Genomic DNA, 57,232 nt, shown 5'->3' with positions numbered 1-57,232 from the left:
TGCTCATGGCCATCGGCTCGCTCGACCCTCATCGCGGCTACGACACGCTGCTGGACGCCACGCGCGCGTGGCGCGGCCTCGATCCCGTGCCCCTGCTCGTGATCGCGGGGGAGGGCCCGTTGCGCCCCGTTCTCCAGGAGCGGATCGAGAGCGAAGGGCTGCCGGTCCGGCTCATCGGGCGGCGTGACGACGTGGGCGAGCTGCTCGCCGCCGCCGACATCGCGCTGCTGACGAGCAGTTGGGAGTCCCGCTCGGTGTTCGCGCAGGAAGCCCTCCACGCGTGCGTGCCGCTCGTCGCGACCGCCGTCGGCGGCATCCCCGAGCTCGTCGGCGACGCGGCCGAACTCGTCCCGTACGGGGACGCGGAGGCCCTCGCCGACACCGTCGGGGCGCTTCTCGCCGACCCCGAACGCCGGGACCTGCTGCGGGACAAGGGCGTCCGGCAGGCGGCCACCTGGCCGACCGAGGACGAGACCATCGCCCAAGTCCTCAGCGTCTACGACGAGTTGACGCAGCCCCGGCCGTTGCCGTAGCCCGCCTCACGGCACGAGTCTCCTCGCCCGCAGCGCCAGGCTCAACGCCAGGACCGTCTGCGGGTCGTCCAGGTCGGTGCCCAGCAACTCGCCGATGCGGGCGAGGCGGTTGTAGAGGGTCTGCCGGTTGAGGTGCAGCTCGCGTGCCGTCTCGGCCTTGCGCCCGGCGTGCGCCAAGTAGGTCTCCAGCGTGGGCACCAGCGGGGGCTTGGAGCGGTGGTCGTGGTCCCGGAGCGGGCCGATGGCGCGGTCCACGAAGGCCGCGAGGTCCGGGTGGTCGCGCAGCCGCCACAACAGCAGGTCGATGTCGAGGCGCCGGGCGTCGTACCAGGGGAGGTCGGTCAGGCCCTGTGCCGCCGTCGCCGTCTCCGCCGCGTGTCTGAGGCCCGCCGAAGCGGCCGCCCAGCCGCCGGCCACGCCGACCACCACGACGGGGGCCTGGGCGCCGGGCCGTTGCATCCCGGCCCGCTCCACACCCGCCCGCAGTGCCGCCGCCACACGGTCCGCGACCGCCGACCGCTCCGACTCCGAACGCAGGCCGAGCAGCAGAGGGACGCGGCCCTCGACCGGTCGTACGCCCAACAGGACCGGCACCCCCACCGCGGCCAGCTCCTCCGCCACCGCGCGTGCCAGTACAGCCCAGCCGCCGCCGGGGGAGAGCGTGTCGCTCAGCCGCATGACCACCGGCAGCAGGGGGCTGTCGCCCGGCTTGAAGCCCAGGACGCGCGCCTGCGCGGGCGCGTCCTCCGCCGCGATACGGCCCTCGGCGAGGTCGGTGAGGAAGTCGCCGCGCCCCCGTGCCGCCAGCTCCTCCTCCTGCCGCGCCTGCATCAGCACGACGGCCAGGATGCCCGCGGCCCGCTCGGCGGCGATCCGGTGCACCGGTGCGAGGGGCGCGCGCACCGGGAGCAGGACGAGACGCGCGCGCACCGAACCCGTCCCGGGACCGCCCCCCGGCACGTCCACCAGCACCGAACCGGCAGGCGGCGGCGCGTCCTTGTGCTGGCCGCGCAGCCCCTCCCACACCTGGAGCGGATCCGCGCCCTCGGGACCGGCCCCGGCGGCGTACAGGAGCTGGCCGTCCGTCGTCTCCAGGAAGATGGGGTTGCCGCTGAAGTCGGCCAGGATGCCGAGGACCTGGGGGATTCCGCCGCCGCCGAGCAGGGCCTCCGTACATCGGCGGTGCACTTCCTCGGCCCGCTGGAGAAGCGCGTAGTGGCCGTTGACGATCTCGGTGTGGATCTCCTCGGTCACCGCCACGAAGGGCACCTCGCGGTGCAGTTGGACCAGCGGGAGGCCGGTCGTGCGTGCCGTCTCGACGAGGGCCGCGGGCAGGCGGGTGAAGCGCGGGCCCAGCTCCACCACCAGGGCCGCGATGCCGCGCTCGGCCAGGGTGCGGACGAACGCCCGCTGTTCGGCCGGACGGGTGCCGAGCCCGTATCCCGTGGTCAGGAGCAGTTCGCCGCCCTTGAGCAGCGAGGCGATGTTCGGGACCTCGCCCGCGTGGACCCAGCGGACGGTCCGCTGCAGCCGGTCGGCGCCGGCCAGTACCTCGGGGAGCCCGCTGCGCAGCCCGGGCAGTTCGAGCGCCCGCTGCACGGTGATCCCGGCGCCCTGGGTGTCGAAACGGTTGTCCACGCGGCTGTCCATGCAGCGGACGGTACCCGCGCGCGCGTTCCGGGCACATCTCCGACCCGTTACGGAGACGATCACCCGACCCTCGTACCCGACAATGCGTCGTGCCCCGCACCGAATTGCACGACCGCGTGCCTGTTGTGGCATGCGTCACTCCGCCTCCACACTGTCGCATCCGTAAGAAAACGCATCTGTGATCTTCGGATTTCGTTGTGGAAGTGCACGGGAAGTAGGGGAAAGGGGCGGGAATGGCAGAGAATCCCACGCGAGAGGTACAGAGACTCAAGGCGAATTCCGTAGGCCTGGTGGGCGTCGTGTTCATGGCGGTGGCCACCGCCACGCCGATCACCGCGATGACCGGCAACCTGCCCATCGCGGTCGGCTTCGGCAACGGCACGGGTGCGCCGGCCGGCTACATCTTCGCCACCGCCGTCCTGACGGTCTTCTCCGTCGGCTACGTCGCCATGGCCAAGCGGATCACGGCCGCGGGCGCCTTCTACGGCGATATCTCGCACGGCCTGGGCCGGATCGCCGGCATGGCCTCCGGGATGCTCGCCGTGCTGGCGTACATCGTCTTCGAGGCGTCCATCGTGGGCGTCTTCTCGTACTTCGCGAAGACCACCGTCGACGACCAACTCGGCCTCGACCTCCTGGATCGTCTACGCGGCCGCCATGTTGCTGGTCACCGCGATCCTCTCCTACTTCGACATCAACCTGACGGCGAAGGCCCTCGGCGTGATGCTGATCGCCGAGGCAGGTCACTGACCTGTCCGGCGGTCGGGAGGATCGTCGTCAGACGGACGCAAGCGCCGTCAAACCCCGCCGGAGCAATCCAGGCGGGAGTCTCCCGCCCTCTCAGGCGGGAGAGAGCTCCAAGTCTCCTGGATGACGATCGGGGGCGATGGGCTGGTCCGGTAGGTGCACGTTCCTCCGGCACCAGCCCCCTCTACCTCTTCCGCCCCGCCCATACCTTCATTGGCGCCCGCGGGTCGACACCTTCCAATGGCTGCTGATCACGGGCTCGTTCGCCTGCGGTATGGCCTTCCACCAGTGCGCGGCCCGCTACCTGTACGCCATCGGCCGCGAGGGCTTCCTGCACCCCGCCCTGGGCCGCACGCACGTGAAGCACGGCTCGCCGTACATCGCCTCCTTCGTAGATCCACCTGTACACGCTGCTCGCGATCCTCGGCACGATGGCGATCCTCATCGTGCAGACCCTGTGCTCCTTCGCGGTCATCGGCTACTTCCGCGGGAACCACCCCGAGGACCGCCACTGGTTCCGCACCTTCACCGCCCCGCTCGTCGGCGGCATCGGCATGATCGCGGTCGTGGTGCTGCTGGTGGTCGACCTCGACACCGCGGCCGGTACGGCGGCCGATTCGCTCTTCTTCAAGGCCATCCCGTGGATCGTCGGCCTGGTCTTCTTCGGCGGCCTGGGCCTCGGCCTCTACCTCAAGGTGAAGCGGCCGGAGCGCTACGACGTCATCGGCCGGATCGTCCTGGAGGACGCGGCCGAGCGCACCGACGACGACGTCACCGAAGCCTCCGCCACCGCCCTCTGAGCCGAGTTCCTACTTGGGCTCAGCCACCGTTCCGAAAGGCAGCACCGTGTCGCGTACGCACCTCATGCATGTCCTTCGCAACCTCACCGCCGACCACGCGGCCGCCCGGGAGTTGGGCGTCCGCGTCGAGGAGGCGCGCGTCAGACGCCGCTCCCTCCTGAAGGGAGCCGCCGCCCTCGCCGCCACCGCGTCGACCATGGCCGCGGCACCCGCGAAAGCAGCCTCGGCGTCCGCACCCCGCATCGCCGTCGTCGGCGCCGGAATCGCCGGCCTCACCGCCGCGCTCACCCTCCAGGACGCCGGCTACGCGTGCACCGTCTACGAGGCCAACCCGGACCGTGTCGGCGGCCGGATGTACACCCAGCGCGACCACTGGGCGTACGGCCAGACCTCGGAGATCGGCGGTGAGCTGATCGACACCAGCCACAAGAAGATGCTCGCGCTCTGTCGCCGATTCGGGTTGCCTGTCGAGGACTTCCTCGGCGGCGGGCCCAACGGAGCAGAGGAAGTCCTGTGGTTCGACGGGGAGTACTACCCGCGCGACCAGGCCGACGAGGACTTCAAGGACGTCTACCAGGCCCTCCACACGGACCTCCAGGCCTCCGGCGAGGTCTTCTGGAACCAGACCACCGACGCCGGCACCGCCCTCGACAACATGTCGATTTACGACTGGATCGACTCCCGCGTCCCCGGCGGCCACGACTCGCCGCTCGGTCGCTTCATCGATGTCGCCTACAACGTCGAGTACGGCGCCGACACCACCGACCAGTCCGCGCTGGCCCTGGTGCTGCTGATGGGCTACCAGACCAATCCCGGCAAGTTCAACATCTGGGGCCTGTCCAACGAGCGCTACCACATCACCGGCGGCAACGACCAACTCCCCACCGCCATCGCCGCTTCCCTGCCCGACGACACGATCCTGCACGGCTGGTCCCTGGAGGCGGTGAAGGCCAACAGCGACGGCACGCAGACCCTCACCTTCGACGCGTCGGGCAGCACCCGCACCGTCACCGCCGACCACACCATCCTGTGCGTCCCGCTGCCGGTCCTCCAGCAACTCGACCTCACCCAGGCCGGGTTCGACACCCGGATGACCAACCTGCTGCGCGACGCCCGCATGGGCCACTGCACCAAGCTCAACATGCAGTTCACCAGCCGCCCCTGGCTCGGCACCGGCGCCTGGCCGGGCGTCTCCGCGGGCGACTGCTTCACCGACACCGAGGTCCAGCAGACCTGGGACACCACCAAGGTCCAGTCCGGCACGGGCGGCATCCTCATCCAGTACGGCGGCGGCAGCCTCGCCAAGTCGCTGACGCCGGCGGCGCCGTTCTCGTACGAGAGCGATCCCTATGTGAAGAGCCTCGCCACCAGGTACCTGGCCGGGATCGACGCCTTCTTCCCGGGTACGTCGGCGGCCTGGACCGGCGCGGCCCAGCTCTCCGCCTGGCACCTCAACCCGTATGCCCTGGGCGCCTATTCGTACTGGCCCGTCGGCTATCTCCACCGGTACGCGGGCTACGAGGGCGTCGCACAGGGCAACGTCCACATCGGCGGCGAGCACTGCTCGTACGACTTCCAGGGGTTCATGGAGGGCGGCGCGACCGAGGGGGAGCGAGCGGCGCAGGAGGTGATCGACGCGCTGGGTTAGGGCGTTCGCGGTCGGGTACGCGCGCGTGCAGGCGCTCGGCACGTCAAGCAAGCGGGTGGTGGAGGGCGTCCACGGGCGCACGCACCCTCAACGCCCTCAGGCCGGCCTGATGTTTCAACGCCCTCAGGCCGGCCTGATGTTGTGGTTGAAGCGGAACACGTTGTCCGGGTCGTACTGCCTCTTCAGCTGTGCGAGGCGCCCGTAGTTTTCGGCGCCCAGACCGGCGATCACCCGCTCCGGCCCCTCATCTCCGGTGAAGTTGAGATAGACGGCTCCCGTACTCCACGGCTGCACGTCGGCGCGCACGTCCCGCACCCACTGGATGCATCGCTCGTCGTCCGCCGGGTCCTCCCACAGCCCGAAGGGGTGGGCGCCCCACGGCGCGTCGCGGTAGGGCACGGGGTACTCGTGCGGGCCTCCGGCGATCGCACCGCCCTGCGGGAACAGCGCGTGCATGGTGCCCGTCGGCACGGGCACGGACTCCCCGCGGGCGCAGTAGACGTCGACGCAGTCGTCGGGCAGGCCCGTCAGATACTCCGACGACCAGTAGTTCCGCATCCCCGGCGGATCGTCGAGCATGCACTGGACATCGGCGTACGGCATCGCCCCGACGATCTCCGACTCGTGCGGCAGCGCGAGCAGTGGCTCGGCCACCTTGCGCATGTCCGCCTCCCCGCCGGCATACGTCAGCAGCACACTGCTCAGCAGCGTGCCGACCAGGTGCGGCGGGATGAACTCCTCGGGCGGGCCGGTGAGATAGATGACGCCACCGCTCGCCTCGTCCGGGGCGGCGGCGATCACGTCGCGGTAGGTACGGGTGACCTCACGGCCGAACTCCGGAAGGCAGAACACCATCGCAATGGCGAACTCGGGCAGTTCGTGCAGCTTCAGCGTGATCGCGGTGGCGATGCCGAAGTTCCCTCCGCCGCCGTGCAGGCCCCAGAACAGCTCCGGGTTCTCGTCGGCGCTCGCGTGGACCCGGGCGCCTTCGGCGGTCACCAGCTCCACGCCGAGCAGGTTGTCGACGGCGAGTCCGCAGCACCGGTCCAGCCAGCCGGTGCCGCCACCCAGGACGAAGCCGCCGACCCCGGTGGTCGAGACCCGGCCGCCGGTGGTGGCGAGGTCGTACGGCTGGCAGGCCAGGTCCAGGTCGCTCATCGTGGCGCCGCCCGCGATCCGTACCGCCTCGGCCCCGGGATGGACGGTGACCGCGCGCATATGGCGCAGGTCGACGACCAGCCCGCCGTCGTTCAGAGCCGAACCCGCCACGCTGTGCCCACCGCCGCGCACCGCGATCGGCAGATCCAGGTCACGGCCGAAGCGCACCGCCCGTACGACGTCGGCCTCGTCCACGCACTGGGCGATCACCGCGGGCCGCTTGTCGATCATCGCGTTGAAGACGGTCCGGGCGTCGTCGTACCCCGGATCCCCCGGGGCGAACACGTCGCCGACCAGATCCTCACGCAGCGCGTGGAGAGCCGCGCCCGCCTTCGATGGGGAAGCCATGGCCATCCCCTCCCGGAAAGGGGTGATTGTCCGCTTCCAGGGTAGGCGGGCGCGAGCCGGCGGTCCTGTTCAGCCGCCGTAGGCCCCCGAAGCCGTCAGTCGCAGCGCCGTGTCGATCAGCGGAACGTGGCTGAACGCCTGCGGGAAGTTGCCGACCTGGCGCTGGAGGCGCGGGTCCCACTCCTCCGCCAGCAGACCGAGGTCGTTGCGCAGCGACAGCAGCTTCTCGAAGAGCTTGCGGGCCTCGTCGACGCGGCCGATCATCGCGAGGTCGTCGGCCATCCAGAACGAGCAGGCGAGGAAGGCACCTTCGTCACCGGGGAGCCCGTCGACGCCCTCCTCGCCGCCCGAGGTCGGGTAGCGCAGGATGAAGCCGTCCGGCGTGGACAGCTCGCGCTGGATCGCCTCGATCGTGCCGATGACGCGCTTGTCGTCGGGAGGCAGGAAGCCCATCTGCGGGATGAGCAGCAGGGACGCGTCCAGCTCCTTCGAGCCGTACGACTGCGTGAAGGTGTTGCGCTCCTTGTCGTAGCCGCGCTCGCACACGTCCCGGTGGATGTCGTCGCGCAGTTCGCGCCAGCGCTCCAGCGGGCCGTCCGCGTCCCCGGACTCGATGAGCTTGATCGTGCGGTCGACGGCGACCCAGGCCATGACCTTGGAGTGCACGAAGTGCCGGCGTGGGCCGCGCACCTCCCAGATGCCCTCGTCCGGCTCGTCCCAGTGACCCTCCAGGTAGCGGATCAGCTTCAGCTGGAGGAGGGAGGCGTAGTCGTTGCGGGCCAGGCCCGTCATGTGCGCCAGGTGCAGGGCCTCGGTGACCTCGCCGTACACGTCCAGCTGGAGCTGGTGCGCGGCGCCGTTGCCGACCCGGACCGGGCCCGAGTTCTCGTAGCCGGGCAGCCAGTCCAGCTCCGCCTCGCCCAGCTCGCGCTCGCCGGCGATGCCGTACATGATCTGCAGGTTCTCGGGGTCGCCGGCCACCGCCCGCAGCAGCCACTCGCGCCAGGCGCGGGCCTCGTCGCGGTAGCCGGTGCGCAGGAGCGAGGAGAGCGTGATCGCCGCGTCGCGCAGCCAGGTGTAGCGGTAGTCCCAGTTGCGGACGCCGCCGATCTCCTCCGGGAGCGAGGTCGTGGGCGCGGCGACGATGCCGCCCGTGGGGGCGTACGTCAGGGCCTTGAGGGTGATCAGCGAGCGGACCACGGCCTCGCGGTACGGGCCGTGGTACGTGCACTGCTCGACCCACTCGCGCCAGAAGTCCTCGGTCGCCTCCAGCGCCTGCTCCGGCTCCGGCAGCGCGGGCGGCTGCTTGTGCGAGGGCTCCCAGGAGATCGTGAAGGCGATGCGGTCGCCCGGCGCGACCGTGAAGTCCGAGTACGTCGTCAGGGACTTTCCGTAGGTCTCGCAGTCGGTGTCGAACCACACCGAGTCGGGGCCCGCGACGGCGACCGTGCGGCCCTCGTGCTTGTGCACCCACGGGACGACCCGGCCGTACGAGAAACGCATCCGCAGGGCCGAGCGCATCGGGACGCGGCCCGAGACGCCCTCCACGATGCGGATCAGCTGGGGGGCGCCGTCACGTGGGGGCATGAAGTCCGTGACGCGGACCGTGCCGCGCGGGGTGTCCCACTCCGACTCCAGGATGAGCGAGTCGCCGCGGTAGCTGCGCCGGGCCGCCGTGGGCGGCGGCGCGTCCGCCGCGTGCGCGGGGCCCAGCCGCCAGAAGCCGTGTTCCTCGGTGCCCAGCAGGCCGGCGAAGATGGCATGCGAGTCGAAGCGGGGCAGGCACAGCCAGTCCACCGTGCCGTCCCGGCAGACCAGCGCGGCTGTCTGCATGTCTCCGATGAGTGCGTAGTCTTCGATGCGCCCGGCCACGTGCAACTCCAGTCGAACGGCCACGTCACCCCCGACAGGAAACGGGGGCTGTCGCTAGTGCGGTCAAGGGGGTCGTTGTAAAGCGTCGTTGAGCGGTGAAGCAAAACAGTCATTGCCGCTGTGATGCAAAACGACGATTTGATGCTCAACGAACTGACGAGCTTTCGTTGTTCCGGTGGTTACGGGCGGGGGTGGTGCCGTCTTCCCGGCCGGGCTCGGCAGCGAGTGTCCGAGCAGGATACGACGCACGTAGATGATCTGTGTGCCGCTCCGGGCAACGCGAGTGCGCCGATCGGGTGAGCGACGGGTGAGAGGCCAGTAAGCCACGCGGGCCTGTGTCGACGTATGTGCGGAGCGTGGCCGGAAGCCATCTCGTCCAGGCGCTGATACCCTGGTAGCCCGTGGACCGGTGGGCACGAAACCCCCGAACCGCAGCGACGGCACCCTCCGGAATTCTCCAGGATCGGCAGCCGCTCCGCACTCCAGACCGCGACCACGGGAGCCCCCTCTTGGCCATGACGCCCGCTGCTTTTCGAAACATTGCAGCCACGACGACCAAGCACATCTTCGTCACCGGGGGTGTCGCCTCCTCGCTCGGCAAGGGGCTCACCGCCTCCAGCCTCGGCATGCTGCTCAAGGCGCGCGGCCTGCGTGTGGTCATGCAGAAGCTCGACCCGTATCTCAACGTCGACCCGGGCACGATGAACCCCTTCCAGCACGGTGAGGTGTTCGTCACCAACGACGGCGCCGAGACCGACCTGGACATCGGCCACTACGAGCGTTTCCTCGACCGTGACCTGGACGGCTCGGCCAACGTCACCACCGGGCAGGTCTACTCGACGGTGATCGCCAAGGAGCGGCGCGGCGAGTACCTGGGCGACACCGTCCAGGTCATCCCGCACATCACCAACGAAATCAAGCATCGCATCCGCCGCATGGCGACGGACGAGGTCGACGTCGTGATCACCGAGGTCGGCGGCACGGTCGGCGACATCGAGTCGCTGCCGTTCCTGGAGACCGTCCGCCAGGTCCGGCACGAGGTCGGCCGGGACAACGTCTTCGTCGTTCACATTTCGCTCCTGCCGTACATCGGCCCCTCGGGAGAGCTGAAGACGAAGCCCACCCAGCACTCGGTTGCGGCCCTGCGGAACATCGGTATCCAGCCAGACGCGATCGTGCTGCGCTCCGACCGCGAGGTGCCCACCGCGATCAAGCGCAAGATCTCGCTCATGTGCGACGTCGACGAGTCCGCCGTGGTCGCCTGCCCCGACGCCAAGTCGATCTACGACATCCCCAAGACCGTGCACAGCGAGGGCCTCGACGCCTACGTCGTCCGCAAGCTGGACCTGCCCTTCCGTGATGTGGACTGGCGGACCTGGGACGACCTGCTCGACCGCGTCCACAACCCCAAGGACGAGATCACCCTCGCCCTGGTCGGCAAGTACATCGACCTGCCCGACGCCTACCTCTCGGTCACCGAGGCCCTCCGCGCGGGCGGCTTCGCCAACAAGGCCCGCGTGAAGATCAAGTGGGTCACCTCGGACGACTGCAAGACCCCGGCCGGCGCGAAGGCGCAGCTCGGCGACGTCGACGGCATCTGCATCCCGGGCGGCTTCGGCGACCGCGGTGTGCTCGGCAAGGTCGGCGCGATCCGCTACGCCCGCGAGAACAAGATCCCGTTGCTCGGCCTCTGCCTCGGCCTGCAGTGCATCGTGATCGAGGCCGCGCGCAACCTGGCCGACATCACCGACGCCAACTCCACCGAGTTCGACTCGGCCACCGCCCACCCGGTCATCTCCACGATGGCCGAGCAGCTCGACATCGTCGCCGGCGAGGGCGACATGGGCGGCACCATGCGCCTGGGCATGTACCCGGCGAAGCTGGCCGAGGGTTCCATCGTGCGCGAGGTGTACGACGGCAAGGAGTACGTCGAGGAGCGCCACCGGCACCGCTACGAGGTGAACAACGCCTACCGCGCGGAGCTGGAGAAGAAGGCGGGCATCCTCTTCTCGGGCACCTCCCCGGACGGCAAGCTCGTCGAGTACGTCGAATACCCGCGTGACGTCCACCCCTACCTGGTCGCGACCCAGGCCCACCCGGAGCTGCGCTCCCGTCCGACCCGCCCGCACCCGCTGTTCGCGGGCCTGGTGAAGGCCGCTGTCGCTCGTAAGACCGGCAAGTAACACGAGGGTTGTACGGTGGCCGGGGTGTGTGCGTTCAAGACGCGCGCACCCCGGCTTTCGCTTGTGCGCGGGTGGCCGATTCCTTTCGCCCGCCCGCGCTTTCCTTTGTACGTCTGGAAGGACAGGGCATGACGATCAAGGACACCCCGGAGGAGTGGGAGATCCGCGCGACCGCGACCCCCTTCGTGGGCAACAAGACCTCCGTCCGCACCGACGACGTGGTCATGCCCGACGGGTCGGTCGTCCGCCGCGACTACCAGGTCCACCCGGGCTCCGTGGCCGTCCTCGCCCTCGACGCGGAGGACCGGGTCATCCTCATCCGCCAGTACCGCCACCCCGTGCGCCAGAAGCTGTGGGAGATCCCGGCCGGCCTGCTCGACATCCCCGGCGAGAACCCGCTGCACGCCGCCCAGCGCGAGCTGTACGAGGAGGCGCACGTCAAGGCCGAGGACTGGCGGGTGCTGACCGACGTCTACACCACCGCGGGCGGCTGCGACGAGGCCGTACGCGTCTTCCTGGCCCGCGAGCTGTCCGAGGCCGAGGGGGAGCGCTTCGAGGTCGAGGACGAGGAGTCCGACATGGAGCACGCGCGCGTGCCCGTCGACGAGCTCGTACGGGGTGTCCTCGCGGGCGAGCTGCACAACAACTGCCTCGTCGTCGGTGTCCTCTCGCTGGTCGCCGCGCGGCAGGGCGACGGGCTCGACTCGCTGCGCCCCGCGGAGGCGCCGTGGCCGGCGCGTCCCTTCGAGTCCTGAGCCGACGCGTGCCACACCCGGCGCTTCAATGCCGGCGTTCCGGTGTGACGATCGCCTGATCCGATCGGGGGACGTCTCCGCCGCGCTCCGCCCGGATCGTCGCAGAGCGTGAACTAGGCTCTGGATATGCCCGAACCGGAGTCCCGGCGGGCTTGCGCGTGCAGTGGGACGGGAGTGTGGCCCGTGACGGATCAGGCGGTGGACACAGGCGGGGTGCGGGTGTCGGCAGCCGAGTGGCTCCCGTCCTCCACGGACAGTCAGTTCCTGGGCCGGACAAGAGAGTTGAAGGAACTGCGCGCCGACATCGAGCGCGCAGGCCTCGACACCCTCTCCGGAAAGAAGGCACCCCGCGCGCGCGTGCTCCTCATCGCGGGCAGGCCCGGCTCCGGCCGCACCGCCCTCGCCGAGGAGCTCGCGGCGCAGGTAGCGGACCGTTACCGGGACGGGGTGCTGCGCGCCCGCCTGAGTGAACCCGACGGCACGCCGGTGCCCATCGAGCGCACCGCCCGCGAACTCCTCACCGCCCTGGAACTGCCGACCCCGCCCGGCGCCGGTGACGACGACCTGGCCGAGGCCCTGCGTGCGGCCCTGGCCGACCGGCGTGTCCTGCTGCTGCTCGACGACGCGGCCGACGCGGAGCAGGTCGACGCCCTGCTGCCGGACACGCCCGAGTGCCTGGTCGTCGCCGTCTCCGGCGGCCCGCTGACCGGCATCGCGGACGTCCGCCCCTGCACGCTCGGCGGCCTCGACACCAAGTCGGCGGTGGAACTGCTGTCCCGGCGCATCGGCTCGGTCCGCGTCACGGTCGACCCGCGGGCCGCCGAGGACCTGGTCGAGGAGTGCCAGGCCCAGCCCGCCGCGCTGACGCTGGCCGGCGGCTGGCTCGCGGCCCGCCCGAAGGCGGCCGTCGCCGACCTCGCCAAGCAGCTGCACTCCGACGATGACGAGGGCACGCCTCTCAGCCGCGTCTTCCGGTTCGTCCACGCGTCCCTGCCCAGCGCCGCCGCCCGGACACTGCGGCTGCTCTCCCTCGCCCCGGCCGGCATCGTCGACCCGCACACCGCCTCCGCGCTGGCCGGCTGCTCGGTGAACGGCGCCCGCACGACACTGGACGAATTCACCGCCCTGGGACTCCTGCGCCGCGTGGCCTCACCGCTGCCGGAGTACGAGGTCCCCGGCTGTCTGCTGCCCCTGCTGAGCGCGCTCACCGAGACCCAGGACCGCCCCGCCGAGCTCCAGCTGGCCCGCGCCCGCATGCTGGAGCGGACCGTCCGGCTGCTGCAGTCGTGCCGCGCGATCACCGAGACCGACAGCCCCCAGGCCCGCGAGAAGCTCCTCGGCATGCCGCGCTCGCTGCGCTTCCCGAACCCGCGGGCCGCCGCCGACTGGCTGCAGGTCCGCCGGCCCGCCCTGCTGGCGTCCGCCCGGCTCGCGGTCGCCGACGGCGAGCTCGACACGCTGGCCCGCCGGCTGATGTCCCAGCTGGTGCGGGCGATGGTGGCGCACTGCGGCACCCAGGCGGCCGCGCCCGAGCTGTACGGCATCCACCGGCTCGTCCTCGACGTCGCCGAACGCCGGAACCTGCCCCGCGAGAAGGCCGCCGCGCTGCTGAACCTCGGCGACCTGGACGCCCAGACCGGCCGTACGACCGAGGCGCTGGCCCGCTATCGCGCCGCGCTGGACGCCGGACGCCAAGCAAATGATCCGTATGCGACCGGCCGCGCGATGGAATCCGTAGGCGGCGCGCACCAGGAGCTCGGGGACCACGACCGGGCCGCCGACTGGTTCGGCCGGGCCCTCGCCGAGCGGCTCGCGCGCGACGAGCGCGAGCACGCCGCCCGGCTGTACGGCCGTATCGCCGCCGTCCACACCTACGCGGGCCGCTACGGCGAGGCGCTGCGCAACTGGCGGGCCGCGGTCGCCGGGCACCGCAAGAACGGTGATGTGGCCGCCCAGGCAAGGGCGTTGAGCGAGCTGGCGCGGGTCCAGGAGTACGCGGGGCGGCCCGAGGAGTCGCTGCGCACCTGCCAGGAGGCGGTGGAGTGGGCGCGCCGCGCCGAGGACGTACGCCTGCAGGCGGCGCTGCAGCTCCGGCTCGCCGACACCCTGGAGCACCTCGGCGACCCGGCGTCGGCCCGGCTGCACCGGAGCGCGGCGCAGCGATTGCTTGGCGATGAGCTCCCGGACCGTGATCCAGAGGTGGAACAAGGCCCTAACGCCTGCGAAATCCGTAGTACATCCGTCGAAGATTGATGCATTGAAAGGCTAGACAGAGAGAACGCCTTCATTAGACTGGCTCTGCCGCACCTTCTCCTGCGGTGTATCCCGGTGCGTCCACGCACGGCCGGGTATGTCTTGCAATGCCCACACTCTCTGAGCCAAGGACCGTGATCGACGTGAAGGTCGGCATCCCCCGCGAGGTCAAGAACAACGAGTTCCGGGTGGCCATCACCCCCGCCGGTGTGCACGAGCTGGTGCGCAATGGCCACCAGGTCGTCATCGAGCAGGGCGCCGGTCTCGGCTCCTCGATCCCGGACGCCGAGTACGTCGCGGCGGGCGCGCAGATCCTGGCGACCGCGGACGAGGTGTGGGCCACCGCCGACCTGCTGCTCAAGGTCAAGGAGCCCATCGCGGAGGAGTACCACCGCCTCCGCAAGGACCAGACGCTCTTCACCTACCTGCACCTGGCCGCGTCCAAGGAGTGCACCGACGCGCTCATCGAGTCCGGCACCACGGCGATCGCATACGAGACCGTCGAGCTTCCCGGCCGCGCGCTGCCGCTGCTCGCCCCGATGTCCGAGGTGGCGGGCCGGCTCGCCCCGCAGGTCGGCGCCTACCACCTGATGCGCTCGGCCGGCGGCCGTGGCGTGCTCCCCGGTGGCGTGCCCGGCACCCAGCCCGCGAAGGCCGTCGTCATCGGCGGCGGCGTCTCCGGCTGGAACGCCACGCAGATCGCCGTCGGCATGGGCTTCCACGTCACACTGCTCGACCGCGACATCAACAAGCTGCGCGAGGCGGACAAGGTCTTCGGCACCAAGGTCCGCGCGATCATGTCCAACTCCTTCGAGCTGGAGAAGGCCGTCCTGGACGCCGACCTCGTCATCGGCGCCGTCCTCATCCCGGGCGCCAAGGCCCCGAAGCTGGTCACCAACGAGCTTGTTTCGCGGATGAAGCCGGGAAGTGTCCTTGTCGACATCGCGATCGATCAAGGTGGCTGCTTCGAGGACTCGCGTCCGACGACCCACGCCGAGCCGACGTTCGCGGTCCACAACTCGGTTTTCTACTGCGTCGCCAACATGCCCGGCGCGGTGCCCAACACGTCGACCTACGCGCTCACCAACGCCACGCTGCCGTACATCGTCGAGCTCGCCAACCGCGGCTGGGTCGAGGCGCTGCGCCGTGACGGCGCGCTCGCCAAGGGTCTCAACACGCATGACGGCAAGGTCGTTTACCGCGAGGTCGCCGAGGCGCACGGCCTGGAGCACGTGGAGCTGGAGTCCCTGCTCAGCTGACCTTCGTCGCCAAGTCGGCAGCGGGAAAAAGGCGATACGTCAACACAGGTCGTCAACACCGCCCACCCGGCCGGACCTTGCCCGACAAGGTCCGGCCGGATGTGTGTATGGTCACTTTGCGGCACTCGGTCAACTCGCCTCGAACGCAACCCTTGACCCGATTCGTACACCGGTGAAACCTGCCGTGCGACGGCCGTACGCCCTTGACAGAGGGATGTTTCATTGCCGACACATCCTGCCGGGTACGGCGGATTGTGTTGCTGCGAACGCCCGACACGCCATAGAGTCGCCAACCGTCGGCATGGTGCCACGCTGACCTATCGAGAAGTTTCCTGGTCACCAAGGAGGTAAGACGACTTGTGAATGAGTCGACATTTACTCCCGGGGGTGGTCAACCAGGAATGCCTGCACGGGGCCAGGGCCCCGCGGGGTTCGAGGCTGTCGGCTCTGTCGCTGTGCGTACCTTTGCAGCCCATCAGAGTCCGCAGGCGACTCGGACAGCACACCAGAGCATGGATGGCCATCACGTGAACGCCATGGCCGGCGACGGAAGTGGCGCGCCCCACAACCATTTCGCCGACTACGACGAACTGCCCGACGGGCACTTCTACGACCCCGACGCCGAATACGAGCCGGATCCCGAGTACGCGGCCACGCTCGCTCCCGACGCTGCCCGTCAGCGCCGTGAGCGCATCGGCCCGACCGGGCGCCCGCTGCCGTACTTCCCGATCCCGGGTCCGCTGACCGATCACGGCCCCGCGAAGATCATCGCGATGTGCAACCAGAAGGGTGGCGTCGGCAAGACGACGTCGACCATCAACCTGGGTGCCGCGCTCGCGGAGTACGGACGGCGCGTGCTGCTCGTGGACTTCGACCCGCAGGGCGCGCTGTCGGTCGGTCTCGGCGTCAACCCGATGGAGCTCGACCTCACCGTCTACAACCTGCTCATGGAGCGGGGCATGGCGGCCGACGAGGTGCTCCTGAAGACGGCGGTCCCCAACATGGACCTGCTGCCGAGCAACATCGACCTGTCCGCCGCCGAGGTCCAGTTGGTGTCGGAGGTCGCGCGCGAGTCCACGCTCCAGCGGGCGCTGAAGCCGCTGATGGCCGACTACGACTACATCGTGATCGACTGTCAGCCCTCGCTCGGCCTGCTCACCGTGAACGCCCTGACGGCGGCTCACAAGGTGATAGTGCCGCTCGAGTGCGAGTTCTTCGCCCTGCGTGGTGTCGCGCTGCTGACCGAGACCATCGAGAAGGTCCAGGAGCGGCTCAACCCGGAGCTGGAGCTCGACGGCATCCTCGCCACGATGTACGACTCGCGCACCGTGCACAGCCGTGAGGTGCTCGCGCGTGTCGTGGAGGCGTTCGACGACCACGTCTACCACACGGTCATCGGCCGGACGGTCCGCTTCCCGGAGACCACGGTCGCCGGCGAGCCGATCACCACGTACGCCTCCAACTCCGTCGGCGCCGCCGCCTATCGCCAGCTCGCCAGGGAGGTGCTCGCCCGGTGTCACGCCGAGTGAGTCTGCCGGGGGCCGACGAACTGTTCCGTACGACAGGGGGGATGGCGCTCCAGGCGTCAACTCCCCGGCGGGGGGCCAACGGCGAGGCCCGGGTGCCGGCTCCCGCGGGGGAGAGCGACTCGGCGGCGTCGGAGGACGCGCCGCAGTCGGTGCCCGCGCGGGGCGGTGACGGCGACGGGGCCGAACATGTGGCGTCGGACGCGGAGTCGGTCGATGCCGGGGAGTCCCGCATCCGGGCCGCCGCGGCGGAGCGCACCGCGCGACGTCAGGAGGCACAGGAAGGTTCTGCCGCCGCCGACGCGTCCGCGGCTCCGCGCAAGCGCGGCGGCGGCCGGTCCCCCTCGCGCCGCCCCAGCGGGCGCGAGCGGCACGACGAGAAGATCACCGTGTACGTCTCCGCCGAGGAACTCATGGATCTGGAGCACGCGCGTCTGGTGCTCCGGGGCGAGCACGGCCTCGCCGTCGACCGCGGCCGGATCGTCCGTGAGGCGGTCGCCGTCGTACTGGCCGATCTGGAGTCCCGTGGAGACGCGAGCATTCTCGTACGACGGTTGCGCGGGCGGTAGCGGTAGCCTGCGACGGCTATGACCTCGAACGACCTTCCCGTCTCCGGCGCCCCCGCCGGCCGTCGGCGTGCGCTGGGGAAGGGACCGGGTTCGGATCCGGAGCCCGAGGTCGTCGTAGCGGCTCCCGAGCCCGAGGTTGTCGTACCTGAGCCGGAATCGCCCGCGGCCGAAGTGGCCGAGCTGCCCGCTGAACAGCCCGAAGAGCCGGATGACGGTGTCTTCAAGGTGCGGCTCGCCAACTTCGAGGGGCCCTTCGACCTGCTTCTCCAGCTGATCTCGAAGCACAAGCTCGATGTCACCGAGGTCGCACTGTCCAAGGTCACCGACGAGTTCATGGTGCACATCAGGGCGATGGGTCCTGACTGGGACCTGGACCAGACGACCGAGTTTCTCGTGGTCGCGGCCACCCTGCTCGATCTGAAGGCGGCCCGGCTGCTGCCCGCCGCCGAGGTGGAGGACGAGGCCGACCTCGCGCTTCTCGAAGCCCGTGACCTGCTGTTCGCGCGGCTGCTGCAGTACCGGGCCTACAAGCAGATCGCCGACATCTTCAACCACCGGCTCGAAGAAGAGGCCCGGCGCTATCCCCGCACCGTCGGACTGGAACCCCACCACGCCGAGCTGCTGCCCGAGGTGGTCATCAGCATCGGCCCGGAAGGGTTCGCGAAGCTCGCCGTGAAGGCGATGCAGCCCAGGCCCAAGCCGCAGGTGTACATCGACCACATCCACGCGCCGCTGGTCAGCGTGCAGGAGCAGGCCGGGATCGTGGTCGCGCGGCTCAGGGAGCTCGGCGAGGCCAGCTTCCGCACGCTCGTCGAGGACACCGACGACACCCTCACGGTCGTAGCGCGCTTCCTGGCCCTCCTTGAGCTGTACCGGGAGAAGGCCGTGGCGCTCGACCAGGAGACCGCGCTCGGCGATCTGATCGTGCGGTGGACCGGTGGGGAGGGCGGAGTCGAGCCCATGGTCACCGACGAGTTCGACCGGCCGCCCGAGCCGCCCAAGGAGGAGAAGAAGGCGTGAGCGAGGAGACCACTGACGTACCCGCGGGCCTGCGTACCGTCGCGGACCTCGACCTCAAGCCCGCCCTGGAGGCGGTCCTCATGGTCGTCGACGAGCCCGCGACCGAGGAACACCTCTCCAAGATCCTCCAGCGGCCCAAGCGGCGGATCGGGGACGCGCTGCGCGAGCTGGCCGACGAGTACGCCGTGCAGGGGCGGGGCTTCGAGCTGCGGCTCATCGCCGGCGGCTGGCGTTTCTACAGCCGGCCCGAGTACGCGGCGGCCGTCGAGGGCTTCGTGCTCGACGGGCAGCAGGCCCGGCTCACCCAGGCGGCGCTGGAGACGCTCGCGGTGGTCGCGTACCGCCAGCCGGTCAGCCGTAGCCGGGTTTCGGCCGTGCGCGGAGTCAACTGTGACGGCGTGATGCGGACCCTCCTCCAGCGCGGTCTGGTCGAGGAGGCGGGCACGGAACCCGAAACAGGTGCGATCCTGTACACGACGACGAACTACTTTCTGGAGCGGATGGGCCTGCGAGGCCTGGACGAGCTCCCGGAGCTCGCGCCCTTCCTCCCGGAGGCGGAGGCGATCGAGGCCGAGACCCAGGAAGGGGTCCCGTCGTTCGACCCGGACGCACCCGATGCGCCCGGTGCAGACGACGCAGACGACTAGACGGAACTTTGATGCGAAGCAGCGGCAGCGGCAAGAGTGGCGGGACCGGCGGGCGCGGTGGCAACAACCGCGGTGGCAGTAGCCGCGGGGCCGGCAACAGCGGTGGCAACAACCGCGGTGCCGGCAACAACCGGGACCAGAAGCAGGGGCAGGGCCAGGCCCCGGGCCGCCCCAGCAAGCCCCGCCCCGAGGAGCGCCGCTACGACGTGGGCCCCGCCGGGAGCCATGAGGGTCCGAAGTCCGGGCGCGGCGCCTCCGCGCGCGGTGGCGCCAAGGGCGGGCCCAAGCAGGGCCAGACCGGCGGGCGGGGGCGCTGGGCGCCGGCCACCTCCCGTGAGTACGACGCGCGGGCCGAGGAGCGCAACCGCGAGCGGTACGCGAACAAGAAGGACGTCAAGCTGCCCAAGACCTTCCCCGGCGCCGAGCAGGAGGGCGAGCGGCTCCAGAAGATCCTCGCGCGCGCCGGCTACGGCTCCCGGCGTGCCTGCGAGGAGCTCATCGAGCAGGCGCGCGTCGAGGTCAACGGCGAGATCGTCCTGGAGCAGGGGCAGCGGGTCGACCCCGAGCACGACGAGATCAAGGTCGACGGGCTGACCGTGGCCACGCAGTCGTACCAGTTCTTCTCGCTGAACAAGCCGGCCGGTGTCGTCTCGACCATGGAGGACAACGAGGGCCGTCAGTGCCTCGGTGACTACGTGACGAACCGCGAGACGCGGCTCTTCCACGTCGGACGGCTCGACACCGAGACCGAGGGCGTCATCCTGCTCACCAACCACGGCGAGCTGGCGCACCGGCTGACCCACCCCAAGTACGGCGTGAAGAAGGTCTACCTCGCGCACATCGTGGGCCCGATCCCGCGCGACCTGGGCAAGCGGCTCAAGGACGGCATCCAGCTGGAGGACGGGTACGCGCGTGCGGACCACTTCCGCGTCGTCGAGCAGACCGGCAAGAACTACCTCGTCGAGGTCACCCTCCACGAGGGCCGCAAGCACATCGTGCGCCGCATGCTCGCCGAGGCCGGCTTCCCGGTCGACAAGCTGGTGCGCGTCGCCTTCGGCCCGATCACCCTGGGCGACCAGAAGTCGGGCTGGCTGCGCCGCCTGTCCAACACCGAGGTCGGGATGCTCATGAAGGAAGTCGACCTGTAGATCACTCCGTAGGTCACTTCTTGCGGCACGCACGCGTGGAGGCCGGTTCCGGACTCGTCCGGGGCCGGCCGATTCGTTTTCGCCTTCCCGCCGGTCTGTATCGGTGACGGAGGGAGCGGGCATGGCTGCGACGGCGACGGACCGCGACGAGTTCGTACGGCTGACCGACCCGTACCGGCGCGAGTTGCTCGCGCACTGCTACCGGATGCTGGGCTCGGTCGACGAGGCCGAGGACCTGGTCCAGGAGACCTATCTGCGGGCCTGGCGGTCCTACGACGGCTACGAGGGCCGGGCGTCCCTGCGGACCTGGCTCCACCGGATCGCCACCAACACGTGTCTGACGGCGCTGGAGAGCCGTACGCGCCGTCCGCTGCCCTCGGGGCTCGGCGGGCCCTCCGAGGCGCCTGAGGAGCCGCTGAGGGCCCCTGCGGGGGACGTTCCGTGGCTCCAGCCGCTGCCCGACGCGCTTGTCGACCCCGCGACCGTCGTGGCCGCTCGCGGCAGCCTGCGGCTCGCGCTCGTCGCCGCGCTCCAGAACCTGCCCGCGCGCCAGCGCACCGTGCTCATCCTGCGGGACGTGCTGGCCTGGCGGGCCCCCGAGGTCGCCGCGCTGCTCGGGACGTCCACGGCGGCCGTGAAGAGCACCCTCCAACGCGCGCGTGCCCGCCTCGACGAACTGGCCCCCGACGAGGACCTCGTCGTGGAGCCGGACGGCGCCGCCGACCGCGAGGTGCTCGACCGGTACGTCGCCGCCTTCGAGCACGCCGACATGGACGCGCTCCTCGCGCTGCTCCGGGACGAGGTCGAACTGGAGATGCCGCCCTACCTGGAGTGGTTCAGCGGCAGGAAGGACGTGCTGGGGTTCCTGGCGGCGCGGGTGGGCGAGAAGGGCCGTATCCGGATGCTGCCCACGCGCGCGAACGGGCAGCCGGCCGTGGCGATGTACGAGTGGTGCGCGGACGGTGTCTTCCGGGCGCACTCGATGCAGGTGCTCACGGTGGCAGGGCGGGGCGTCGCGCGCATCACCGTCTTCCTCGGGGCGGGACTGTTCGACCGCTTCGGGATGCCCGAGGTGCTCTCGTGAACTCCGGTGAGCTGCTGGAGCGTTCGCTCGCCTACGCGCTGGTGGCCGTCGCAGGCGTGGCGCCCGGCAGTCTGAGCCGGGCCACCCCCTGTGCGCAATGGGACCTGGGGGAGCTGCTCGGGCACCTCGACGACTCTCTCGACGCGCTGTACGAGGGGGTGACGGGCGGAGCGATCGGCCCGTTCCCCGGTGGCGCCGAGCCCGATCTCGCGTGCGGATTCCGGCGGCGGGCGTGTGCGCTGCTCGGTGCCTGGACGGCCGGGCCGCCCGACCGGGTGCTGGTGGGTGAGCGGGCGCTGGACGTGCGGGTGATGGCCGCCGTCGGCGCCGTGGAGATCGCCGTGCACGGGTGGGACGTGGCCCAGGCCTGCGGGCGGCCACGGCCCATTCCGGCCGCCCTCGCGGCCGAGCTGCTGCCGGTCGCGCGGTGCGTGGTCGCCGAGGAGGACCGGGGGGTGCGCTTCGCGGTGCCGGTCGAGGTGCCGCCGTACGGGCGCCCTGACGACCGGCTCCTCGGCTTCCTGGGGCGGCGCGATTCCTTTCCGGGGTGAGCCCGGTCTGCCTTCCGTGAGTGACCCTCGCGAATCCCCGCGAATACTCACGAAAGGTAACCATCATGACCGACACCGTGCGCGTCCCCGTCCGAAAGCCTCCCGGCGAACAGGCGCCCCCACGGCGTGTGTGGACCGTGGCGCTCGCCGGGGTCGGTGCGCTGCTGTGCTCCCTCGACGTCGTGGTCGTCGCCACCGCGCTGCCCGCGCTCCAGGCCGACTTCGGAGCGAGCCTGTCCGACCTGGAATGGACGATCAACGCCTACAACCTCGTCTTCGCCTGCCTCACCCTGACCGGCGCCGCACTCGGCGACCGCTTCGGACGGCGCCGCATGTACGTCGTCGGACTCGCCGTCTTCACCCTGGCCTCCGCCGCAGCGGCCCTCGCGGACGGCACAGGTCAGCTCATCGGCGCGCGCGTGCTGCAAGGAGCCGGGGCCGCCGTCCTGCTGCCGCTCACCCTCACCCTGATCAGCGACGCTTTCCCGGCCGAGAAGCGGGGCGTGGCGATCGGCGTGTGGGGCGGGGTGACCGGGCTGGGCGTCGCGGCCGGACCCGTGCTCGGCGGGGCCGTCACCGAGGGCCTGTCCTGGCAGTGGATCTTCTGGCTGAACGTGCCGATCGGCCTCGCGATGCTTCCCCTGGCCGCCACGAAACTCCGCGAGAGCTATGGATCGCGACCCCAACTCGACATCGTGGGCCTGGTGTTGGCGGCTATCGGTCTGACGGGCCTGGCCTGGGCCCCGGTGCGGGCGCCCGAGGCGGGGTGGGGGAGCGCCGAGGTGACCGGCGCGCTGGCGCTCGGGGCCGTGTTCGTGGCGGCGTTCCTCGGGTGGGAGCGCAAGGGTGCCCGTTATCCGATGCTGCCCCTCGCGTACTTCCGCCGACGCGGATTCTCCACCGCCAACGGCGCGGCCTTCCTGCTGTTCGGATCGCTGCTCGGTGCGCTCTTCATGATCACCCAGCTCTTCCAGCTCGGGCTCGGCTACTCGCCCCTGGAGGCGGGTGTACGCATCCTCGTCTGGAACGCCATGCCCCTGCTCGTCGCCCCGCTCGCGGGCGCCCTCGCCGACCGCTTCGGAACCCGCCCCTTCATGCTGGGCGGCATGCTCCTGATGGCCCTGGGGCTCGCCCTGCTGGCCCGCCAGGTCGAACCCGAAGTCGCCTACGGCAGCCTCGTCGTCCCGCTGATCATCGCGGGCGTCGGCATCTCCATGGTGTTCCCCAGCGTGGCCAACGCCGTGACCTCCTCCGTACCGCCGGCCGACGCGGGCGTCGCGGCCGGCGTCAACAACGCGCTGCGCGAACTGGGCGGAGTCTTCGGGATCGCCGCCGCCGCGGCCGTGTTCACAACGTACGGCGGCTACGGCTCACCGGAGACGTTCCTCGACGGATGCGGTCCGGCGCTGTGGGTCATGGCGGGTGCGGCGGGGGCCGGGGCGGTGGTGGCGGCGTTCGCACCGGGACGTGACTAGGGGTTGTGCCGATGCACCCGCCCTCTTTATAGTCGTACTGACTATTAAGGGGGCGGGCGCGCATGGGCCAGAACGAGAAGGCCTACGACAAGTACGCCCACGAGCCCTTCGCCGTCACCGTCGACCTCGCCGTCCTGACCCTCCGCGCGGGCGGCCTGCACGTGCTGCTCGTCGAGCGCGGACAGGAGCCGTACGCCGGCCGCTGGGCGCTCCCCGGTGGCTTCGTGCTGCCGGACGAGTCGGCGGAGACGGCGGCCCGGCGTGAACTCGCCGAGGAGACCGGCCTGTCGGACGTTTCCGGGCTGCACCTGGAACAGCTGCGGACCTACAGCGAACCCGACCGCGACCCCCGGATGCGGGTCGTGTCCGTCGCCTTCGCCGCGCTGCTCCCGGACCCTCCCGAGCCGCACGGCGGGGGCGACGCGGCGCAGGCCCGCTGGCTGCCGTACGTCGCGGTCGGGCCGCTCGCCTTCGATCACGACCGGATCCTGGCCGACGCCCACGAACGCGTCGGCGCCAAGCTCGAATACACCTCCCTCGCCACCGCCTTCTGCCCGCCCGAGTTCACCCTCGGCGAGCTCCAGCAGGTGTACGAGACCGTGTGGGGCACCGCTCTCGACCGGCCCAATTTCCGGCGCAAGGTGCTTGCCACGCCGGGCCTCGTCGAACAGGTCCCGGGCGCCGCCCGCCTGACAGGTGGCCGAGGCAAACCGGCCGCGCTGTACCGCGCGGGCGCCGCCACCACCCTGCACCCGCCGCTGCTCCGACCGTCCCGGGAAGGACGCCCCGCATGACCACCACGACCGTCGCCAAGCGCGCTGCCACGGGAGCGCTCACCGGACTCGCCCTCGGGGACGCCCTCGGCTTCCCGACCGAGTTCAACGACATCCCGTCGATCCTCGCCAAGTTCGGCCCCTGGCGGGAGATGCGGCTGCCGAGGCCCGCGATCGTCACCGACGACACGCAGATGACGCTGGCGCTGGGGAGAGGGCTGCGGACGGCCATGGACCGGGGGGTGCTGGCGCCTGCCGGGATGGCCGAGGCCGTGCGGCGGGAGTTCATCGCCTGGAACCGCTCCCCGGACAACAACCGGGCCCCCGGCACCACCTGCCTGAGGGCCTGCGAGCTGCTGGAGGACCCGGACCGGCGCTGGCAGGACGCCAGCCAGATCGGCTCCAAGGGCTGCGGCGCCAACATGCGCGTCGCGCCCATCGGGCTCGTCCCCGGTCTGAGCGACGAACAGCGCGCGGGCGCCGCCCAGTTGCAGTCCGCTCTCACGCACGGGCATCCGACGGCACTGGCCGCGTCCGACCTCACGGCACACGCCGTACGGCTGCTCGCGCAGGGCGCCGAGCCGACCGGACTCGTCGGACTGCTCCGGTCGTACGCCTACGAGAACCGCGCCCAGTACCACCACCGTTGGCTCGGCGACCTGTGGACGCGCAGCCAGGACCCCACCGCCGAGCACTTCATCACACGCGGCTGGGACGAGTGCCTGGCGATCCTCGACCGGCTCCAGGACGCCGTGCGCACGGTCTCGCCCGAGATCGACCCCTGTCTCGCCACCGGCGCGGGCTGGATCGCCGAAGAGGCCCTGGCGACCGGGCTGTTGTGCTTCCTGCTCTTCGTCGACGAGCCGGTGACGGCACTGCGCCGCGGCGCCTGTACGTCCGGTGACTCGGACTCGATCGCCTGCCTGGCGGGCGCCTTCGCGGGCGCGTACCTCGGCACGGACGCCTGGCCGACCGAGTGGGCCGACCGCATCGAGTACCGGGGGGACCTGGTCGCTCTCGGGGCGCTTTGGGACGCTTGAGGAATGATCGACGCCCTGGACATCGACCTGAAGCCCGTGGTGGCGGAGCAGCCCGACCCCGTGCGAGCCGGAGGAGACCCGGTCCCGGATGTGGGACCGGGAGGGCGTCGAGATGGACCTCGTCACGCACGACCTGCGCAAGTTCGTACGGCTGATGCTGCGGCGCAACGGCTACGTGCTGGAGCAGCTGCTCTCGCCCCTGGTCGTGCACACCACCGACGTCCACCGGGAGGACGAGGCGCAGAGCGCTTCAATGTTGCCGGACGCCCCGGCCGGGTACGACGCTCTGCACGACCTCGTCGTACGGGTCCGCCTGGAGGACTGAGGCGCGGCGGGTGCGGATCAGGAAGTCCTCGACGCGGCGCAGGTCCGGTTCGGCCGGCAGGGGGCTGTGGTGGGAGGCGTCCTCCGCCTCGGCGGACAGGCGCGTCATCCACGACTCGACCTCCGGCCACGGGACCTCGCCGCGCTTCACCGCGAGCAGGGGTTCGCGCTGGTCTCCCACGTCGATCGTCAGCCCGCCCGTGCGCAGCAGGTCGCGGCAGGTCATCAGGAGACGTAGGAGGTGCATCGCGTGCTTCCAGCGCGGGGCGCCGTGGGCGCGGACGTCGGCGTCCAGCTTCTTGCGCTGGCCGAGCGCGTAGCGGGCGAACGTGTCGTGCGCCCGGCGGGAGAGGAACGCCCCGCGCAGGGACAGGAGTTCGCGGCCCGTGCCGTCGACGTACTCGACGAGAGGGGAGTGCAGGCACTCCAGGATGTTCGGGTTCGCGCGCAGTGCCAGCTCGCAGAAGCGCTCCAGCTCCCAGCCGAACTGCTCCTCGCCCGGGCCCTCGACGTGCGTCGGCGGCTTCTCGAAGCGCCAGAAGAGGGGAGTGGGCGCGAGGAACACCCCGCGCCGGTCCGTGTCGCTGCCGTCCGTCGCCAGACCGAAGGCGCGCGATCCCATCACGCAGGCGTAGATGGTGTGGTCGCGCACCAGGTCGAGGTTCGGGTCCGTCTGGGGCATGTACGGGAGCGTACGGCCCAGGTCACGCGAGGCGGATCGAATTTCCGTCCACCGTGATCTGCTGCTCGGGCAGGGGCTTCGTCGCCGGCGGGTTGGCCACCGAGCCGTCGGTGATGCTGAACTTGCTGCCGTGGCAGTTGCAGTTGATCGTGCCGTCCGAGACGCTCGCCACCAGGCACTGCTGGTGCGTGCAGATCGACGAGAAGGCCTTGAACTCGCCCTCCTTCGGCTGGGTCACCACGACCTTCTCGTCCTTGAAGATCTTGCCGCCGCCGACCGGGATGTCGGCCGTCGTGGCCAGCTCCTGGCCGGCGGAGGCGCTCACGGTCGAGGAGCCGCTGTCTTCGTCGCCGTACTCGCTGCAGCCCACGAGGAGCGCCGCCGCGCCCGTCGCGAGAAGAACCGTGCGCCGCGTCGGGTCAGGGGTCATGTCGTTACTCCGAAGGTGCGGAAGAACCAGAGGGCGGAAGTCAGCCAGACGATCGTGAGGGCGGTGAAGACGAGACCGCCGATGATTGGCAGCACCCAGCCGGGAAGTCGCTCCCAGCGGAGCAACAGCATTTTTGCACTGAATGCGCCGAAGAAGAAGCAACCCAGGATGGAGTGCCAGAAAACGCGCGTTTCGTACGTCTGGTAGCCCAGCGCGTACAGGCAGTGCACCGCGACGGGGACGGCCACCAGGAACGCCACCCGGCCCGACCAGCGGTGCAGCGTCGACGACCAACTCGGGCCCCGCAGCTTCCCGTAGACCATGAGCGCCGAGACGACCTGGACGATCGCGAAGAAGATCGCGGCCGTCGCCAGCCATGACTTCACGGCTCCCGTGCTGCTGAATCCGGCCAGGTTGAAGGCGGTTCCCGCCGGGTCGTGCACCTTGCCGTACACGCCGAGGGCCACCGCCACGGCGGCGGCGACCAGCGCCGGGACGAGATAGCGGGCGGGGTGCGGGCCGCGCTGCGCGGGCGGGGGAGAAGGGAATCCCTGAGTCATGGCGTTCGGGTCGACGGTCATATCGGCTCCCTGGAGCGGACGAGGCGGTCAGGGGGTGACGGGCCGTGCGGTGAGCTCTTGTCCGTCGACCGTCACGGTGAGGGTCTCCGGGTCGATCTCGGGTGCCGCCGAGGGTTCGCCGTCGCGGGTGACGATGCCGACCTGGCGGCGGCCGTCGGGCGGCAGCACGATCCAGCCGCCGTCGACCTTGGCGCCGCGCACCGTGGCCGTCGCCCGGTAGAGACCGGAGGGCTTGAGGGCCTTCTGCGCGGTGAACTTGTAGCTGCCGCCACCGACGGCGACGGTGCCGCTGATGCGCTTGCCCTCCTTGAGGGTGCCGTTCAGTTCGGCGCCGTTCTCACCGGTGAGCTTCATGGTGCCGTCGTCCTTGACGTCGCCCTTGAGCCAGGCCTCCTTGGTGCGGCCGTCGCAGTAGTAGGCGACCGCCTTGCCGTCGCGCAGGGTCACGGCGACGGCGGCGGAGTCGTCGTCGGTGCGGCCCGCGTAGTCGGCGTTCGGCACGGGTGTCTTCGACGGTGTCGGTGACGGTGTGGTCTTGGCGGGCGTCGGCGTGGCCGCCTTGCTCGGCGACACCGAGGCGGCTGGGTTCTGTTTTGGTGAGTCCTGCTGCGAGGACGCGTTCTTCGTCCCCGTGGTCGCGTTGAGCGACAGCATGAACACGCCGAGTACCAGTCCCGCGAGCAGAGTGAACAGCGGTCCGGAGCGCTTCAATTCGGGCCTCCCCCGAGAGCTTCCTGCCATGAGAGCGGACCGGCGGCCCCGGCGTCCAGAGGCGCACTGGGGGTTTCTGACCCCAAGTAGCAGAATGGGGCAGTTCGAGTGACATTGGCATGGTTCGAGCCAGGTGGACCGCCGTCTCAGCGGGCGGGCGCCGTACGCCGGTCCGGCGGGGGCTGACTAGGCTGGACGGTCGAAGAGCCGAGTACGTACATCAGCGAGGAGCAGAGCCGTGGCGGTACGAGCGGTCCGGGGCGCCGTCCAACTCGAAGTGGACGAGGCCGGCCACATGGACGAGCAGGTCGGAGCCCTGCTCACCGCCATCCTGGAGCGGAACGACCTCGGCGCCGACGACCTGATCAGCATCTGGTTCACGGCGACGCCCGACCTGCACAGCGACTTCCCGGCGGCCGCCGCACGCAAGCTCGGCATCGTCGACGTGCCGCTGATCTGCGCCCAGGAACTCGACATCGCGGGCGCCATGCCCCGCGTCGTCCGCGTCCTCGCGCACATAGAGTCCGACAAACCCCGCGCCGACATCGCGCACGTCTACCTCGGCACCGCGGCCGCCCTGCGCAAGGACATCGCGCAGTGAGGACCGCCCTGGTCATCGGCACGGGCCTCATCGGTACGTCCGCCGCCCTCGCCCTCGTCTCCCGCGGCGTCGTCGTCTACCTCGCCGACCACGACCCGGAGCAGGCCCGTACGGCGGCCGCGTTCGGCGCCGGCACGGACGAGGATCCCGAAGGACCGGTCGACCTCGTGATCGTCGCCGCCCCGCCCGCCCACGTGGCCGGCGTCCTCGCCGACGCCATGCGCCGAGGTCTGGCCCGCGGCTACCTCGACGTGGCCAGCGTCAAGGGCGGCCCGCGCCGCGAGCTGGAGGCCCTCGGCCTCGACCTGTCCTCGTACATCGGCACGCACCCCATGTCGGGCCGTGAGAAGTCCGGCCCGCTGGCCGCGACGGGCGACCTGTTCGAAGGCCGCCCCTGGGTGCTGACCCCGACCCGTGACACGGACACCGAGGTTCTGAACCTGGCCCTGGAGCTGGTCTCGCACTGCCGGGCCGTGCCGGTTGTCATGGACGCCGACGCCCACGATCGCGCTGTCGCGCTCGTCTCCCACATGCCTCACCTGGTCTCCAGCATGGTCGCCGCGCGGCTGGAGAACGCGTCGGAGGCCGCCGTACGACTGTGCGGGCAGGGCATACGCGACGTGACCCGGATCGCCGCCTCCGACCCCTCGATGTGGATCGACATCCTCTCCGCGAACCCGGGGCCGGTCGCAGACCTCCTCACCGACGTGTCCGCCGACCTCGACGAGACGGTTCAGGCGCTGCGGGCCCTTCAGTCCTCCGACGAGGCGAAGCGGCGTGAGGGCGCCGGCGGTATCGAGGACGTTCTGCGCCGGGGCAATGCCGGGCAGGTCCGTGTGCCCGGCAAGCACGGGACCGCTCCGCGGGTGTACGAGGTCGTGGCTGTGTTGATCGACGACCAGCCGGGACAGTTGGCGCGGATCTTCGCGGATGCGGGGATGGCGGGGGTCAACATCGAGGACGTACGGATCGAGCACGCGACCGGGCAGCAGGCCGGGTTGGTTCAGCTGATCGTGGAGCCGAAGGCCGCGCCCGTGCTTACCGCTTCGCTGAAGGAGCGGGGCTGGGCGATTCGGCAGTAGGTCGCGTTCCGGTCGGTGCTGGTGCGGGCCGTTGCTGGGGGCTGCGCCCCCAGACCCCCGCTTCGGCCCTGAAGGGGCCTCGTCCTCAAACGCCGGACGGGCTGAAGTGACCTGGGCCGGCGCTGAAAGGTGTCTCGCAGTCGCCGCGCGGCCGGACGAGTGACCCGAACCCAGTAACCTTGTGCGGGGCACGATCACGCCCCGCACGCTCCCACCACACCGCACCAGGAAGGTGTCCCCCCGTGGAAAACGGCGCCGCCCGGACCGCCCCGGCAGTGATTGTCGCGATTGACGGCCCCTCCGGCACGGGCAAGTCGAGCACGTCCAAGGCCGTGGCCGCCCAGCTCGGGCTGAGCTACCTGGACACCGGCGCCCAGTACCGGGCGATCACCTGGTGGATGGTGAACAACGGCATCGACGTCGACGCCCCCTCCGAGATCGCCGCCGCGGCCGGCAAGCCCGAGATCGTCTCCGGCACCGACCCGGAAGGCCCCACCATCACGGTGGACGGCACCGACGTCGCCGGGCCGATCCGCACCCAGGAGGTCACCTCCAGGGTCAGCGCGGTCAGCGCGGTGCCCGAGGTGCGGGCCCGGATCACCGAGCTCCAGCGCTCGCTGGCGGCCTCCGCGGAGAACGGGATCGTCGTCGAGGGCCGTGACATCGGTACGACGGTGCTGCCCGACGCCGACCTGAAGATCTTCCTGACCGCGTCCCCGGAGGCGCGTGCCGCCCGGCGCAGCGGTGAGCTGCAGGGTGCGGACGTCAACAGCACCCGCGAGGCGCTGCTCAAGCGCGACGCGGCCGACTCCAGCCGCAAGACCTCGCCGCTCGCGAAGGCGGACGACGCGGTCGAGGTGGACACCTCCGACCTCACGCTCCAGCAGGTCATCGAGTGCGTCGTCACCCTCGTCGAGGAGAAGCGGGCAGCGAAGTGACCAGCGAAGTGACGGCACCCTCCGCGCGGGGCGCGGAGATCGGGCGGCGGATCGGCGTCGGCCTGATGTACGGGCTGTGGAAGCCGCGCGTCCTGGGCGCCTGGAAGGTCCCCGCGACCGGCCCGGTGATCTTCGCCGCCAACCACTCGCACAACCTCGACGGCCCGATGGTCATCGGCGTGGCACCCCGCGCGTCGCACTTCCTGGTCAAGAAGGAAGCGTTCGTCGGCCCGGTCGCCTCCTTCATGCGCGCCACCGGCCAGCTGGAGGTGGACCGCTCGACCGCCGACCGTACGGCCATCACCCGGGCGCTCGGTGTGCTGGAGGCCGGCGGCGTCCTCGGTATCTTCCCGGAGGGCAGCCGGGGCGAGGGCGACTTCGCCTCGCTGCGGGCCGGGCTCGCGTACTTCGCCGTACGCGGCAACGCCCCGATCGTTCCGGTCGCCGTCCTGGGAAGTTCCGAGAAGCAAGGACGGTTGATAAAGGCGCTGCCCCCGCTGCGCTCCCGCATCGACGTCGTCTTCGGCGATCCCTTCGAGGCGGGCGACGGCTCCGGCCGCCGTACGCGCAAGGCACTGGACGAGGCGACCGAGCGCATCCAGAAGCAGTTGGCCGCCCACCTGGACAACGCCAGGCGTCTCACCGGGCGCTAGGCGACACTTGAGTAGTGGACCGCCCGATACCCGGGCGGTTCCACCGATCACCACGATGAACTACGAGGTACCGACTTCATGAACGACCACATCCAGCCCGACGGCTCGGAGCACGAGCACGGGGCACTTGGCGATGCCGAGTACGCGGAGTTCATGGAGCTCGCCGCCGAAGAGGGCTTCGACGTCGAGGACGTCGAGGGGGCCATCGAAGAGGCCGGTCACGGGCCGCTGCCCGTCCTCGCCGTCGTCGGCCGCCCGAACGTCGGCAAGTCGACTCTGGTCAACCGCATCATCGGCCGCCGCGAGGCCGTCGTAGAGGACAAGCCGGGCGTCACCCGCGACCGCGTCACCTACGAGGCCGAGTGGGCGGGCCGCCGCTTCAAGGTCGTCGACACCGGCGGCTGGGAGCAGGACGTCCTCGGCATCGACGCCTCCGTCGCCGCGCAGGCCGAGTACGCGATCGAGGCCGCCGACGCGGTCGTCTTCGTCGTGGACGCCAAGGTCGGCGCGACCGACACCGACGAGGCGGTTGTACGACTGCTGCGCAAGGCCGGCAAGCCCGTCATCCTGGCCGCCAACAAGGTCGACGGGATGAGCGGCGAGTCGGACGCCGCCTACCTGTGGGCGCTGGGCCTCGGCGAGCCGCACCCCGTCTCCGCCCTGCATGGCCGCGGCACCGGCGACATGCTGGACGCCGTCCTGGAGGCGCTGCCGGAGGCACCCGCGCAGACCTTCGGCACCGCGGTCGGCGGCCCGCGCCGCATCGCCCTGATCGGCCGCCCCAACGTCGGTAAGTCCTCGCTGCTGAACAAGGTGGCCGGCGAGGAGCGTGTCGTCGTCAACGAGATGGCCGGCACCACCCGTGACCCGGTCGACGAGCTGATCGAACTCGGCGGCATCACCTGGAAGTTCGTCGACACGGCGGGCATCCGCAAGCGCGTCCACCTCCAGCAGGGCGCCGACTACTACGCCTCGCTGCGTACGGCCGCCGCCGTGGAGAAGGCGGAGGTCGCGGTCATCCTCATCGACGCCTCCGAGAACATCTCCATCCAGGACCAGCGCATCGTCACCATGGCCGTCGAGGCGGGCCGTGCGATCGTCCTCGCGTACAACAAGTGGGACACCCTCGACGAGGAGCGCCGCTACTACCTGGAGCGGGAGATCGAGACCGAGCTCGGCCAGGTCGCCTGGGCGCCGCGGGTCAATGTCTCGGCGCAGACCGGGCGGCACATGGAGAAGCTGGTCCCGGCGATCGAGACGGCCCTCGCGGGCTGGGAGACCCGGGTCCCGACCGGCCGGCTGAACGCCTTCCTCGGCGAGCTGGTCGCCGCCCACCCGCACCCGATCCGCGGCGGCAAGCAGCCCCGCATCCTCTTCGGCACCCAGGCCGGCACCAAGCCGCCCCGCTTCGTGCTCTTCGCCTCCGGCTTCATCGAGGCGGGCTACCGCCGCTTCATCGAGCGCCGCCTGCGCGAGGAGTTCAGCTTCGAGGGCACCCCGATCCACATCTCGGTGCGGGTGCGCGAGAAGCGCGGCGCGAAGAAGAAGTAGCGGCTTCGGGAAGTAGCGGAAGGGCGGCCCCTGTTGAGGGGCCGCCCTTCCGTCGTACGTCCATCCGTCACGCGTCCGTTTTTCACAGACCTCGGCGTGGTCCGGGCGGCAGTGCCGCCGGGATGTGGTGCATGCCGGTGCCGTGCCCGAGCTGTCCCACACGCTGCCACTGGGACTGCTGCTGCCCGCCGCCCTGCCGCGCGCTGTACGCGCCCGCACTGTAGGCACTGTACGAGCTGCTGAACGAGCCCGAACGGTGCCCGCCGCCGTACGACTCCCCGCTGTGCGGGCCGTTCCCGAAGGCGGTGAAGCCCAGCTCCTCCTCGCCGCTGCGGTCACCCGGCAGCGAACGAAAGGTCTTGACCCACTCGGCATAGAGCCTGTCGTAGATCGGCGTGGCCGATGATCCGCTCTGGGAGTCCTGAGCCGACCGCGCGGACGGGATCGGCTGGTAGGACTGGCGGCGGGGAACGTCGTTTGCGTGCACGTATGTCCAAACGACCCCAACAGGCAAGAGATGCGGCCAAGAAGCTGATTCAGGCAGGTCACCGGACTATTGGGGGCGCGAACAACCCGCCAATCGCGCTCACGTCCCGGCAAGCGGCAGCGCACTGGCAACCAACTTGCCGTTCGCCGCAGCCTTGTCCAACGCCCCCCGCAGCAGATCCTCCCGAGGCTGACGCCCGATCGACCCGACCGGCGCCGCGAACAGCAGCACCTGCTGATGCTTGTTGGCAGCCGCCCGCCAGCTCTCCGTGACCTGCAGCGGCTGATGCGCCTGCCACCAGGCAACCGGCGTACCCCCGTTGGTGCCGGGCTGGAGCACGGCATGCAGCTGGCCCATGGCGAGCAGCACCGACCAGCCGTGCAGCACCGGCGGCACGGCGGAGATCTCGGGGAGCGGCATGAACCCCTGCTCGATGAGCAACGGCAGGAAGTCGTCGCCCAGGTCGGTCGAGCCGGGTCGCACGATGGGTCCGGTCGGCTCGACGACGAGGGCCGGGTGCAACTCCCCGGCGATCAGCACGAGTCCGCTGGTGACACCGAGCACGGCCTGCTGGGGCACGATCTTCTCCGGCTCCAGGTCGACGGTGTCGCCGCTGATGGAGCGGACCGCTCCCCGCAGCTGCTCCTCGGTGACCTGGACGACCTGCGACGGCAGGCAGCTGGCGTGGGCGAAGGCGAGGACGGCCGTCTCGTCGCCGATGAACAGGACGGTGCTGGTGCGCTCCTGTTCGGAGTCGCCCTGGGTGCGGCAGGACGTGCAGTCGTAACTGCCCGGGGCGTTCTCTCCGGCGAGCAGCCGGTCGGCTTCTTCGTCGCCGATCTCGGCGCGTACGTCGTCGCTGACGTCGAGCATGCGCGGCACGGGTGGCTCCCTCGGAATGCGGTGCCCGGTGGGTCCCGGGCTCATGAAGAAGACAACGGACGATCTGTGGCGGGGGTCACGCTCCAAGGCGAACGGAATCGAACCATCCACCGCACAGTGTCACGCCGAGTACGGAATCGGGCACTCCATGTCAACTGCTTGGAAACCCAAGGAAGTTGGACCGGTGAAGTGGGTCACAGATCGCCAGGGCGGCTGGTCGACAAATCATGAAATCAGCGAATGAAGTGGGTGGCTGAAAATCGCCGATACCCAGGGTAACAGCGAACTGGCCTGGAATGACAAGAAGTTGGTTGATATCGCCCCGTCAGCCTCCGTACATTCCTCGGCCGTGTGCAACGAGCACCGCTCGGGTACGTCCGCCGGCCGCACCAAGCCAGCTCACCGCACAGCCTCCGGCGGACGGGACGGAGCGCGCCCACCGCGGCCAAACGCGGGAAGTGCGCCCCGTCTTGGGGGACCCCGGGTCCGTGGAGAGGGATTTCCATGTCCGACTGTGCCCATACAAGCACCCACACCACGCGCGACAACGCCCGTAAGACACGTACGACGGCGGTCCTCGCCGGGGCGGCACTGCTCGCCCCCCTCGGACTGCTGGCCGCGACCGGCAACGCCGCGGCGGCGGACGGCGGAGTGTGGGACCGCATCGCCCAGTGCGAGAGCGGCGGCAACTGGCACATCAACACCGGCAACGGCTACTACGGAGGACTCCAGTTCTCCGCCGGCACCTGGCGCGCGTACGGCGGTACGGCCTACGCGGCGACCGCCGACAACGCCACCAGGGAGCAGCAGATCGCCGTCGCCACCAAGGTCCAGCGCGCACAGGGGTGGGGCGCGTGGCCGACCTGTTCGGCGCGCGCCGGAGCGTACGGGAGCGCACCCGCGGCTCCCGCCACCGGCGGCGCCACCACGAAGGCAGCCCCGTCGAAGCCGTCGAAGGAGCCGGCACGTTCGACAGGACACACGACCCGCGGTACGACCCGCGGCGACTACACCGTCCGCAAGGGCGACACGCTGAGCGGCATCGCCGCCGAGCACGGGACCACCTGGCAGAAGATCTACGCCGCCAACAAGGCCGTCATCGGCGCTGATCCCGACCTGATCGTGCCCGGGCAGCAGCTCGATCTCTGAGCCGGCCCCCTGCCCCGGCCGCACCGGCGAGGCTCAACGGACGTACGGGGCGCGCTGCTTAGCGTGGGCCGATGCTCCCCAAGCCGATCACGTACGCCGTCGCCGCTGCCGCCCTGTTCGCCGTCCTCGCCCCCACCGCGGCACACGCGGCACCGCCACCGCCGGCCCCCGGACCGCAGGGAACGCTCGTCTCCTACGACTGCGCAGAGGAACAGTGGCCCTGGGACTGTGTCGCCGAGTGCGAGAGCAGCGGGCGCTGGGACACCAACACCGGGAACGGCTTCTACGGGGGGCTGCAGTTCTGGCAGCCCACCTGGAAGGAGTTCGGCGGGCTGACGTACGCCCCGCGCGCGGATCTCGCCACCAGGGAGCAGCAGATCGCGGTCGCGCGGGAGGTGCTGGCGGCGCAGGGGTGGGAGGCCTGGCCCGTCTGTTCCAAGAGGTACGGGCTCAAGGGTCGTATGCACACGGTGAAGTCCGGGGACACGCTCTCGTCCGTCGCCCGCAAGTACGGCGTCAAGGGCGGCTGGCAGGCGCTCTACAAGGCCAACAAGGACATGGTGGGCCCCCACCCGGACCGACTGAACGTGGGAACCCTGCTGCTCATCCCGAAGGGCTCGACCCGGGCGGCAGAGGCGGCACAGGCCCCGGCCGTGTTCGGCCCGCCCCTGGCCCGTCCGCTCCTGCCCGGTGTTCCAGTTCGCCCGCCTCTCCGCTGAACACGACCGCCCCGCGCTGCAGTTCGTACACCAGGGCCGCCCGGCCGTGCAGCACGGGCGGCAGCCGCTGCTCGGCCACGACCACGCACGCGTGGAGCCCGCTCAGCAGCTCGTACGTGTGGGCCGCGACCGTGGGGGACATGCCCTGCGCGGGTTCGTCGACGAGCACCACGCGTGCGCGTGCCAGCAGGGCGCGGGAGAGGGCGAGCATGCGCTGCTCGCCGCCCGAGAGGGTGCCGGCGCGGCGGGGGAGCAGGGGCCCTAGCTGCGGGTAGGCGTCCAGGGCGGAGTCGTAGGCGGGGGCGGCCAGTTCGAGGTTCTCGCGGACGGTCAGGGAGCCGAACACGGCCTGCCGTTCGGGGATCAGGCACAGTCCGCGCCGGGCGCGCTCGTAGGCGGGCATACGGGTCACGTCGGCGCCGTCCCACACCACGGCGCCGCCGGACAGGGGCACGGTACCGGCGAGGGCGCGCAGGGCCGTCGTACGGCCGGATCCGTTGCGGCCCAGCAGGACGGTGAGGCCGGGGCCGGGGGCGGCGAGGGTGATGCCGTGCAGGGCCTCCAACGGGCCGTAGCGCACGCGCGCGTGGCGCAGGGCGATGGTCATCGGCCGGCCGTTTCGAGGGTTTCCAGTACGCGGTCGGGCGGGCCGGAGGCGACGATGCGGCCCGCCGTCATGACGTGCACGACGTCCGCGAGGTCGGCGACCAGGTCGAGATCGTGCTCGACGACGAGGAGGGCGGTGCCGTCGGCGGCGAGGGCCTTCAGAACCCGGGTGAGGGCGGCGACTTCGGCGGTATCCAGGCCGGCGGCGGGTTCGTCGAGCAGCAGCACGCGCGGGCTGCCCGCGAGGGCTCGGGCGAGCTCGACGCGGCGCAGGGTTCCGGTGGGCAGTCCGGCGGCGGGCAGCCCGCGGACGGGCCCGTCCAGCCCGAGCAGCCTCAGCGCCCGCTCCACGGCACCCGGATCGACGACCCGCCCCTGCTCGGCGCCCACCCGCACGTTGTCGGCAACGGTCAACGACGGGAAGACGGCCAGCTGTTGGAAGGTCCGCGCGATCCCGATCCGGGTACGGGCATGCGCGGCGAGCCGCGTGATGTCCCGCCCCCCGAACCGGACCTGCCCGCCCGAGGGCCGCAACGTCCCGGCCAGACAGTGGAACAGGGTGCTCTTCCCGGCCCCGTTGGGCCCGACGACCGCGGTCACCTGGCCTGGCGGGACATCGAGGTCGACGCCGTCGAGGGCGGTGAAGTTGCCGTAGCGGGCGTGGAGGTGGCGGGCGGTGAGGGTGGGCGCGGGTGCGTTGTGGGGCACCCGGCCTTCGGCCGGGTTTGGTTTCCCACCCGCACCATCCGTGCTGCTTTCGTTGTCGGGTGCGAGTGGCCCCTGTGGGAGCTGAGCGCCGTCGGCGGCTGCGGCCCGCTGCTCCGTCGGTCGTAGTCGCCTCCGTGCCCTCGCCCCCACCGCCGTCAGCGTCGCCCTCCTGCGCAGTCGCAACCGGCCCGCCGCCGTCCGCAGAGCCTCGTACGGTCCCCCGGGAAAGCGGCCCACGCACACCGCCAGCACCCCGATCAGCGCCGCCGCCACCCCGCCCCGGGCGCCCGCGTCCAAGCCGACCAGAAGCGCCGCGGCCGCCAGCGCGCCCAGGGTGCTGTCGGCGCCCAGGACCACCACCGCGGCGAACCAGAGGAGGCTGCGTACGGGGTCGTAGGCGCCGGGGTCGAAGGCGCGTAGGCCCATGGCGAGCATGCCGCCTCCCAGGGCGGCCAGGGCGGCGCCCGAGACGAAGGCCAGGAGTTTGAGGGAGGGGACCTGGACGCCGGCCGCCGACGCGCCCGACTCGTGGTCCCGCATCGCGGCGAGGGCTCTGCCCGTGCGGCCCCTGCGCAGTGCGTGGGTCGCCAGCAGGGCGGCGGCCAGGAGGGTCAACTCCAGGACGTAGTACGCGCGGTCCCCGTCGAAGCCGGCGGGGCGGTCGAGCGACAGGCCGGACGTGGCGTACGGCTGGGCGAAGACGAAGCGGCTCACCCCGACGCCGACCGCGAAGGTCGCGAGGGCCAGGGCCAGGCCTCGGCGGCTGATCGCCGGCCAGCCCGTCAGGAGGCCCAGGGGAGCGACCAGGACGACCGCGAGGGCCAGCGCCGCCAGTTCCGGGAGGCGGGGCAGGCCCGGAAAGCGGCCCGCCGCGAGCAGGGCCGTGAACAGGGCGCCCAGGCCCGCGTACGCCGCCTGCCCAAGGGAGATCTGGCCGCCGCGGCCGGTCACGACCACCAGGGAGAGCAGCACCACGCCCAGCGCCGGCACCTGCACCGACGTATGCAGGTCCGAGCCCGCGAAGCCCAGGGGCAGCAGGAACAGCACCAGGGCCACGATCCAGGCGCCCGGTGGAGTCGGCACGCGCGCGGTGGCCGTGCGCGGCAGGGCGTCGCGCGTGCCGATCCGGGGCAGCGCGAGGGCGGCGATCAGCAGGGCCACGACGAACAGGTTCGCGCCGACCGCCTGCAGCAACGGTTCGCCCCAGCCCGACGGATGCAGCCGCGTCAACTGGCTCTGCGCGACGCCGATCCCCAGCGCCACCACCACAGCGACCGGCAGGCTCCGCATCCGCGCGGCCACCGCGACCGCGACCACCTCCATCACCAGCAGCGGCATGCCGTACGGGTCCAGACGGACGTACGGAGCCAGCAGCACGCCCGTCAGGCCCGCCGTGAACGAGCCGAACGCCCAGCCCGCCGCGGCCACCCGGTCCGCGTCGATCCCGCCGAGGACCGCGAGCCGGCGATCGTCCACCACGGCCCGCAGCTCCCGCCCGAAGCGCGTCCAGCGGATCACCGACCCGACACCCACGGCCAGCACCAGCACGACCGCCAACTGCCCCCACGGATCGGCCGACACCAGCTCCGGCGCGTCGTCCCGCGCCCCCTGCCCCCACACCAGCGCGGCCCCGCCCACCAGCAGCACGAACACCCCGATGGACGCCACCAGCGTCTGCGCCGGGTCGCCGCCGAGGACCGACAGCGGACGGAAGACGAAGCGTTCCAGCACCATCCCGATGCCCGGCGCGAGCACGAGCAGCGTCAGCGTCGCCCCCAGCCACAGCGGCCAGCCCCAATCGACCACGCACTGCCGCAGCACATACGCGCAGACCATCGCGATCGCGCCGTGCGCGAAGTTGAGGACGCCGGTCGCGCGGTACGTCACGATCAGGCCGATGCCGGTGAGCGCGGCGGCGCTGCCGACCGACAGGCCGGCCAGGGTGAGGTCGTAGGTCAGGGAGGACATCAGTCGTCCGCTTCGGCGGGCTCGCAGATCGGGCACGGGCCCAGCTCGCCGCTCGCCACCAGCTTGGAGTCCACCGGCACCGCCTCCACCTTGCCGGCGACCAGCGGGCAGTCCGCGCGGTGCCACAGCGTGCCGCCCGGCACCATCAGCAGGTCCCCGCTGACCGCCAGCGGCACGGCGGCCACCTGCTCCGACTCGTCCACGTCAGCGGTCTCCGCGGCCACCAGAAGGCCGTACAGCTCCTCCACGCGCGCGGCGGCGAGCGCGCCCCGCCCGTGCGTGAGAAGCACGGCGCCCGCGACGATCAGCGCGGCGCCGGGGACCGTGCAGGACGCCAGATAGGGCAGCTGCCGCTCGGCGAACCGCTCCCCGGAAATGCCGTACCAGCCGATGACACACAGCACCGCGCCCGCGGCGAGCGCGGCCCAGCCGGCCCACAGGACGGGGTGCACGGTTCGCAGTCGTCCTGTCCGCATCTCTGGCTCCCACACGCGTCATGTGTCTGTCCATGTCAGCCGATCGCTTGCACTATGCCTTCTGGAAGCTGACCCTGAAAGCACCGGGCGCACATGGCCCGGACCGACACCCGGTGGTGAGCCAGATGGTTCTCGGGAGCGACCTCAGGCGGGGGAACGCACGGCGGAGGCGCGGCCCAGGGGCCGCAGGACGGGGTACGGCGCTGGTGGCCGCCCTGCTCCTGTTCCTCGCCCCGGCCCTCGCGGCGTGCAGCGACGACAGCGGCGGCAGCGAGAGCACGCCCCCCACTCCTTCCGTCGAACAGACGACGAGCGAGCCGGCCAGCCCCTCCGCGACCGGGCCCGCCGACCCGGCGGCCGCCGAGAAGCAGGTCACGGAGAACTGGGAGAAGTTCTTCGACCCCGGCACCTCCATGAAGGAGAAGCAGGCGGTCCTGGAGGACGGTGACAAGCTCACCGCCCTCATGAACGCCTTCAGCGGTGACGAGCGGGGCGGGCAGGTGGAGGCGCAGGTCACCAAGGTCGAGTTCACCTCGCCGACCGACGCGACCGTGACGTACACGCTGCTCCTGAACGGTGCCACCGCCCTGCCCGACGCCTCGGGAACGGCGGTCGAGCAGGACGGCACGTGGAAGGTCTCCGTCACCACTCTCTGCGCGCTGGTCCAGTTGAGCGGCGATGCGTCCACGTCGGCCGCGCCGGGCTGCTGAGGCCGCCGCCGCGCTGCTGCTGCTCCTCGCGGCCACGGCCTGCGGCAGCCGCCTGCCCGAGAGCGACTTCGAGCACGGCGGCCGCACGTCCGCGCCCGCACAGAGCAGCGATACGCCGATCCGTGTCGGCATCATCACCAGCGCCACCAGCCCCGTCGGGGGCAACGCCTTCACCGGCCCGCGCGACGGCGCCAAGGCCTGGTTCGACCGGCTCAACGCGCGCGGGGGCATCGACGGCCGCCCGGTCGAGGTGCGGCTGTGCGACGACGGCGGCAGCGGCGTCGGCAACAACGAATGCGTTCACCGGCTGATCGACGAGGACAAGGTGGTCGCCCTGGTCGCCACCACCGCGCTCGACTACGCGGGAGCCTCCCGCGTCTCCCACGCGCGCGTGCCCGACATCGGCGGCCAGCCCATCGGGGCCGCCTACGACACCTGGCCGCACCTGTACGGCATCTACGGCAGCCTGGCGCCCCGCGACGGCACGCCGGGCTGGGACGGGCGGCTGTACGGCGGAACCGAGGTCTACCGCTACTTCAAGCGCGAGCAGGGCGCCCGTACGGCCGCGGTCGTGTCGTACAACCAGTCCGCGTCCGCCGCCTACGCGCGGCTCGTCGAACAGGGTCTGAAGGCCGAGGGCTACAAGGTCGTCACCGAACAGGTCGACTTCGCCCTGCCCAACTTCCGTGCCGTGGCCGCCGACCTGAAGGAACAGGGCGTGGATCTTGTCTTCGACGCCGTCGACACCCATGGCAACGCCCAGCTGTGCGAGGCGATGGACGACGTGGGCGCCGATGTCATCGCCAAGGTGACGAACGTACAGAACTGGACGTCGACAGTCCCCGAGGACTACAAGGACTCCCCGCGTTGCCGCAATGCCCTGTGGGCGACCGGGTCGAGCCGCAACTACGAGGACACCGGGCAGGACGCCGTACGGGAGTTCCGGGACGCGACCAAGGGTCTGCAGACGCATTCCCAGTGGCAGCTGGAGGGCTGGGCGGCCGCGATGTGGTTCACGGACGCGGCGAAGTCCTGTGCGGACACCGGCATCACGCGCGCGTGCATCGACGACTTCATGAACCGCAGCGAGAACTACACCGCCGACGGTCTCCTGGTTCCCGTCCGGTTCGAGCGGCTGGCCGAGCCGCCGGAGACCCGCAGGACGTGCCTGTCGGTGGCCCGATGGGAGGACGGCAAGGGGTGGGTCTCGCAGGGCGACATGAACAGCACCTGCTTCGACGTGCCGCAGCTGTCCTACGAACCGTGATCCTGGAAGGGCTTGCGGACAGCCGCTGTCCGCAAGCCCTGGCAGACTCGGTCCCATGCTGGAGACCTCGGCAAGACTGCTGCGCCTGCTCTCGCTCCTCCAGGCCCACCGCGAATGGTCCGGGGCCGACCTGGCCGAGCGCCTCGGCGTCACGCCGCGCACGGTGCGCCGAGACGTGGACCGGCTGCGCGAGCTGGGCTACCCGGTCAACGCCAGCCCGGGCACGGGCGGCGGCTATCAGCTCGGCGCGGGGGCCGAGCTGCCGCCGCTGCTGCTTGACGACGACGAGGCGGTCGCCGTCGCCGTCGGGCTGCGCACGGCCGCCGGGCAGGGCATCGAGGGCATCGGCGAGACCTCCGTACGCGCCCTCGCCAAGCTCGAACAGGTCCTGCCGAGCCGGCTGCGCCGACGCGTGGGCGCCCTCAACGCCTTCACCGTGCCGATGCTGCGCGGCCCCCAGCCCTCAGCGGTCGACCCGGCCGTGCTGACCGAACTCGCCCACCTGTGCCGGGACGCGGAGCGGCTCCGCTTCGAGTACCGGGGGCACGACGGAAGTGAGACCCGCCGCACGGTCGAGCCGCACCGCCTGGTGTGCACCGAGCACCGCTGGTATCTGGTCGCCTGGGATCTCGATCGGGCCGACTGGCGCACCTTCCGCGTCGACCGCATCACGCCCAGGCCCCCGCACGGCCCGCGCTTCACCCCGCGTGAGGCGCCCGCCGAGGATCTCGCCGCCTACGTCTCCCGAGGCGTCTCCACGCGCGCGTACGCCTCCCACGCGGCCGTCCGGCTGCTGGTGCCCGTGGAGGAGGCCGCGGAGCGGATCTCGCCCTCCGCCGGGACGCTGGAGCCCGACGGGCCGGACGCCTGCATTCTGCGCACCGGGGCCGCGAGCCTCGACGTGATGGTCATTCACGTGATGCTGACGGGCTTCGAGTTCGAGGTGCTGGAGCCGGACGGGCTCGTCGAGGCGATCAGGACGGCTCGGGACCGGCTGTCGCGTGCCCTGGAGAGGGCGCCGCGGAGAGCGCCGCGATCTCGGGATGGTGCAGGTCGAACGCCGGGGACTCGGAGCGGATCCGGGGCAGCGTGAGGAAGTTGTGCCGCGGCGGCGGACACGTGGTCGCCCACTCCAGTGAGCGGCCGAAGCCCCAGGGGTCGTCGACGTCGACCTTCTTGCCGTACTTGGCCGTCTTCCAGACGTTGTAGAGGAACGGCAGCGTCGACATGCCGAGCAGGAACGCGCCGATCGTCGAAAGCGTGTTGAGCGCGGTGAAGCCGTCGGCGGCCAGATAGTCCGCGTACCGGCGGGGCATGCCCTCCGCGCCCAGCCAGTGCTGCACCAGGAACGTGGTGTGGAAGCCCACGAACAGCGTCCAGAACTGGATCTTGCCGAGCCGTTCGTCGAGCATCTTGCCGGTGAACTTCGGCCACCAGAAGTAGAAGCCGCCGAAGGTCGCGAAGACGACGGTGCCGAACACGACGTAGTGGAAGTGCGCGACCACGAAGTACGAGTCGGTGACATGGAAGTCCATCGGCGGCGACGCCAGGATCACCCCGGTCAGCCCGCCGAACAGGAACGACACGAGGAAGCCCACCGCCCACAGCATGGGCGTCTCGAAGGACAGCGAGCCCTTCAGCATCGTGCCCGTCCAGTTGAAGAACTTCACCCCCGTCGGCACCGCGATCAGGAACGACATGAAGGAGAAGTACGGCAGCAGCACCGCGCCCGTCGCGAACATGTGGTGGGCCCACACGACCACCGACAGACCGGTGATCGCCATCGTCGCGCCGACCAGCGTCAGATAGCCGAAGATCGGCTTCCGGCTGAAGACCGGGATGATCTCCGAGACGATCCCGAAGAACGGCAGGGCGATGATGTACACCTCGGGATGCCCGAAGAACCAGAACAGGTGCTGCCACAGCAGCGCCCCGCCGTTGGTCGCGTCGAAGACGTGCGAGCCGAACCGCCGGTCGGCCTCCAGACAGAGCAGTGCGGCGGCCAGCACCGGGAACGCCATCAGGATCAGGATCGACGTGAACAGCGTGTTCCACACGAAGATCGGCATCCGGAACATCGTCATGCCGGGCGCGCGCATCCCGATGATCGTGGTGAGGAAGTTGACCGCGCCGAGGATCGTGCCGAAGCCGGCCAGCGCGAGGCCCATGATCCACAGGTCGGCGCCGATGCCGGGGGAGCGCTCGGCGCTGTTGAGCGGCGCGTAGGCGAACCAGCCGAAGTCGGCGGGCCCGCTCGGCACCAGCAGCGAGCCCAGCACGATCAGCCCGCCGAACAGGAACAGCCAGTACGAGAACATGTTCAGCCGCGGGAAGGCCACGTCCGGCGAGCCGATCTGCAGCGGCATGAGCTCGTTGGCGAAGCCCGCGAAGGTCGGGGTCGCGAACAGCAGCAGCATGATCGTGCCGTGCAGGGTGAACAGCTGGTTGTACTGCGTGTTGTCGATCAGCTGTAGTCCGGGCCTGGCGAGTTCGGCGCGCATCAGCATCGCCATCACACCGGCGATCAGGAAGAACGCGAACGACGTGATCAGGTACAGATGCCCGATCTTCTTGTGGTCGGTCGTGGTGAGCCAGTCGACGATCACCTCGCCGCGCGGCCTGGCCCGCACGGGTTGCGCCGTCGCCTCTACGGTCTCGGTCCCCATCGCTCGCTCGCCCCTTCGCCTCGTCGCGCCCCGGGTCCGCTGAAGCCCGCGCCGCGCACGGCCGCGAGCTCACGCCATGATGCTCGCGCCGCCGTGGGCTCCGACAGGGGGCGTACGGGGGATGTGTGCCGGAACCGTGAATCTCTTATGCGGTGTCAGCTCCCGTGGCATGTCCTGGAATCGGAATGAAATAGGACTCCGCCCGCCTCCGGGCACGGTTCTCCCAGCACTTTCGGCCGGGCTATTCAACGGGCCGTCGCGACACGCGGGAATTGAGTTCGAATACCTGCGTAAGGCGTACGGAACCGCTCATACGTGTGACGGACTTGAGGCGAAACGCGTGTCGTGAGCCTGTGACAGAAGTGTGACCGGAGAGGAACGCGTGACCCAAGGTTCCGGCCCGGACTTCCACAGCCGCCGGACAGGGCCTAGCGTGGCGGCATGGCACCGATTCCGACTCCTCCAGCAGAGCCCAAAGACAGTCCGGACGGATATGTCGGCCTCGCGGCCGCCAGGGCCGAACGGCTCGCACGTGAGCGGGGATGGTCGACGGTCCGGTCGCTGCCACCGGGGGCGATCATCACCATGGAGTACCGCGCGGGGCGGCTGAACTTCGAGGTGAAGGACGGCACGGTGGCGCGCGCCTGGAAGGGCTGACAGCCGACAGTGAGCACGACGAAGGCCCCGGTTCCGTCGAGGAACCGGGGCCTTCGTCATGCGGTCTCAGGTGCGCACCAGCCCCGCGTCCGTCGCTCGGCAGCCGCTCAGCCGCCGGTCAGCGGCCGTGGCGTGGGCGTGCCGCGGGTGAGGCGGTCCGTCTGCGGCGGGCGGCGCTGGCCGACCGGGGTGACCGGGGTGCGCTCGGAGCGGGCCGTCGACGGGCCCGGGGACAAGTGGGCGGGCGCTCTCGTGGAGTGGGAGGTGGGGACCGGCTCGCGTGTCGCCGGGGCCTCCTCCTCGGCGGTCGCGCGCGGCTTGAGCAGCACGGGTGCCGTGACCGGCGCGGCCGGCGCGGGTGCGGTGGCCGGACGGCGGCTGCGGGCGCGCCAGCTGTCGCGCAGGTCGAAGATCGCGGTCTCGGCGCGGGCGATCAGCGGCTCCACCCACGGGAGGGCCAGCAGGATCAGCAGACCCGCGACCCAGCCCAGGACCACGTCGCTCAGCCAGTGCGTACCGAGGTAGACGGTGGTGAGGCCGACTCCGAGGGAGGTCACCGCGGAGATGGCGGACAGCCAGCGGCGCGCTGCCGGGGTGGAGGCCAGATAGGCCAGGATTCCCCAGGTCACGACGGCGTTGGCGGTGTGGCCGCTGGGAAATATATCGCCGCCCAGGCCCATCTCGTTCGAGCCGATCGTGGTCGCGTAGTGCGGTCCGAGGCGACCCATGCCGATCTTGGCGGCGCCGACCGTGATGTTGAGCAGCAGCAGCGAGGCGCCGAGGGTCAGCAGTGGCCGCAGCGTGTGCTGTCGCCAGGAACGCCAGCCCAGCCAGGAGGCGATCATCACGGCGGTGGGGCCGCGCTGGCCCAGTACCACGTAGTAGTCCAGGAAGGCGTGGATCTCCGGCCACTGCTGGTAAGGCCGGAAGAACATGACCTGCCAGTCGAGCCGGACGAGCCATGAAGTCGTCACGACGGCCCACACGATCGCCAGGTAGAAAGCCAGGGTCGCGGCGAACAGCACACCGCGATGCCGGCTCATCTTCGGCACATCGATGTGAGCCGGTCGTTCCGGCTCACGATCCAGCCTGGCGAACACCCGGTCCAGACGGGTGAGGTTTCGTTTGGTACGCACCCAATCGACGTTACAGCGAGTGAGCTCAGTTCCTTGGCGAATCCGCGGCTTTGTGATGACGATGTGATGTGGGAAAGCTCTCAGGATGAGGTTTATTTCCAGGGATTCCGCAATCCCCGGTTCCTGCATCCTTCAATTCCTTTGATCATTCTGGGTGACGGTTTTATGGAACTTATGAATTCGTTCACCTGGCCATGGGTTGGAATTCGCCCGGCGCTCACGGAACGCTCGGAGTCGATCATGGCGGGCCTGAGCCGTTCAGCCAGAACGCCCCGTACGCGGCCGACGCCACCGCGACACCGCCCAGCACCAGCGCCGACCTGGGCGTTCGCAGCCGGGCCAGGGCCAGGGCGAGGGGCAGCAGCAGGGGGAAGGCGGGCATCAGAAGGCGTGGTTTCGAGCCGAAGTAGCTCGACGCGCACAGGGCGAGGGCGGTGACGACACCCGCGTACACCAGGAGGGCCAGCGGCTGACGCTGCCGTACACAGGTGACATACAGCCAGATCAGCAGGCCCACGCCGACGATCAGACCGACTCCGGCCAGGGCCGAGGGGAATGACGTGAACTTGTCGGCGACGAAGCGGGCGAAGGCGTGACCGCCGTCGAAGCCGTTGCGCCAGCCCGCCTGGACGTCGAGATAGCCGAGCGGGCCGCTGCCGGTGCGATGACCGACCCACAGGACGTATCCGGCGGCGCCGAGGGGCGCGAGCAGCATGCCGAGGGCGCGTCGCCACGGGGGTGCGCCGTGCGTCTCCCCGGTGCTTCGGTCCCGCACGAACGAGGCGATCGCCGCCACCCACACCGCCGCGACCAACGCGAGCCCCACCGGGCGCGTCAGGCCGGCCGCCAGCGCCAGGGTGCCCGCCGTCAGCCAGCGGCCCTTCAGGACGGCGTACAGCGACCAGGCGGCGAGCGCGGTGAACAGCGACTCGCTGTACGCCATCGACTGCACGATCCCGACGGGGAGCACGGCCCACAGCAGCACGGCGCAGACGCCCACCCGTCTCCCGCCACCACCCTTCCAAGGCCGCGCTTCGCGCCTTTCTTCTCGACGGTCGTAGACATGCTCGGTGACCGCGAAGATCCCCCAGGCCGCAGCGAGTGAGGCGAGCAGGCTGACGGCGAAGCCCGCGTCGGCGTACGACAGCGGGGTCACCGCGTGCAGCAGGCGCTCCAGCCAGGGCAGCAGCGGGAAGAAGGCGAGGTTGGAGTGGACGTCGCCGTTCGGGAGGCGGACCTCGTAGCCGTAGCCGAGTTCGGCGACCCGGGTGTACCAGAGCGCGTCCCAGCGGGCCGTCAGCAGCGTGTACGCGCTCTTGTCGCGTGCCGCGCTCCACAGGGCCAGCGTGAGCAGGCCCAGGGCGCGTACGGCCGCGTACCCGAGGAGGGCAGGGGCCGCCCGGCGCAGGGCCCTGAGCGGGGCGGGCGCCATACGCGTCTCAAGATCGGTCACGGGCTCGATTATCGACGCCCAGGCGAACCGGACGGCTCACCGGGACATGCAGCCAGGGGAGGGGGAGTGGCGTACACCACACCCGCTCAGCAGGGAGTGTGAGAGGTCCGCCACGTGGTAACGGGGAGATCTCGCGTACATTGACGTGTCACTCGCGTTCGTTGCGCGGGCCGGAGACCCCGCTCCTCTCCGGCCGCAGTCACGGGGAGTCCCCACCCCGTGAGCCCGCCGAACACGAGGGAACATCTGGGAGGTACGTACATGTCCGGGACGACCATGGCCGCCGCTGCGCTGCGCCGTCGGGCGGCCGGGGCCGGTGCCAACCGCTGGGTCGTCCTCGTCGTCCTCTGTGTGAGCCTGCTGCTGGTCGCCGTGGACGCGACCGTGCTGCACGTGGCGGTGCCCGCTGTCACCGAGGACCTGAAGCCCGGCGCGATAGAACTGCTCTGGATCGTCGACGTCTACCCCCTCGTCTGCGCCTCGCTGCTGATCCTCTTCGGCACGCTCGGCGACCGCGTGGGCCGCAGACGGATTCTGCTCCTCGGCTACGGCCTTTTCGGCGTCGCCTCCGGTATGGCGGCCCTCGCCGACAGTGCCCAGCTGCTGATCGGGGCGCGGGCCCTGCTCGGCGTCGGCGGCGCGATGATCATGCCCGCGACGCTGTCGATCCTCCGCCAGGTCTTCCCCGACCGGCGTGAGCGGGCGCTCGCGATCGGCGTCTGGAGCGCGGTGGCCGCGGTGGGCGCGGCGGTGGGTCCGCTGCTCGGCGGTTTCCTGCTCGAACACTTCTGGTGGGGATCGGTCTTCCTCGTCAACATCCCCCTGATGCTGGTCAGTCTGCCCGTCGGGCGGCTGCTCCTGCCCGAGTCGAAGGGCGCAGGGGACGGGCCCTGGGACGTGGTCGGCGCGCTGATGGCGGCGGCCGGGCTGTTCGGGGTCGTGCTCGGCGTGAAGCGGCTCGGCGGCGGCGAGCCGGTGGACAGCGTGTTCACCGTGGTGCCGCTGGTGGTGGGCGCGGTGCTGCTGGCTCTTTTCGTACGACGGCAACGGCGCCGGACGCATCCGCTGGTGGACCTGCGGATGTTCGGGAGGCCGGCCTTCAGTACGTCCGTTGGCTGCATCGTGTTGGCGATGCTCGCGCTGGTGGGTCTTGAGCTGATCGCGGCGCAGTATCTGCAGTTGGTGCTGGGGCTGTCGCCGCTCGAAACCGGGCTACGACTGCTGCCGTTGACGTTCGCGGCGATGGCGGCCGGGCTGGCCGGGGCGCGGATGCTGCGGAGGTTCGGGCCCCGGCGGATGGTGTGCGCCGGGTTCTGTCTGACCGCGGTCTCGGTGGCGATGCTCACCGCGATGGGCGGGGAGGACAACTGCTCGCTGCTGGTGTTCGGGTTCCTGCTGTTGGGTTTCGGGCTGGAGACGACGCTGTTCGGGGCGTACGAGTCGATGCTGAGTGAGGCGCCGCCCGCGCAGGCCGGTGGGGCCGCGGCGATCGGGGAGACGTCGTACCAGCTGGGGGCCGGGATCGGGATCGCGTTGCTGGGCAGCGTGATGAACGCGGCGTATGCGCCTGGGCTGTCGTCGGTGCCCGGTGTGCCGTCTTCGGCGTCGGTCGCGGCTGGGCACTCGCTGGGTGAGGCGTACGAGGTCGCTGACGGGCTGGGGGGCTCCGCCGGGGTCGCCCTGCGGCGGGCGGCTCGGGACGCGTTCGTGCACGGACTGCATGTCACGCTGGTGGTGAGTGCGGGGCTGTTGTTGCTGGGGGCCGTGATGGCGCTTCGGTTGCCTCGGGCGATGCAGTGCGAGCCCGCGGCGGTGGAGCTCCCTGCCCCCAGGGAAGTCGCAGAGTCCCGCGTCTCCGCCTGACAAACGTCTCCCACCCACGCACGGCCCGTGCGAGTCAGTGGAAGGGTGGGCGTCGCCCGTGGGGGGCCGGGCCGCTGGCGGCCGACTGTGGTGTCATATCTCACTAGCGGTGCTAGTTTTTGATGTCCCGTTTCGTTCCGTTCCGGAGGCCGCCCATGTCCCCGTTCGATCCCGCCGACCCCCTCGGAATCGACGATCTGCTGGACCCCGAGGACCTCGCGATCCGGGCGACCGTGCGGAGCTGGGCGGCCGATCGGGTGCTGCCGTATGTCGCCGAGTGGTACGAGTCGGGCGAGCTGCCCGGGATTCGTGAACTGGCCCGGGAGTTGGGCGGGATCGGGGCGCTCGGGATGTCGCTCCATGGGTATGGGTGTGCCGGGGCCTCCGCCGTGCAGTACGGGCTTGCCTGTCTGGAGCTCGAAGCCGCCGACTCCGGGATTCGGTCGCTTGTCTCCGTGCAGGGGTCCCTTGCCATGTACGCCATTCATCGGTTCGGCAGCGAAGCGCAGAAGCAGCAGTGGCTGCCCTCCATGGCCGCCGGCGAGGTCATCGGCTGTTTCGGGCTCACCGAACCCGATCACGGGTCCGACCCCGCCGGCATGCGGACGTACGCCAAGAGGGACGGCACCGACTGGGTTCTCAACGGGCGCAAGATGTGGATCACCAACGGATCCGTCGCCGGTGTCGCCGTCGTGTGGGCGCAGACCGACGACGGGATCCGCGGGTTCGTCGTGCCCACGGACAGTGCCGGGTTCTCGGCCCCCGAGATCAAGCACAAGTGGTCGCTCCGCGCCTCCGTCACCAGTGAGCTCGTGCTCGACGACGTACGGCTGCCCGCCGATGCCGTGTTGCCCGAGGTCGTGGGACTGAAGGGGCCGCTGAGCTGTCTCTCGCACGCCCGTTACGGGATCGTGTGGGGTGCCATGGGCGCGGCGCGCACCTGCTTCGAGACCGCCGTCGAATACGCGAAGACGCGCGAGCAGTTCGGGCGGCCCATCGGGGGGTTCCAGCTCACCCAGGCCAAACTCGCCGACATGGCGGTCGAACTGCACAAGGGGATTCTGCTCGCCCACCATCTGGGGCGATGCATGGACGCCGGCCGCCTGCGTCCCGAGCAGGTCAGCTTCGGCAAGCTCAACAACGTACGGGAGGCGATCGAGATCTGCCGTACGTCGCGCACCATCCTCGGTGCCAACGGGATCTCGCTCGAATACCCCGTGATGCGGCACGCGACCAACCTCGAATCGGTGCTCACCTACGAGGGCACCGTCGAGATGCACCAGTTGGTACTGGGCAAGGCGCTCACCGGGCTCGACGCCTTCCGGTGAACCCTGCGCGGGGCAGGGCCGGTGAGCGGCCCTGCCTCAGCTCTGGTTGAAGAAACCGTCCGAACGGTGCGCCGCGGCCTCGCCGCTGACGATCTCCGTGTTGGCCGGGGTCAGCAGGAACACACGGGTCGCGACCCGCTCGATGGTGCCGCGCAGGCCGAAGGTCAGGCCGGCCGCGAAGTCGACGACGCGCTTGGCGTCGGCGGCCTCCATGGCCGTGAGGTTCACGATGACCGGCACGCCCTCGCGGAACAGCTCACCGATGGCACGAGCGTCCCGGAAGCTGTCCGGGGTCACCGTGCCGATCCGGCGGCCCTTCTCCTGGGCGACGTCCGTGGCCACCTTGACCCGCGGGTCCGTGACCCAGACATCCCCGGGCTGCTCGGTTCCCTCGGAGTAGTCGTCGTCGTAGTAACGCTCGTCATCGTTGTCGTCAACGAGGCCAAGCCAGGCACTCGCCTTGCGAACAGATCCCATGGACGCCTCCTCTCACAGCGGTCTCTCATGCTTTCCGCATCCCTATGGTCATCCATGATGCGGATGTCCCGCCAAGTGAATAGACGCCGCGCGGGGGGTTTGTGACGGTACTGGTGCACAGCGAATACGTCGAGGGCCCTGGAATACCAAGGGTCGTGCCACGTACGGCTGCTGACTGTGAGTGAAATATGATTCTTCGCGGCGTATGGGTGACGGTCGGGGCGTACGGGTGAACGGGGTAGTTGTTACGATCCCGCAGCTCAACGTCGTACGCGTCACGGGGGCATGTCGTCTTCGGAATCGTCCGGCGGCGTCGTCAGCCGGCTCTCCGGGAGCCTCAGGGCGCGATGGATGGCTCATTTGTGTGGCCTGAGTCTCGCTTTTGACGGAGGCTCAGGCGCACAGGGATGAGACAGGGTGAGGGGGAGGGGTGTGCGTGTGAAGGCGGGGGAGAAGTGCGGAGGGCGCCCCGTTCCGGCGGGCGCGCAGTGGGTCAGCTCAACAGGATGAGGACCACACTCGACCGAAGTCGATGTGGGAGCGTTTGACCAGCCACTGCTGCGGATGCATGGGGTAAGTGGAACAGGCATCCGGTTGGGCGTCAACGACATGAGACGTACGGCTCACAGTTCGGACAGCCTTGACAGTGAGGGGAAACGTCGCCGTACCCTCGGTGGACGGCCCTGCTGAGGGGCTCGGCCGTGCGGCGCCTGAGGGCGCTTCCGTGTGAAGGCATCACCGTGTTCGACTGACTCGCAGTCACGGAGCCTTCGCATGTCTTCCCACACTCTTCGCCCGGTGCGGCCCTCGCTCGTGATCGTCGGGGCCGGGCCGCGAGGGACCGGTCTGGTGGAGCGGATCGCCGCCAACGCGCCCGAGCTGTACGCCGGTTCGGGCCTCGACCTCCATCTCGTGGACCCCTGTCCGCCGGGCGCCGGACGCATCTGGCGCGAGGCGCAGTCGCCGCTGCTGTGGATGAACTCGCACGCCGAGGACGTCACCATGTTCACCGACGAGACGGTGACCATGGCCGGGCCCGTGCGGGAGGGCCCCACGCTGCACGAGTGGGCCGGCATCGACGGCCGCACCTTCGCGGACCGGCCGATCCAGGGCAGGTATCTGCGCTGGGTGTACGACGAGTCCCTGGCCGCCCTGCCCCCGGACATCACCGTCCACCACCACCGGCGGCGCGCCCTGCGCGTCAGCGGACCGCGCGAGGGCCGCCAACAGGTGTGGCTGGAGGGCCGGCCGTGCCCGCTCCTCGCCGACCTGGTCGTCCTCGCGCTCGGCCACCTCGACGCCGAACTCGACGACGAGCAGCGCGCGTTGGCCGCGTACGCCCGCGCCCACGACCTCGTTCACCTGCCGCCCGACTTCACCGCCGACAGCGACCTGTCCGCGCTGCGGCCCGGCGAACCCGTCCTCGTCCGCGGCTTCGGGCTCGCCTTCGTCGACCTGATGGTGCTGCTCATGGAGGGGAGGGGCGGGCGCTACGAGACCGGCGTGGACGACGAGTTGACGTACCGGCCGTCCGGGCGGGAGCCCGTCCTTTACGTCGGCTCGCGGCGCGGAGTCCCGTACCACTCGAAGATCGGCTACGACTGGACGGGTGAACGTCCCCCGCTGCCACGCCACTTCGGTCCCGCCGAGGTCGAGGCGCTGCTCGCGCGGCCCGAGGGGTTCGACTTCCGGCGGGACGTGTGGCCGCTGGTCGAGAAGGAGTTGGGGTTCGCGCACTATCACCGGCTGTTCGCCGCGCATCCCGAGCGGACGGGTGTCCCCTGGGCAGAGTTCGAGCGGAAGTACGCCGTCGCCGACGCGGTGGAGCGGGCGGCTCTCGTCGCCTCCTCCGTGCCCGATCCCGCCGACCGGCTCGACCTCGCCGCGCTCGACCGTCCGCTGGAGGGGGTGCGGTACGCCTCGTGGGAGGAGCTCCAGGAGGGGCTGCGCGGTTATATCGAGGACGACCTGGGGCAGAGTCATGATCCTTCGCACAGTCCCGACCTGGCGGTCTTCCTCGGGCTGCTCTCCGTCTACGGGCAGTTGATCCGGCTCGGGGACATCGGCCCCTGGTGGCACGGCTTCTTCAGCTATCTCGCCTCCGGGCCGCCCGGACCCCGGCTGCGGCAGATGCTCGCACTGTCGCGTGCGGGCCTGCTGAAGTTCGTCGGCGCCGACATGGCCGTCGCCGCGGAGAACGGGGTGTTCCGGGCGTCGAGCGCCTCCGTGCCGGGGGCCTCGATCGAGGCCCGGGCGCTCGTCGAGGCGCGGCTGCCCGAGCCCACGGTGGAGCGGGCCCGCGACACGCTGCTGCGTGAACTGCACGCCGACGGGGCGGCCCAGACGCCGGAGGGGCTGCTCGCCGTGGATCCGGCCGACGGGCGGATCCTGGACCGTGCCGGGCGTCCGCATCCCCGGCGCTTCGCGCTCGGGCCGTATACCGACGGCCGTACGCCCGGGGCGTTCACCCGGCCGCGCACCGGAGGGCCCGCGTTCCGGCAGAACGACGCGACGGCGCGGGCCGCGCTGGAGTTCCTGAGAAAGCTCGCCCGCCGGGCCGCCGCATGAGCCCACCTATTCCCACACTCCAACATCCTTTGAAACGACGCCTTTTGGGCCGCTTTCGGCCCGATGTCTTATGCGCGGTCCATCGCGGAAAGGGTCTCCCCACATGACCTCCTCGCCCGGCCGGGGGCTGTTGCACCTGGCCGCCGCCGTCGACCAGCGGTCGGCCTACGACGCCGGCTCCTATGTCGGGCTGGCCCGGCTCGCCGAGAGCGGCGGCCTCGACTTCGTGACGCTCGGCGACTCCTTCGCGCGACCCGGGCCCGACGCGCTCGCCGCGCTCGCCCGGGTCGCGCCCGCCACGAACCGCGTCGGCCTGGTGCCCACCGTCACGACCACCCACACCGAGCCCTTCCGCGTCCAGGCGGCCATCGCGACCCTCGACTGGGTCAGTCGCGGCCGGGCCGGCTGGCGGATCGACGTGTCGACGACCGAGGACGAGGCCCGCCTCTTCGGCCGCCGCCACGCCGCCTCCGCCGACGCGCTGTGGCGGGAGGCCGGTGAAGTCGCCGACGTGGCGGCCAGGTTGTGGGACAGCCGGGAGGACGGCGCGGAGATACGGGACGTGGCGAGCGGCCGCTTCATCGACCCGGACAAGCTGCACCGCGTCGACTTCACCGGCTCCACCTTCTCCGTCAAGGGCCCCTCGACCGTGCCGCGGCCCCCGCAGGGCCACCCCGTCCGGGTGGTCGACGCCACCGAGGGCCACGCCCGGCCCACCGCCGTGCGCCACGCCGACGTCGCCCTCGTCCGCGCCGCGAGCTCCGCCCAGGCCGGCGCCATGCGCGCCGAACTCCGCAGAGCGGCCAAGGAGTTGGGCCGTGACCCCGACGAGCTGCGGGTTCTCGCGAGCCTCCTGATCGACCTCGGCGACGGCGAACGCGCGGCCGAACCCGGTCACGGCGGAGGCGGCCCCCGGCACACCGCCCAGGGCCCGCTCTACCGCGGCGGCCCCGTCGACCTCGCCGAGCTGATCGCCACCTGGAGCGGCAACGGCAGCGTCGACGGCTTCCACCTCACGCCCGTCGAGCCGCGCCGCGACCTGGAGCGGCTCGTCAACGGCACGGTGGCGCTGCTCCAGCATCGCGGCCTGTTCCGCACGTTCTATCCGGGCAGCACGCTCCGGGAGCATCTGGGACTGCCCCGGCCCGCCAACCGGTATGCCGGGACGGGGTTGTCCGACCCGGTATGGAAGGGTTGATCACATGACGACGGACGTATCCGACGAGTGGAAGCGGTGGCACGAACACCGCGTCGAGACGCGGTCGGCGCCCTATGGGCCGCCAAGCGCTCCGCTGGAAGTCCGGTGCGTCGACCGCGGGTCCGTCGTGGCTGGTCGCGCCCACGCGGCGGAGCCGCAAATCGATACAGCCCCGCGCCCCTTTGGGGCGCTGCCGAACCGCACGGGACTTCGCCGGACCCGCTTAGCGCTGACCGGCACGTTCCCCCAGTGCCTGAACGGCCTGGGACTCCCAGCTGGAGGAGCATGAGGGCGGGCGGCTTCCGGACATCCCCGGACGGTGACGCGGTCGTGCTGACGGCCTCCGCTGAGGCGGCCCCGCGCTGGTCCGTGCCGGGGCACTTCACGCCGTACGGCGAGGACCGCACCGTACGCGTCGAGAACGCCGACGGACGGGAACGCGGGCTCGGACTCGACGGTGAGCCGGCCTTTTCCCTCGACGGGCAGGAGTTGACGCTTCAGGTCTCCGTCCAGGACGGCGGTTCGCTGTGGGCGGTCTTCGCCGACTCCACCAGTGGGGACAGCAGTTACCGCTTCCGGTTCCTGCGGCCCGGTGCGCCCGACGCCGAGGGGCGCACGACCGTCGACTTCAATCGCGCCCTGCTTCCACCGTGCGCATTCGCCGAGCACTTCATCTGCCCCTTCCCGCCGCCGGGGAATACGCTGGGCCTCGCGATCGAGGCGGGGGAGCGCAACCTGCTCTGAACGCCGGGCAGGGGGTGGCCGGTTCGTACAGGTGGTTCAAAGGTTGACGGCCGAAAGGCGCTCTTGCGCGCATCGGCCGTGCGGCCGAATACTCCCCCTCAGCGCTTGTCAGGGACACGGCTTGTTCGGAATCCGGACGAAACCGGCCTCTGGCTGCGCCTCACGGGCCCCGACCCCACGCGGGCCCCAGACTCCCCATGGAGGGAACACGTGAGGATCAAGCGCACCACCCCCCGCAGTGGCATAGCGAGACGGACCCGGCTGATCGCCGTGGCCACCGGATTCGTGGCCGCAGCCGCGTTCGCAGTCCCCACCGCGAACGCCGCCCCCGTACAGACCTTCAGCGCGACCCAGCTCTCCCAGGTGAAGAGCTCGGTGCTCAAGGCCGACATCGCCGGTACCGCCTGGGCCGTCGACGCCAAGACGAACCGTGTCCTCGTCACCGTCGACTCCACGGTCTCCAAGGCCGAGATCGCCAAGATCAAGAGCACGGCGGGCGCCAACGCCGGCGCATTGACGATCAAGCACACACCGGGCAAGTTCAACAAGCTGATCACCGGTGGCGACGCCATCTACGGTGGCGGCTACCGCTGTTCGCTCGGCTTCAACGTCGTCAGCGGCAGCACCTACTACTTCCTGACCGCCGGCCACTGCGGCGAGGTCGCCTCGACCTGGTACTCCAACTCGGGGCAGACCACCACGCTCGGCACGAACGTCAGCTACAGCTTCCCGACCAACGACTACGCGCTGGTCCGGTACACCAACACCTCGGTCACCAAGACCGGTGGTGCGGGCAACACGGACATCACCAGCGCGGGCACGCCCGCCGTCGGCGCCACGGTCTACCGTGACGGCTCGACCACCGGCATCCACAGCGGCCGGGTCACCGCGCTGAACGCGACCGTCAACTACGGCGGCGGCGATGTGGTCTACCAGATGATCCAGACCACCGTCTGCGCGGAGGGCGGCGACTCCGGTGGCGCGCTGTACTCGTCCAGCGGCATCGCCTACGGTCTGACCTCCGGCGGCAGCGGCAACTGCACCTCCGGCGGTACGACCTTCTTCCAGCCGGTCGTCGAGGCCCTGAACGCCTACGGCGTCAGCGTCTACTAGACCGCCCCACGGGTCGCCGGTCCGCACCGCCGGCACCCGTACGTCGTAGTCGCAGCCAGCAGCAGGCGAGCCCCCGTACGCAACTGCCGTACGGGGGCTCGCTGTTGTCGCGGAGCGAAGCGGCCCGGGTCATGAGGAGGCCGGCGCCTGTGCCGGTGCCGGGCACAGCCAGTCCAGTACGTCGGGCAGGGCCTCCAGCGCCGAGAAGTGTCCGGCGTCCGGCTCCAGGACGGGCCGGGCCCTCGGGATGCGGTTCGCCAGCCACTTGAAGTGGCCCACCGGGGAGAACGTGTCCAGGGCGCCGTGCCACAGCAGCACGGGCCTGATGATCGTCGCCGGGTCGAAGCCCCAGCCGCTCAGCAGGGCGAGGTCGTCGTCGATCCAGCCGTACGCCGAAGTGCGCAGCGCCTCACGATAGTTGCGCAGCAGCATCTCACCGATGGCGGGCGTGGAGACGATCCGCCG

General features: G+C 70.8%; 49 protein-coding genes and 3 pseudogenes (2 of these 52 cut by a window edge). 35 read left to right on the top strand and 17 right to left on the bottom strand.

The window, feature by feature from the left end:
• A protein-coding gene (locus AC5DRG_RS12140) for a glycosyltransferase family 4 protein (protein WP_491810081.1) crosses the window boundary here: on the top strand, nucleotides 1–533 show its end. It extends 595 nt beyond the left edge of the window; only the last 533 of its 1,128 coding nucleotides appear in the window; its start codon lies beyond the left edge, outside the window; the stop codon is at nucleotides 531–533.
• 6 nt (nucleotides 534–539) lie between these two features.
• Here AC5DRG_RS12140 and AC5DRG_RS12135 read toward each other — a convergent pair whose 3' ends face one another.
• Nucleotides 540–2,183, bottom strand: a complete 1,644-nt coding sequence (locus AC5DRG_RS12135; RefSeq protein WP_491810079.1) for a PucR family transcriptional regulator — start codon at nucleotides 2,181–2,183, stop codon at nucleotides 540–542.
• A gap of 233 nt (nucleotides 2,184–2,416) precedes the next feature.
• On the opposite strand from AC5DRG_RS12135, the pseudogene AC5DRG_RS12130 reads away from it, so the two are divergent.
• Together AC5DRG_RS12130 and AC5DRG_RS12125 are read left to right on the top strand one after the other, a co-directional pair.
• Nucleotides 2,417–3,730 (top strand): annotated as a pseudogene (locus AC5DRG_RS12130) (APC family permease).
• A gap of 46 nt (nucleotides 3,731–3,776) precedes the next feature.
• Entirely contained in the window at nucleotides 3,777–5,378 is a 1,602-nt protein-coding gene (locus AC5DRG_RS12125) for a flavin monoamine oxidase family protein (RefSeq protein WP_491810077.1), read from the top strand.
• A 123-nt stretch (nucleotides 5,379–5,501) separates the two neighbouring features.
• Here the strand turns inward: AC5DRG_RS12125 and AC5DRG_RS12120 are convergent, their stop codons facing one another.
• Nucleotides 5,502–6,884 (bottom strand): FAD-binding protein, encoded by a 1,383-nt coding sequence (locus tag AC5DRG_RS12120; protein ID WP_491810075.1) that lies wholly within the window; start codon nucleotides 6,882–6,884, stop codon nucleotides 5,502–5,504.
• Nucleotides 6,885–6,953: 69 nt separating this feature from the next.
• Nucleotides 6,954–8,756, bottom strand: coding sequence for a glycoside hydrolase family 15 protein (locus AC5DRG_RS12115; RefSeq protein ID WP_491813019.1), 1,803 nt, complete (start codon nucleotides 8,754–8,756; stop codon nucleotides 6,954–6,956).
• Between the two features lie 515 nt (nucleotides 8,757–9,271).
• Here AC5DRG_RS12115 and pyrG point away from each other — a divergent pair.
• The 15 genes and pseudogenes from pyrG to AC5DRG_RS12040 form a co-directional block, all read left to right on the top strand.
• Complete coding sequence (gene pyrG / locus AC5DRG_RS12110) at nucleotides 9,272–10,939, top strand: CTP synthase (RefSeq protein ID WP_491813018.1); 1,668 nt, start codon at nucleotides 9,272–9,274, stop codon at nucleotides 10,937–10,939.
• Nucleotides 10,940–11,067: 128 nt separating this feature from the next.
• Nucleotides 11,068–11,694: an NUDIX domain-containing protein gene (locus tag AC5DRG_RS12105; protein ID WP_491810073.1), complete on the top strand. Its 627-nt coding sequence runs from the start codon at nucleotides 11,068–11,070 to the stop codon at nucleotides 11,692–11,694.
• 183 nt (nucleotides 11,695–11,877) lie between these two features.
• A complete protein-coding gene (locus AC5DRG_RS12100) occupies nucleotides 11,878–13,947 on the top strand; it encodes a tetratricopeptide repeat protein (protein WP_491810071.1) in 2,070 nt (689 codons plus the stop codon).
• A 134-nt stretch (nucleotides 13,948–14,081) separates the two neighbouring features.
• Nucleotides 14,082–15,206 carry an alanine dehydrogenase gene (gene ald, locus AC5DRG_RS12095; protein ID WP_491810069.1) on the top strand — a complete coding sequence of 375 codons (1,125 nt, stop codon included), beginning with the start codon at nucleotides 14,082–14,084 and terminating at the stop codon, nucleotides 15,204–15,206.
• A gap of 401 nt (nucleotides 15,207–15,607) precedes the next feature.
• A complete protein-coding gene (locus tag AC5DRG_RS12090) occupies nucleotides 15,608–16,735 on the top strand; it encodes a ParA family protein (RefSeq protein ID WP_491810068.1) in 1,128 nt (375 codons plus the stop codon).
• Nucleotides 16,720–17,301, top strand: a complete 582-nt coding sequence (locus tag AC5DRG_RS12085; protein ID WP_491810066.1) for a hypothetical protein — start codon at nucleotides 16,720–16,722, stop codon at nucleotides 17,299–17,301. The genes AC5DRG_RS12090 and AC5DRG_RS12085 overlap by 16 nt, the downstream gene beginning before the upstream one ends.
• A gap of 18 nt (nucleotides 17,302–17,319) precedes the next feature.
• A complete protein-coding gene (locus AC5DRG_RS12080) occupies nucleotides 17,320–18,321 on the top strand; it encodes a segregation and condensation protein A (RefSeq protein ID WP_491810064.1) in 1,002 nt (333 codons plus the stop codon).
• On the top strand, nucleotides 18,318–18,968 hold the full coding sequence (scpB, locus tag AC5DRG_RS12075; protein ID WP_491810062.1) for an SMC-Scp complex subunit ScpB: 651 nt from the start codon (nucleotides 18,318–18,320) through the stop codon (nucleotides 18,966–18,968). Before AC5DRG_RS12080 ends, scpB begins: the two co-directional genes overlap by 4 nt.
• Nucleotides 18,969–18,976: 8 nt before the next feature.
• Nucleotides 18,977–20,116 (top strand): pseudouridine synthase, encoded by a 1,140-nt coding sequence (locus AC5DRG_RS12070; protein WP_491810060.1) that lies wholly within the window; start codon nucleotides 18,977–18,979, stop codon nucleotides 20,114–20,116.
• A 121-nt stretch (nucleotides 20,117–20,237) separates the two neighbouring features.
• Nucleotides 20,238–21,200 (top strand): sigma-70 family RNA polymerase sigma factor, encoded by a 963-nt coding sequence (locus AC5DRG_RS12065; RefSeq protein WP_491810058.1) that lies wholly within the window; start codon nucleotides 20,238–20,240, stop codon nucleotides 21,198–21,200.
• Nucleotides 21,197–21,751, top strand: a complete 555-nt coding sequence (locus AC5DRG_RS12060) for a TIGR03086 family metal-binding protein (protein WP_491810056.1) — start codon at nucleotides 21,197–21,199, stop codon at nucleotides 21,749–21,751. The genes AC5DRG_RS12065 and AC5DRG_RS12060 overlap by 4 nt, the downstream gene beginning before the upstream one ends.
• Before the next feature lie 65 nt (nucleotides 21,752–21,816).
• A complete protein-coding gene (locus AC5DRG_RS12055) occupies nucleotides 21,817–23,226 on the top strand; it encodes an MFS transporter (protein WP_491810054.1) in 1,410 nt (469 codons plus the stop codon).
• A gap of 62 nt (nucleotides 23,227–23,288) precedes the next feature.
• Complete coding sequence (locus tag AC5DRG_RS12050; RefSeq protein ID WP_491810052.1) at nucleotides 23,289–24,020, top strand: NUDIX hydrolase; 732 nt, start codon at nucleotides 23,289–23,291, stop codon at nucleotides 24,018–24,020.
• Entirely contained in the window at nucleotides 24,017–25,039 is a 1,023-nt protein-coding gene (locus AC5DRG_RS12045) for an ADP-ribosylglycohydrolase family protein (RefSeq protein WP_491810051.1), read from the top strand. The genes AC5DRG_RS12050 and AC5DRG_RS12045 overlap by 4 nt, the downstream gene beginning before the upstream one ends.
• A gap of 3 nt (nucleotides 25,040–25,042) precedes the next feature.
• Nucleotides 25,043–25,331: pseudogene (locus tag AC5DRG_RS12040) on the top strand (DNA polymerase beta superfamily protein); the annotation flags it as partial.
• On the opposite strand, the gene AC5DRG_RS12035 reads toward AC5DRG_RS12040, so the two are convergent.
• From AC5DRG_RS12035 to AC5DRG_RS12020, 4 genes are read right to left on the bottom strand one after another with little or no spacing between them, the layout of a single operon-like run.
• The gene (locus AC5DRG_RS12035) at nucleotides 25,290–26,045 is read right to left on the bottom strand and encodes a nucleotidyltransferase domain-containing protein (RefSeq protein WP_491810049.1); all 756 of its coding nucleotides are present in this window, start codon (nucleotides 26,043–26,045) and stop codon (nucleotides 25,290–25,292) included. The pseudogene AC5DRG_RS12040 and the gene AC5DRG_RS12035 sit on opposite strands and share 42 nt — an antisense overlap.
• A 22-nt stretch (nucleotides 26,046–26,067) precedes the next feature.
• Entirely contained in the window at nucleotides 26,068–26,475 is a 408-nt protein-coding gene (locus AC5DRG_RS12030; RefSeq protein WP_491810047.1) for a Rieske (2Fe-2S) protein, read from the bottom strand.
• A complete protein-coding gene (locus AC5DRG_RS12025; protein WP_491810045.1) occupies nucleotides 26,472–27,056 on the bottom strand; it encodes a DUF6529 family protein in 585 nt (194 codons plus the stop codon). The genes AC5DRG_RS12030 and AC5DRG_RS12025 overlap by 4 nt, the downstream gene beginning before the upstream one ends.
• Nucleotides 27,057–27,083: 27 nt before the next feature.
• Nucleotides 27,084–27,767, bottom strand: coding sequence for a hypothetical protein (locus tag AC5DRG_RS12020; RefSeq protein ID WP_491810043.1), 684 nt, complete (start codon nucleotides 27,765–27,767; stop codon nucleotides 27,084–27,086).
• A gap of 238 nt (nucleotides 27,768–28,005) precedes the next feature.
• Between AC5DRG_RS12020 and aroH the strand changes: the two genes are divergently transcribed.
• The 5 genes from aroH to der all read left to right on the top strand — a co-directional run bounded on the left by aroH (nucleotide 28,006) and on the right by der (nucleotide 32,592).
• Nucleotides 28,006–28,368 carry a chorismate mutase gene (aroH, locus tag AC5DRG_RS12015; protein WP_491810041.1) on the top strand — a complete coding sequence of 121 codons (363 nt, stop codon included), beginning with the start codon at nucleotides 28,006–28,008 and terminating at the stop codon, nucleotides 28,366–28,368.
• Nucleotides 28,365–29,450 carry a prephenate dehydrogenase gene (locus AC5DRG_RS12010; protein ID WP_491810039.1) on the top strand — a complete coding sequence of 362 codons (1,086 nt, stop codon included), beginning with the start codon at nucleotides 28,365–28,367 and terminating at the stop codon, nucleotides 29,448–29,450. The genes aroH and AC5DRG_RS12010 overlap by 4 nt, the downstream gene beginning before the upstream one ends.
• Before the next feature lie 242 nt (nucleotides 29,451–29,692).
• Nucleotides 29,693–30,388, top strand: a complete 696-nt coding sequence (cmk, locus tag AC5DRG_RS12005) for a (d)CMP kinase (protein WP_491810037.1) — start codon at nucleotides 29,693–29,695, stop codon at nucleotides 30,386–30,388.
• Nucleotides 30,346–31,041, top strand: a complete 696-nt coding sequence (locus tag AC5DRG_RS12000) for a lysophospholipid acyltransferase family protein (RefSeq protein WP_491810035.1) — start codon at nucleotides 30,346–30,348, stop codon at nucleotides 31,039–31,041. Before cmk ends, AC5DRG_RS12000 begins: the two co-directional genes overlap by 43 nt.
• A 78-nt stretch (nucleotides 31,042–31,119) precedes the next feature.
• The gene (gene der / locus AC5DRG_RS11995; protein WP_491810033.1) at nucleotides 31,120–32,592 is read left to right on the top strand and encodes a ribosome biogenesis GTPase Der; all 1,473 of its coding nucleotides are present in this window, start codon (nucleotides 31,120–31,122) and stop codon (nucleotides 32,590–32,592) included.
• A gap of 82 nt (nucleotides 32,593–32,674) precedes the next feature.
• Here the strand turns inward: der and AC5DRG_RS11990 are convergent, their stop codons facing one another.
• Both AC5DRG_RS11990 and AC5DRG_RS11985 read right to left on the bottom strand, forming a co-directional pair.
• Nucleotides 32,675–33,079, bottom strand: a complete 405-nt coding sequence (locus AC5DRG_RS11990; protein WP_491810031.1) for a hypothetical protein — start codon at nucleotides 33,077–33,079, stop codon at nucleotides 32,675–32,677.
• A gap of 99 nt (nucleotides 33,080–33,178) precedes the next feature.
• Entirely contained in the window at nucleotides 33,179–33,961 is a 783-nt protein-coding gene (locus tag AC5DRG_RS11985; protein WP_491810029.1) for a DUF8842 C-terminal domain-containing protein, read from the bottom strand.
• Nucleotides 33,962–34,465: 504 nt separating this feature from the next.
• Here AC5DRG_RS11985 and AC5DRG_RS11980 point away from each other — a divergent pair.
• On the top strand, nucleotides 34,466–35,110 hold the full coding sequence (locus tag AC5DRG_RS11980) for a transglycosylase family protein (protein WP_491810027.1): 645 nt from the start codon (nucleotides 34,466–34,468) through the stop codon (nucleotides 35,108–35,110).
• A 71-nt stretch (nucleotides 35,111–35,181) separates the two neighbouring features.
• Nucleotides 35,182–35,829 carry a LysM peptidoglycan-binding domain-containing protein gene (locus AC5DRG_RS11975; RefSeq protein WP_491810025.1) on the top strand — a complete coding sequence of 216 codons (648 nt, stop codon included), beginning with the start codon at nucleotides 35,182–35,184 and terminating at the stop codon, nucleotides 35,827–35,829.
• Here the strand turns inward: AC5DRG_RS11975 and AC5DRG_RS11970 are convergent.
• From AC5DRG_RS11970 to AC5DRG_RS11960, 3 genes are read right to left on the bottom strand one after another with little or no spacing between them, the layout of a single operon-like run.
• On the bottom strand, nucleotides 35,714–36,436 hold the full coding sequence (locus AC5DRG_RS11970; protein ID WP_491810023.1) for an ATP-binding cassette domain-containing protein: 723 nt from the start codon (nucleotides 36,434–36,436) through the stop codon (nucleotides 35,714–35,716). The genes AC5DRG_RS11975 and AC5DRG_RS11970 overlap by 116 nt on opposite strands.
• Complete coding sequence (locus AC5DRG_RS11965) at nucleotides 36,433–39,111, bottom strand: ABC transporter permease subunit (protein WP_491810021.1); 2,679 nt, start codon at nucleotides 39,109–39,111, stop codon at nucleotides 36,433–36,435. The genes AC5DRG_RS11970 and AC5DRG_RS11965 overlap by 4 nt, the downstream gene beginning before the upstream one ends.
• Nucleotides 39,111–39,587, bottom strand: a complete 477-nt coding sequence (locus tag AC5DRG_RS11960) for a hypothetical protein (RefSeq protein WP_491810019.1) — start codon at nucleotides 39,585–39,587, stop codon at nucleotides 39,111–39,113. The genes AC5DRG_RS11965 and AC5DRG_RS11960 overlap by 1 nt, the downstream gene beginning before the upstream one ends.
• Nucleotides 39,588–39,712: 125 nt before the next feature.
• Here AC5DRG_RS11960 and AC5DRG_RS11955 point away from each other — a divergent pair, with 125 nt between their 5' ends.
• The 3 genes from AC5DRG_RS11955 to AC5DRG_RS11945 are packed head-to-tail and all read left to right on the top strand — an operon-like array spanning nucleotide 39,713 to nucleotide 42,657.
• Nucleotides 39,713–40,297 carry an MTB12 C-terminal domain-containing protein gene (locus tag AC5DRG_RS11955; protein ID WP_491810017.1) on the top strand — a complete coding sequence of 195 codons (585 nt, stop codon included), beginning with the start codon at nucleotides 39,713–39,715 and terminating at the stop codon, nucleotides 40,295–40,297.
• Nucleotides 40,266–41,564 carry an ABC transporter substrate-binding protein gene (locus tag AC5DRG_RS11950; RefSeq protein WP_491810015.1) on the top strand — a complete coding sequence of 433 codons (1,299 nt, stop codon included), beginning with the start codon at nucleotides 40,266–40,268 and terminating at the stop codon, nucleotides 41,562–41,564. The genes AC5DRG_RS11955 and AC5DRG_RS11950 overlap by 32 nt, the downstream gene beginning before the upstream one ends.
• Before the next feature lie 55 nt (nucleotides 41,565–41,619).
• Entirely contained in the window at nucleotides 41,620–42,657 is a 1,038-nt protein-coding gene (locus AC5DRG_RS11945; RefSeq protein WP_491810013.1) for a helix-turn-helix transcriptional regulator, read from the top strand.
• Here the strand turns inward: AC5DRG_RS11945 and ctaD are convergent.
• Nucleotides 42,539–44,230 carry an aa3-type cytochrome oxidase subunit I gene (gene ctaD / locus AC5DRG_RS11940; RefSeq protein WP_491810011.1) on the bottom strand — a complete coding sequence of 564 codons (1,692 nt, stop codon included), beginning with the start codon at nucleotides 44,228–44,230 and terminating at the stop codon, nucleotides 42,539–42,541. The genes AC5DRG_RS11945 and ctaD overlap by 119 nt on opposite strands.
• Before the next feature lie 441 nt (nucleotides 44,231–44,671).
• Between ctaD and AC5DRG_RS11935 the strand changes: the two genes are divergently transcribed.
• A complete protein-coding gene (locus AC5DRG_RS11935) occupies nucleotides 44,672–44,887 on the top strand; it encodes an I78 family peptidase inhibitor (protein ID WP_491810009.1) in 216 nt (71 codons plus the stop codon).
• Between the two features lie 107 nt (nucleotides 44,888–44,994).
• Here the strand turns inward: AC5DRG_RS11935 and AC5DRG_RS11930 are convergent, their stop codons facing one another.
• Both AC5DRG_RS11930 and AC5DRG_RS11925 read right to left on the bottom strand, forming a co-directional pair.
• Complete coding sequence (locus AC5DRG_RS11930; protein WP_491810007.1) at nucleotides 44,995–46,023, bottom strand: phosphatase PAP2 family protein; 1,029 nt, start codon at nucleotides 46,021–46,023, stop codon at nucleotides 44,995–44,997.
• Between the two features lie 238 nt (nucleotides 46,024–46,261).
• Nucleotides 46,262–47,476 carry a hypothetical protein gene (locus tag AC5DRG_RS11925; RefSeq protein ID WP_491810005.1) on the bottom strand — a complete coding sequence of 405 codons (1,215 nt, stop codon included), beginning with the start codon at nucleotides 47,474–47,476 and terminating at the stop codon, nucleotides 46,262–46,264.
• A gap of 261 nt (nucleotides 47,477–47,737) precedes the next feature.
• On the opposite strand from AC5DRG_RS11925, the gene AC5DRG_RS11920 reads away from it, so the two are divergent.
• Both AC5DRG_RS11920 and AC5DRG_RS11915 read left to right on the top strand, forming a co-directional pair.
• Complete coding sequence (locus tag AC5DRG_RS11920) at nucleotides 47,738–49,339, top strand: MFS transporter (RefSeq protein ID WP_491810003.1); 1,602 nt, start codon at nucleotides 47,738–47,740, stop codon at nucleotides 49,337–49,339.
• 155 nt (nucleotides 49,340–49,494) lie between these two features.
• Complete coding sequence (locus AC5DRG_RS11915) at nucleotides 49,495–50,667, top strand: acyl-CoA dehydrogenase family protein (protein WP_491810001.1); 1,173 nt, start codon at nucleotides 49,495–49,497, stop codon at nucleotides 50,665–50,667.
• Nucleotides 50,668–50,703: 36 nt separating this feature from the next.
• Here AC5DRG_RS11915 and AC5DRG_RS11910 read toward each other — a convergent pair whose 3' ends face one another.
• Nucleotides 50,704–51,144: a cell division protein SepF gene (locus AC5DRG_RS11910; protein WP_491809999.1), complete on the bottom strand. Its 441-nt coding sequence runs from the start codon at nucleotides 51,142–51,144 to the stop codon at nucleotides 50,704–50,706.
• 774 nt (nucleotides 51,145–51,918) lie between these two features.
• On the opposite strand from AC5DRG_RS11910, the gene AC5DRG_RS11905 reads away from it, so the two are divergent.
• The 4 genes and pseudogenes from AC5DRG_RS11905 (at nucleotide 51,919) to AC5DRG_RS11890 (ending at nucleotide 56,767) form a co-directional block, all read left to right on the top strand.
• Nucleotides 51,919–53,712, top strand: coding sequence for an FAD/NAD(P)-binding protein (locus AC5DRG_RS11905; RefSeq protein WP_491809997.1), 1,794 nt, complete (start codon nucleotides 51,919–51,921; stop codon nucleotides 53,710–53,712).
• A gap of 103 nt (nucleotides 53,713–53,815) precedes the next feature.
• Nucleotides 53,816–54,910: an LLM class flavin-dependent oxidoreductase gene (locus tag AC5DRG_RS11900; protein ID WP_491809995.1), complete on the top strand. Its 1,095-nt coding sequence runs from the start codon at nucleotides 53,816–53,818 to the stop codon at nucleotides 54,908–54,910.
• Between the two features lie 357 nt (nucleotides 54,911–55,267).
• Nucleotides 55,268–55,654, top strand: a pseudogene (locus tag AC5DRG_RS11895) (DUF1684 domain-containing protein); the annotation flags it as partial.
• Nucleotides 55,655–55,864: 210 nt separating this feature from the next.
• Nucleotides 55,865–56,767, top strand: a complete 903-nt coding sequence (locus tag AC5DRG_RS11890; RefSeq protein ID WP_491809993.1) for a S1 family peptidase — start codon at nucleotides 55,865–55,867, stop codon at nucleotides 56,765–56,767.
• 129 nt (nucleotides 56,768–56,896) lie between these two features.
• On the opposite strand, the gene AC5DRG_RS11885 is transcribed toward AC5DRG_RS11890, so the two are convergent.
• Nucleotides 56,897–57,232 carry the 3' portion of an alpha/beta fold hydrolase gene (locus tag AC5DRG_RS11885; protein WP_491809991.1) on the bottom strand. Its footprint extends 555 nt past the window's final position, so 336 of the gene's 891 nt are visible here — the last part of the coding sequence; its start codon lies beyond the right edge, outside the window; its stop codon occupies nucleotides 56,897–56,899.

Source organism: Streptomyces sp. JLBG701, from assembly GCF_058544905.1.
The sequence above is the reverse complement of the archived record's forward strand: the minus strand, read 5'-3'. Positions and strand labels throughout refer to the sequence as shown.

Bases quoted from the DNA above. Each gene is read 5' to 3' on its own strand.
- AC5DRG_RS12135 (WP_491810079.1), bottom strand. From the start codon at position 2,183: ATGGACAGCCGCGTGGACAACCGTTTCGACACCCAGGGCGCCGGGATC.
- AC5DRG_RS12120 (WP_491810075.1), bottom strand. From the start codon at position 6,884: ATGGCTTCCCCATCGAAGGCGGGCGCGGCTCTCCACGCGCTGCGTGAG.
- pyrG (WP_491813018.1), top strand. From the start codon at position 9,272: ATGACGCCCGCTGCTTTTCGAAACATTGCAGCCACGACGACCAAGCAC.
- AC5DRG_RS12105 (WP_491810073.1), top strand. From the start codon at position 11,068: ATGACGATCAAGGACACCCCGGAGGAGTGGGAGATCCGCGCGACCGCG.
- AC5DRG_RS12090 (WP_491810068.1), top strand. From the start codon at position 15,608: ATGCCTGCACGGGGCCAGGGCCCCGCGGGGTTCGAGGCTGTCGGCTCT.
- AC5DRG_RS12080 (WP_491810064.1), top strand. From the start codon at position 17,320: ATGACCTCGAACGACCTTCCCGTCTCCGGCGCCCCCGCCGGCCGTCGG.
- AC5DRG_RS12065 (WP_491810058.1), top strand. From the start codon at position 20,238: ATGGCTGCGACGGCGACGGACCGCGACGAGTTCGTACGGCTGACCGAC.
- AC5DRG_RS12055 (WP_491810054.1), top strand. From the start codon at position 21,817: ATGACCGACACCGTGCGCGTCCCCGTCCGAAAGCCTCCCGGCGAACAG.
- AC5DRG_RS12050 (WP_491810052.1), top strand. From the start codon at position 23,289: ATGGGCCAGAACGAGAAGGCCTACGACAAGTACGCCCACGAGCCCTTC.
- AC5DRG_RS12045 (WP_491810051.1), top strand. From the start codon at position 24,017: ATGACCACCACGACCGTCGCCAAGCGCGCTGCCACGGGAGCGCTCACC.
- AC5DRG_RS12035 (WP_491810049.1), bottom strand. From the start codon at position 26,045: ATGCCCCAGACGGACCCGAACCTCGACCTGGTGCGCGACCACACCATC.
- AC5DRG_RS12030 (WP_491810047.1), bottom strand. From the start codon at position 26,475: ATGACCCCTGACCCGACGCGGCGCACGGTTCTTCTCGCGACGGGCGCG.
- AC5DRG_RS12025 (WP_491810045.1), bottom strand. From the start codon at position 27,056: ATGACCGTCGACCCGAACGCCATGACTCAGGGATTCCCTTCTCCCCCG.
- der (WP_491810033.1), top strand. From the start codon at position 31,120: ATGAACGACCACATCCAGCCCGACGGCTCGGAGCACGAGCACGGGGCA.
- AC5DRG_RS11980 (WP_491810027.1), top strand. From the start codon at position 34,466: ATGTCCGACTGTGCCCATACAAGCACCCACACCACGCGCGACAACGCC.
- AC5DRG_RS11975 (WP_491810025.1), top strand. From the start codon at position 35,182: ATGCTCCCCAAGCCGATCACGTACGCCGTCGCCGCTGCCGCCCTGTTC.
- AC5DRG_RS11970 (WP_491810023.1), bottom strand. From the start codon at position 36,436: ATGACCATCGCCCTGCGCCACGCGCGCGTGCGCTACGGCCCGTTGGAG.
- AC5DRG_RS11965 (WP_491810021.1), bottom strand. From the start codon at position 39,111: ATGTCCTCCCTGACCTACGACCTCACCCTGGCCGGCCTGTCGGTCGGC.
- AC5DRG_RS11960 (WP_491810019.1), bottom strand. From the start codon at position 39,587: ATGCGGACAGGACGACTGCGAACCGTGCACCCCGTCCTGTGGGCCGGC.
- AC5DRG_RS11955 (WP_491810017.1), top strand. From the start codon at position 39,713: ATGGTTCTCGGGAGCGACCTCAGGCGGGGGAACGCACGGCGGAGGCGC.
- AC5DRG_RS11950 (WP_491810015.1), top strand. From the start codon at position 40,266: ATGCGTCCACGTCGGCCGCGCCGGGCTGCTGAGGCCGCCGCCGCGCTG.
- AC5DRG_RS11945 (WP_491810013.1), top strand. From the start codon at position 41,620: ATGCTGGAGACCTCGGCAAGACTGCTGCGCCTGCTCTCGCTCCTCCAG.
- ctaD (WP_491810011.1), bottom strand. From the start codon at position 44,230: ATGGGGACCGAGACCGTAGAGGCGACGGCGCAACCCGTGCGGGCCAGG.
- AC5DRG_RS11935 (WP_491810009.1), top strand. From the start codon at position 44,672: ATGGCACCGATTCCGACTCCTCCAGCAGAGCCCAAAGACAGTCCGGAC.
- AC5DRG_RS11920 (WP_491810003.1), top strand. From the start codon at position 47,738: ATGTCCGGGACGACCATGGCCGCCGCTGCGCTGCGCCGTCGGGCGGCC.
- AC5DRG_RS11915 (WP_491810001.1), top strand. From the start codon at position 49,495: ATGTCCCCGTTCGATCCCGCCGACCCCCTCGGAATCGACGATCTGCTG.
- AC5DRG_RS11910 (WP_491809999.1), bottom strand. From the start codon at position 51,144: ATGGGATCTGTTCGCAAGGCGAGTGCCTGGCTTGGCCTCGTTGACGAC.
- AC5DRG_RS11905 (WP_491809997.1), top strand. From the start codon at position 51,919: ATGTCTTCCCACACTCTTCGCCCGGTGCGGCCCTCGCTCGTGATCGTC.
- AC5DRG_RS11900 (WP_491809995.1), top strand. From the start codon at position 53,816: ATGACCTCCTCGCCCGGCCGGGGGCTGTTGCACCTGGCCGCCGCCGTC.